The 57,671-nt window shown below is 36.4% G+C and carries 50 protein-coding genes (2 of these 50 running past the window's edge); 5 read left to right on the top strand and 45 right to left on the bottom strand.

The genetic code is table 11. The features are described 5' to 3' along the window. From uxuA to P0092_RS18520, 11 genes are all read right to left on the bottom strand, one after another. Positions 1-377, bottom strand: the beginning of a protein-coding gene (gene uxuA / locus P0092_RS18470; RefSeq protein WP_004620604.1) for a mannonate dehydratase. 703 nt of this gene lie to the left of the window's left edge; the window shows 377 of its 1,080 coding nt (coding positions 1-377); it begins with the start codon at positions 375-377; the stop codon falls past the left edge of the window. A gap of 237 nt (positions 378-614) precedes the next feature. Continuing rightward, a complete protein-coding gene (locus tag P0092_RS18475; RefSeq protein WP_004620603.1) occupies positions 615-1,628 on the bottom strand; it encodes a Gfo/Idh/MocA family protein in 1,014 nt (337 codons plus the stop codon). 51 nt (positions 1,629-1,679) lie between these two features. After that, entirely contained in the window at positions 1,680-3,419 is a 1,740-nt protein-coding gene (locus P0092_RS18480) for a sensor histidine kinase (RefSeq protein ID WP_004620602.1), read from the bottom strand. A 4-nt stretch (positions 3,420-3,423) separates the two neighbouring features. Then, positions 3,424-4,191, bottom strand: a complete 768-nt coding sequence (locus P0092_RS18485) for a response regulator transcription factor (RefSeq protein ID WP_004620601.1) — start codon at positions 4,189-4,191, stop codon at positions 3,424-3,426. A 135-nt stretch (positions 4,192-4,326) separates the two neighbouring features. Further along, the gene (nagA, locus tag P0092_RS18490) at positions 4,327-5,508 is read right to left on the bottom strand and encodes an N-acetylglucosamine-6-phosphate deacetylase (RefSeq protein ID WP_004620600.1); all 1,182 of its coding nucleotides are present in this window, start codon (positions 5,506-5,508) and stop codon (positions 4,327-4,329) included. Between the two features lie 98 nt (positions 5,509-5,606). Continuing rightward, positions 5,607-6,386: a glucosamine-6-phosphate deaminase gene (locus P0092_RS18495; protein ID WP_004620599.1), complete on the bottom strand. Its 780-nt coding sequence runs from the start codon at positions 6,384-6,386 to the stop codon at positions 5,607-5,609. Positions 6,387-6,418: 32 nt separating this feature from the next. Beyond that, a complete protein-coding gene (locus tag P0092_RS18500) occupies positions 6,419-7,414 on the bottom strand; it encodes a Gfo/Idh/MocA family protein (RefSeq protein ID WP_004620598.1) in 996 nt (331 codons plus the stop codon). A 21-nt stretch (positions 7,415-7,435) separates the two neighbouring features. Further along, the gene (locus tag P0092_RS18505) at positions 7,436-8,434 is read right to left on the bottom strand and encodes a Gfo/Idh/MocA family protein (protein ID WP_004620597.1); all 999 of its coding nucleotides are present in this window, start codon (positions 8,432-8,434) and stop codon (positions 7,436-7,438) included. Between the two features lie 28 nt (positions 8,435-8,462). After that, the gene (locus P0092_RS18510) at positions 8,463-9,299 is read right to left on the bottom strand and encodes a carbohydrate ABC transporter permease (protein ID WP_004620596.1); all 837 of its coding nucleotides are present in this window, start codon (positions 9,297-9,299) and stop codon (positions 8,463-8,465) included. Continuing rightward, positions 9,299-10,210: a carbohydrate ABC transporter permease gene (locus P0092_RS18515; protein ID WP_004620595.1), complete on the bottom strand. Its 912-nt coding sequence runs from the start codon at positions 10,208-10,210 to the stop codon at positions 9,299-9,301. The genes P0092_RS18510 and P0092_RS18515 overlap by 1 nt, the downstream gene beginning before the upstream one ends. Before the next feature lie 122 nt (positions 10,211-10,332). Continuing rightward, positions 10,333-11,670: an ABC transporter substrate-binding protein gene (locus P0092_RS18520; RefSeq protein ID WP_276186988.1), complete on the bottom strand. Its 1,338-nt coding sequence runs from the start codon at positions 11,668-11,670 to the stop codon at positions 10,333-10,335. 572 nt (positions 11,671-12,242) lie between these two features. On the opposite strand from P0092_RS18520, the gene P0092_RS18525 reads away from it, so the two are divergent. Further along, the gene (locus tag P0092_RS18525; RefSeq protein ID WP_004620593.1) at positions 12,243-12,752 is read left to right on the top strand and encodes a helix-turn-helix domain-containing protein; all 510 of its coding nucleotides are present in this window, start codon (positions 12,243-12,245) and stop codon (positions 12,750-12,752) included. Between the two features lie 440 nt (positions 12,753-13,192). On the opposite strand, the gene P0092_RS18530 is transcribed toward P0092_RS18525, so the two are convergent. From P0092_RS18530 to P0092_RS18600, 15 genes are all read right to left on the bottom strand, one after another. Next, on the bottom strand, positions 13,193-13,936 hold the full coding sequence (locus P0092_RS18530) for an ABC transporter permease (protein ID WP_004620592.1): 744 nt from the start codon (positions 13,934-13,936) through the stop codon (positions 13,193-13,195). Next, complete coding sequence (locus P0092_RS18535; protein ID WP_004620591.1) at positions 13,933-14,835, bottom strand: ABC transporter ATP-binding protein; 903 nt, start codon at positions 14,833-14,835, stop codon at positions 13,933-13,935. Before P0092_RS18535 ends, P0092_RS18530 begins: the two co-directional genes overlap by 4 nt. After that, a complete protein-coding gene (locus P0092_RS18540; protein ID WP_004620590.1) occupies positions 14,828-15,631 on the bottom strand; it encodes a MerR family transcriptional regulator in 804 nt (267 codons plus the stop codon). Before P0092_RS18540 ends, P0092_RS18535 begins: the two co-directional genes overlap by 8 nt. A gap of 157 nt (positions 15,632-15,788) precedes the next feature. After that, a complete protein-coding gene (locus tag P0092_RS18545) occupies positions 15,789-17,495 on the bottom strand; it encodes a B12-binding domain-containing radical SAM protein (RefSeq protein ID WP_004620589.1) in 1,707 nt (568 codons plus the stop codon). Positions 17,496-17,548: 53 nt separating this feature from the next. Beyond that, a complete protein-coding gene (locus P0092_RS18550; RefSeq protein ID WP_004620588.1) occupies positions 17,549-19,225 on the bottom strand; it encodes a B12-binding domain-containing radical SAM protein in 1,677 nt (558 codons plus the stop codon). Between the two features lie 37 nt (positions 19,226-19,262). Then, positions 19,263-20,504 (bottom strand): DUF6365 family protein, encoded by a 1,242-nt coding sequence (locus tag P0092_RS18555; RefSeq protein ID WP_004620587.1) that lies wholly within the window; start codon positions 20,502-20,504, stop codon positions 19,263-19,265. A gap of 6 nt (positions 20,505-20,510) precedes the next feature. Further along, a complete protein-coding gene (locus P0092_RS18560) occupies positions 20,511-21,413 on the bottom strand; it encodes a radical SAM protein (protein ID WP_004620586.1) in 903 nt (300 codons plus the stop codon). Between the two features lie 67 nt (positions 21,414-21,480). Continuing rightward, positions 21,481-22,323: a sugar phosphate nucleotidyltransferase gene (locus P0092_RS18565; RefSeq protein WP_004620585.1), complete on the bottom strand. Its 843-nt coding sequence runs from the start codon at positions 22,321-22,323 to the stop codon at positions 21,481-21,483. Next, positions 22,320-23,234, bottom strand: a complete 915-nt coding sequence (locus tag P0092_RS18570; protein ID WP_004620584.1) for a hypothetical protein — start codon at positions 23,232-23,234, stop codon at positions 22,320-22,322. The genes P0092_RS18565 and P0092_RS18570 overlap by 4 nt, the downstream gene beginning before the upstream one ends. 61 nt (positions 23,235-23,295) lie before the next feature. Beyond that, positions 23,296-24,504 carry a polysaccharide pyruvyl transferase family protein gene (locus P0092_RS18575; protein WP_004620583.1) on the bottom strand — a complete coding sequence of 403 codons (1,209 nt, stop codon included), beginning with the start codon at positions 24,502-24,504 and terminating at the stop codon, positions 23,296-23,298. After that, on the bottom strand, positions 24,501-25,760 hold the full coding sequence (locus P0092_RS18580; protein ID WP_004620582.1) for a DUF6365 family protein: 1,260 nt from the start codon (positions 25,758-25,760) through the stop codon (positions 24,501-24,503). The genes P0092_RS18575 and P0092_RS18580 overlap by 4 nt, the downstream gene beginning before the upstream one ends. 44 nt (positions 25,761-25,804) lie before the next feature. Then, the gene (locus P0092_RS18585) at positions 25,805-26,464 is read right to left on the bottom strand and encodes a hypothetical protein (protein WP_004620581.1); all 660 of its coding nucleotides are present in this window, start codon (positions 26,462-26,464) and stop codon (positions 25,805-25,807) included. After that, positions 26,464-26,775, bottom strand: a complete 312-nt coding sequence (locus P0092_RS18590; RefSeq protein WP_004620580.1) for an Os1348 family NHLP clan protein — start codon at positions 26,773-26,775, stop codon at positions 26,464-26,466. Before P0092_RS18590 ends, P0092_RS18585 begins: the two co-directional genes overlap by 1 nt. A gap of 282 nt (positions 26,776-27,057) precedes the next feature. Continuing rightward, entirely contained in the window at positions 27,058-28,329 is a 1,272-nt protein-coding gene (locus P0092_RS18595) for an endo-1,4-beta-xylanase (protein WP_004620579.1), read from the bottom strand. A gap of 32 nt (positions 28,330-28,361) precedes the next feature. Next, positions 28,362-28,538 carry a hypothetical protein gene (locus P0092_RS18600; RefSeq protein ID WP_276186989.1) on the bottom strand — a complete coding sequence of 59 codons (177 nt, stop codon included), beginning with the start codon at positions 28,536-28,538 and terminating at the stop codon, positions 28,362-28,364. Positions 28,539-28,911: 373 nt separating this feature from the next. Here P0092_RS18600 and P0092_RS18605 point away from each other — a divergent pair, with 373 nt between their 5' ends. The 3 genes from P0092_RS18605 to P0092_RS18615 all read left to right on the top strand — a co-directional run bounded on the left by P0092_RS18605 (position 28,912) and on the right by P0092_RS18615 (position 31,709). Beyond that, the gene (locus tag P0092_RS18605) at positions 28,912-29,646 is read left to right on the top strand and encodes a GntR family transcriptional regulator (protein ID WP_004620578.1); all 735 of its coding nucleotides are present in this window, start codon (positions 28,912-28,914) and stop codon (positions 29,644-29,646) included. Positions 29,647-29,796: 150 nt separating this feature from the next. Further along, complete coding sequence (locus P0092_RS18610) at positions 29,797-30,846, top strand: SIS domain-containing protein (RefSeq protein WP_004620577.1); 1,050 nt, start codon at positions 29,797-29,799, stop codon at positions 30,844-30,846. A gap of 14 nt (positions 30,847-30,860) precedes the next feature. After that, positions 30,861-31,709 carry a PIG-L deacetylase family protein gene (locus tag P0092_RS18615; RefSeq protein WP_004620576.1) on the top strand — a complete coding sequence of 283 codons (849 nt, stop codon included), beginning with the start codon at positions 30,861-30,863 and terminating at the stop codon, positions 31,707-31,709. Between the two features lie 29 nt (positions 31,710-31,738). Here the strand turns inward: P0092_RS18615 and P0092_RS18620 are convergent, their stop codons facing one another. Then, positions 31,739-32,293 (bottom strand): helix-turn-helix domain-containing protein, encoded by a 555-nt coding sequence (locus P0092_RS18620; RefSeq protein ID WP_004620575.1) that lies wholly within the window; start codon positions 32,291-32,293, stop codon positions 31,739-31,741. Positions 32,294-32,428: 135 nt separating this feature from the next. On the opposite strand from P0092_RS18620, the gene P0092_RS18625 reads away from it, so the two are divergent. Continuing rightward, positions 32,429-33,025 carry a LysE family transporter gene (locus P0092_RS18625; protein WP_004620574.1) on the top strand — a complete coding sequence of 199 codons (597 nt, stop codon included), beginning with the start codon at positions 32,429-32,431 and terminating at the stop codon, positions 33,023-33,025. Positions 33,026-33,175: 150 nt separating this feature from the next. Here P0092_RS18625 and P0092_RS18630 read toward each other — a convergent pair whose 3' ends face one another. The 18 genes from P0092_RS18630 to P0092_RS18715 form a co-directional block, all read right to left on the bottom strand. Beyond that, a complete protein-coding gene (locus P0092_RS18630) occupies positions 33,176-36,061 on the bottom strand; it encodes a hypothetical protein (RefSeq protein WP_004620573.1) in 2,886 nt (961 codons plus the stop codon). A 14-nt stretch (positions 36,062-36,075) separates the two neighbouring features. Next, positions 36,076-39,318 (bottom strand): hypothetical protein, encoded by a 3,243-nt coding sequence (locus P0092_RS18635; protein ID WP_276186990.1) that lies wholly within the window; start codon positions 39,316-39,318, stop codon positions 36,076-36,078. A 32-nt stretch (positions 39,319-39,350) separates the two neighbouring features. Then, entirely contained in the window at positions 39,351-42,935 is a 3,585-nt protein-coding gene (locus tag P0092_RS18640; protein ID WP_004620571.1) for a hypothetical protein, read from the bottom strand. A gap of 16 nt (positions 42,936-42,951) precedes the next feature. Next, positions 42,952-44,172 carry an S-layer homology domain-containing protein gene (locus tag P0092_RS18645; protein WP_040759149.1) on the bottom strand — a complete coding sequence of 407 codons (1,221 nt, stop codon included), beginning with the start codon at positions 44,170-44,172 and terminating at the stop codon, positions 42,952-42,954. An 83-nt stretch (positions 44,173-44,255) separates the two neighbouring features. Then, complete coding sequence (locus tag P0092_RS18650) at positions 44,256-44,984, bottom strand: SIS domain-containing protein (RefSeq protein WP_004620569.1); 729 nt, start codon at positions 44,982-44,984, stop codon at positions 44,256-44,258. Between the two features lie 102 nt (positions 44,985-45,086). Further along, positions 45,087-46,457: a sugar phosphate nucleotidyltransferase gene (locus P0092_RS18655; RefSeq protein WP_004620566.1), complete on the bottom strand. Its 1,371-nt coding sequence runs from the start codon at positions 46,455-46,457 to the stop codon at positions 45,087-45,089. A 41-nt stretch (positions 46,458-46,498) separates the two neighbouring features. Continuing rightward, positions 46,499-46,720, bottom strand: a complete 222-nt coding sequence (locus P0092_RS18660) for a hypothetical protein (protein WP_004620564.1) — start codon at positions 46,718-46,720, stop codon at positions 46,499-46,501. 41 nt (positions 46,721-46,761) lie between these two features. Then, positions 46,762-47,880: a MupG family TIM beta-alpha barrel fold protein gene (locus P0092_RS18665; RefSeq protein WP_004620562.1), complete on the bottom strand. Its 1,119-nt coding sequence runs from the start codon at positions 47,878-47,880 to the stop codon at positions 46,762-46,764. 19 nt (positions 47,881-47,899) lie between these two features. Beyond that, positions 47,900-49,213, bottom strand: coding sequence for a 6-phospho-beta-glucosidase (locus P0092_RS18670; protein WP_004620561.1), 1,314 nt, complete (start codon positions 49,211-49,213; stop codon positions 47,900-47,902). Next, positions 49,206-50,141, bottom strand: coding sequence for an N-acetylglucosamine kinase (locus P0092_RS18675; RefSeq protein ID WP_242831782.1), 936 nt, complete (start codon positions 50,139-50,141; stop codon positions 49,206-49,208). Before P0092_RS18675 ends, P0092_RS18670 begins: the two co-directional genes overlap by 8 nt. Then, the gene (locus P0092_RS18680; protein WP_004620555.1) at positions 50,134-50,715 is read right to left on the bottom strand and encodes an RDD family protein; all 582 of its coding nucleotides are present in this window, start codon (positions 50,713-50,715) and stop codon (positions 50,134-50,136) included. The genes P0092_RS18675 and P0092_RS18680 overlap by 8 nt, the downstream gene beginning before the upstream one ends. Positions 50,716-50,851: 136 nt before the next feature. Beyond that, the gene (gene celB, locus P0092_RS18685; protein WP_004620553.1) at positions 50,852-52,174 is read right to left on the bottom strand and encodes a PTS cellobiose transporter subunit IIC; all 1,323 of its coding nucleotides are present in this window, start codon (positions 52,172-52,174) and stop codon (positions 50,852-50,854) included. Between the two features lie 22 nt (positions 52,175-52,196). After that, complete coding sequence (locus P0092_RS18690; RefSeq protein WP_004620551.1) at positions 52,197-52,508, bottom strand: PTS sugar transporter subunit IIB; 312 nt, start codon at positions 52,506-52,508, stop codon at positions 52,197-52,199. 26 nt (positions 52,509-52,534) lie between these two features. Then, positions 52,535-52,843, bottom strand: coding sequence for a PTS lactose/cellobiose transporter subunit IIA (locus P0092_RS18695; protein ID WP_004620550.1), 309 nt, complete (start codon positions 52,841-52,843; stop codon positions 52,535-52,537). 32 nt (positions 52,844-52,875) lie between these two features. Then, on the bottom strand, positions 52,876-53,142 hold the full coding sequence (locus P0092_RS18700; protein WP_004620547.1) for an HPr family phosphocarrier protein: 267 nt from the start codon (positions 53,140-53,142) through the stop codon (positions 52,876-52,878). Positions 53,143-53,180: 38 nt separating this feature from the next. Continuing rightward, a complete protein-coding gene (gene ptsP, locus P0092_RS18705; RefSeq protein ID WP_276186991.1) occupies positions 53,181-54,935 on the bottom strand; it encodes a phosphoenolpyruvate--protein phosphotransferase in 1,755 nt (584 codons plus the stop codon). A gap of 12 nt (positions 54,936-54,947) precedes the next feature. Beyond that, entirely contained in the window at positions 54,948-56,879 is a 1,932-nt protein-coding gene (locus tag P0092_RS18710) for a BglG family transcription antiterminator (RefSeq protein ID WP_004620543.1), read from the bottom strand. Positions 56,880-57,200: 321 nt separating this feature from the next. Further along, positions 57,201-57,671, bottom strand: the 3' portion of a protein-coding gene (locus P0092_RS18715) for a CvfB family protein (RefSeq protein WP_004620540.1). It continues 369 nt past the right edge of the window; only the last 471 of its 840 coding nucleotides appear in the window; its start codon lies off the right edge, out of view — the gene reads right to left on this strand; its stop codon occupies positions 57,201-57,203.

Here is a 57,671-nt window from a genome sequence, read left to right on the forward strand (position 1 = left end):
TTGGAACCATCGGGCATTTCATTGTACAGGTCGGTACGTACCCAGTCAAATACAGGCATAAAGTTATAGCATATGACTTTCACGCCCACCTTTGCCAGTTTTCTGATTGTGTCAATATAGATATCAATATATTTGTCCCTTTCCGGTGACCCTATCTTAATAGAATCATGGATATTTACACTTTCTACCACTTCCGGATGAAAACCATAGCTACGGATTAGGTCCGCCTCCGCTTCGATTCTTTCAAGTTCCCAAACTTCACCGGCCAATTTATCATGCAAAGACCACACAATTCCCTCTACTCCGGGGATTTGTCTGATTTGTTCCAGTGTTACGCTGTCATTTCCAACACCATACCATCGCCATGTCATTTTCATAGTAGTACTCTCCTAATCTTATTTATTTTCAGCTACCAGTTTTCCTTAAAATATATTTTATTGAAATACCCGTCCTCCATCTTAAAAGCTCTGTTTATTAACCGTCAAAGCAATATTTCTGGCAGAAGCAATTTTTTCATCCCTCCCCCTCTTATTCCTTTTATAGTTACTTCCAATCCTATCTGCAGTAATTATAGCTGCAGCCACAGTCTCTACCGATACAGGATACAAACGGAGCTAACCCACTTCCACATAATCTTTTATTTTGTGAGAAACATACATAGCATTTACAATTTTTATAGCTTTCAATGCCTCATTTCCGTCTACTTCAAAATGCTGTCCCTCAGGCAGTTTCTTATAAAAGTCATGCACAAGTGCTTTATGACCACAACCCCAGTAAGCTTTTTCGCCATTGGCTTTTTCATCGTCGGAAATATGCTCGATATCACCATTGGAATATTTAATCGTGACATCTCCTTCCATTCTTATAACAGCTTTTTCGCATACTATTTCAAGCATAACAACCGAATCTAAGGGATAGCCATTGGTAGCATAAAAAAATGCTGTTGCGCCACTTTTGAATTTTATAGTTGCTTCCGCAGTGTCTTCAACTTCTATAACATTCTTCAAAAACCTCGTATCAATGGAAGCCTTGATAGTGTCAATATCGCCCATAAACCATTGCAACAAATCCAGCGTGTGAATTGCCTGATTTATAAGTAATCCGCCGCCTTCGGTTTCCCATTTGCCTCTCCACTTATCCCTTGAATAGTATTCCGCACCTCTATGCCAGGTTACAAATGCTCTAGCACCCAGAACCCTACCCGTTTTTCCGGTGTTCAGAATTTCTTTGACTCTTCTCGATGTATGATTAAAACGGTTTTGAAAGCTTACCCCCAGCATCCGCCCGGTCTGTTTGGATACTCGTACCATTTCCAGTGCGTCTGAAACAGATATCGCCATTGGCTTTTCAGTTAGTACGTGTTTGCCTGCCTTCATTGCCTCTATAGCCATTGGAGCATGAAGATAATGTGGCGTACAGATGTGAACGACATCAATAGTATCACTTTTCAACAGCTCTTGATATTGGGCAAACACTTGACATCTATGCTTTTGTTTCATTTCTAATGTCTTACTGCTATCAATATCACATACTGCGTAGAGATTTGCATTATGACAACTCAATATGGCGGCTTCATGCATAGAAGCTATGTTGCCGCATCCTATTATGGCAGAATTCAGTTTTTTCATCTTATTACTCCTTTCTGATTTATATTTAATATCACTCTGCATAACTATCTGTTAGGAAGGGGAAATCGGGATTCTGATACTTACAACTGAACCAAAATTATATTTGCTTTTTATTCTTAATCCATACTCATTTCCATAGAAAAGCTTAAGTCGTTTATTAATATTTCCTAATCCGATATGTTCATATTGTTCAACATCGGTTTCAAGCTTTTTTCTGACCTCCATAAGAGTAACTTTTGTCATACCTTTTCCTGAATCAATAACAGATATATCTAAATATTCAGAATTAGCTTTAATTTTTATTTTAATTTTACTTTTTGTCTCTTTCTCTTTTGCTCCATGGTAGATGCTATTTTCAACTAAAGGTTGCATCAAAAGCTTTGTAACTTCTATATCTTCTGTGTATGGGTCACATTCCCATATAACATCAAACTTATCTCCATAACGGTATTTTTGAATTTCAATATAGCTTTTTGTGTTCTCAATTTCTTTTTTCAACGTTACAGTCTCGCTTGGACTTTCAAGTGAATATCTCAGTATATCCGAAAGGTTTTCAATCATTCTGTTTATGTAGTTTGACTCTCCGAGGTGAATAATGGTTTCCCAGCTTATGGTTGCAAGAGTATTAAAAAGAAAATGCGGATTTATCTGAGATTGAAGTGCCAACAACTCCATCATCTTTAGCTTGTACTTTCTTTCAGATAATTGGGTTTTCAAATAGCTTTGTTCAATAAAAGTCTTAAGTATATTATGAATTATATATCCGTATTCGTCCTTTATACGGTCTGGAAAACTTGGCAGCGGATAGCCATTTTCCGCTGATTCCAGTATTAAAAGAATTCTTTTGACCTGACTATAGTTTTTTCTCGTAATATAGAATGTAAGTGCCAATCCAAGCAAAAAAGAAATAAGCAAGGATAAAGCTGCCATTTGGGTAATTTTGATCGGAACCTTGTAAAAGAAAGAGCTGGGCGTTATTAAAATGTATTTCCAGTTATATTTGCCTGATATTGTTTGATTTATCGTGTACTCTTCCTGACCTATATTCAAGATTTTATTACCCTCGGTGTCCTTAAAATCCATTAAATTATATTTTTCAATCTCTTCTGCTTTTTTATTGCAGTATATCAGCTGATTATCCTCATTCAATACCATGAGTGTTTGCTCCGGATTTAAGATAAGAGAATTAAAGCCTTTTTCAAAATAGCTCTGAAAAATATTGAGAACCAAAACTCCTTCTGTTGAATTTAAGCGCATGTATAATGTAACTATTTTTTGAGGGCTCTTTTCAAAGCTATACATCCGGATATTTCTCACTTCACTCCAATCGTATATGTTTTTATTCTTTGCATTATAGCTGTCATACCAGACTTTATCATTATAATCCTTCATGTTGACAACGCCATCTCCAGAAGCCAAAAATCTTTCCTTATTGCTGTCAAAAAGAATATAAATGGAATGGATATAAGGCCTGGCACCTACTGAAGTGGTAAGAAGTTCCTTTACTATATTATTAAGTTGAAGGTCTTCATATGTAAACTTATTATTTGAAAGTATTTGATTTGTAACCATACTGCTATTGTCAAAAATAAGCCTGAGAAAATCAGATTCATTTAGTATAAGCTCTGAGTTTTCCTTAGTTTGTTTGAGTAAATTCATATTACTTTTATTTATATCTTCATGAATGAATTTTTTAGTTATTGTAATAGATAGTGTCCCCAGAATAAAAATCGGAATAAAAAGAGGCAACGCAAACAATACCAGATTTCTTATAAACCCACGTTTTTTCATTTAATCATTCCCTATCATCTGAATTTCTATCTTTTCTGTATTCCTTTGGACTTATCCCAAAATAATTCTTAAATGCCCTTGAAAATGTTTTAGAGCTGTCATAACCAACCATATTTCCAACTTCATAAGTTTTATAGTTAATCTCCTTCAGCAGTTGTGCCGCCTTATTCATCTTAACGGAGATGACGAAATCGGAAAAATTTTCTCCTGTCTTACGTTTAAATAGTTTACTCAAATAGAATTCACTTAAGTGAACCCGTCCTGCTGCTTTTTCCAATCTGGCATCATGATAATTCTCCGTGACATAATCCTTTACTTCAGCTATTATCTTTTCATGAATACCATTAAATTCCGAGTCAATTGTCCCAACATCTTCAAATACTTTATTTTCAAGTTCTTTATCTAATTCCTTTTTAATCTTCGAAAAAACTTCTGCAAGCTCATTATATTTCGTTGGCTTAAGTACATAATTCTTAACACCGTAATTAATCGCTTCCTTGGCATATTCAAAATCTTTGTATCCGGTTAGAAAAATAACCTTTATTATCATACCCCGGTTATATATCTCTCTTGCTAAGTCAATGCCCGACATAATTGGCATCCTTATATCACTCAGGACTACATCAACGTGGTTTTTTTCAATAAACTCCAATGCTTGTTTTCCATTACTAGCTTCATATAAAACTTCAAAACCAGTTTCATTCCATGGAAAATAATTGCTTATACCATTTCTCAATCTGGGTTCATCATCTGCAATGAGAAGTTTATACATTTATTTTATGTTCCCTTCATAAATTTTACAATTTACTACATCAAATATTATTATTTGCATTGTATTATTTATTATATAATATAGCTACTAATGGTTCAACAAACCCTGAATAATGAACTTTTTTCCAATACTCGTCTATTTTATGAAAACTACCTTCCCCTTAATCATTGTAAATTCTATATTAATATCTTCATCAAATATAACAATGTCTGCATCTTTTCCAGGGACAATACTTCCTTTACTTTTATCAATTCCTATGATTTCTGCCGGCGTACTGGTCATCATTTGTATCGTATCAAGAAGGGGAAGCCCTACTTCTTTATTTATTGTCCGAACAAGTCTGTCGGTTGTTGCAACGCTTCCTGCGAAAGCTGTCCTATCCTGCAATTTAGCCACTCCATCTTCAACAATAACCTTTTGCCCATCCTTTATGCTTCCCAGTATGCTTTCTCCATCTCTCATACCGGCGGCCCTCATTGCATCTGTTACAAGTGCCGTCTTACCAGGGCCCTTAATCCTATAAATTAATTTTAACAGGCTTGGGGGTAGATGAATCCCGTCTGCTATTATTTCTACTGTTAATTCATCAAAATAATAGGCACTCTCTATTACACCTGCATGCCTGTAACCATTTACCCTTTTTATCGTTGACATAGCAGAATATAAATGCGTTATATGAGTAAAACCATATTTAACTGCCTTCTCAACTTCTTCAAAGGTTGCATCGGAATGGGCTATGGAAGGCAGGATTCCTGTTGATTTAAGATAGTTGCCAAACTCCAAAGCACCATCTAGCTCCGGTGCTGCACTCCATCTTACAATATCATCAGACCAACGTAAGATTTCCTTGTATTCATCCGGTTGAGGATTTCTTATATACCTTGGATCTTGAGCACCCCTTTGTTCAAAAGAAAAGTATGGGCCTTCCAAATGCAGTCCAAGCAGTTCTGCTCCCTTTTCATTCTGCTTTTTAGCCTGGCTGAATACCAAAAAAGTATTTTTTAATTCATCATTTGTACTTGTCAATGTAGTAGGCACCATAGCAGTTGTCCCGTGAATGGCATGAAGATTTGCTGCTCCCAGATAAGCCTCAACGGTTCCATCCATAAAATCATAACCACCACCACCGTGGACATGGATATCAATAAATCCGGGTGAAACGTAATTGCCCTTTGCATTAATGATTCTACATTCTTCAACCTTAACATCCGTTTCACTGATACACTGAATAATGCCATTTTCGATGACAATACATCCATTACTTATTAACTTACCGGGTGTTAATATCTTTCCATTTACAATTTTAATTCTGTTCACATTTTCCCTCACTTCTGGCAAATGCAAACATCCAATCGAAAAACAACATAATTTTGCTTATTTTTCGACTGGACCATTCTGCATTAGCTCCTATTAATTTACATAAAGTCGACAACCCGACTTCCGGACTCCTTATCAATATACAGTATTGCATTTTTATGTCTCTGTAGAATTGACGCAGGGCAATTTTCAGTAACCTCGCCTAAGACAGTCCCGTATACCGCATCGGCTTTTGTCCTACCGGGGACCATACAAAATATACAATCTGCTGCAGTAAGCGCCGGTATAGTAAGAGTAACAGCATTAACAGGAACTTCATCAAGACTGGCAAAGCAGCCGTCATTAACTTGCTGCGTTCTGCACTTCAAATCCAGTGAAGCTACCTTTACCAGATACTTATCGTCAAAATTTGCAACATGAGGATCATTAAATGCAATATGTCCGTTCTCTCCTATTCCCATACATACTATATCTGTCGGATACTCCTGAAGGAGTCTGGAATACCGCCGGCACTCAGCTTCAATATCCTCTGCATTTCCATCCAGATAATGTACAGACTTAAAATCCACCTTTTCAAATAATCTCTGCCTTAAAAAATTTCCAAAACCCTGTGGTGCTTCATAGTCCAGATTTATATATTCATCCATATGAAATGCATTTATACTTCCCCACGGAATCTCCACATCTGCTATTAATGCAGATAAAAACTCATTTTGTGAAGGTGCTGCTGCAAAAATAATATTGACTTCCTTTTTTTGTTCAAGGACTCTCTTGATAGCGACTGCAGCTTCTATTGCTGCTTCCTTACCTAAAGCTTCCCGAGAATTAAATATCTTTACTTTCAAGTTTCCAGCCATGTATTCTTTATTTTCTGGCAATGCAATCCCTCCATCCTACTTGCTTTATATAATTAATCGTCCGGCATTACTACTTTTTTTGCATTTTTACTAAACGCTATACTATTCTTGCATACATCAAGGATTGCTTTGTGTCCAATCAGATAATTCTGTTTATTAATCCTGTTGAAGAAATCTTTAGTTACAGAATTATTGACCTTTGGCACATTGAGTTTAACTGTTTCACTGCCATTTTCAAATAAAACTACAATGGGCTCTTTGGTTAAAGGATCTCCCAGACACCTTGCCTCAAGACATCCTTTAGAACCTGTACAGAAAATTCTCATATCTCCCCAATTCCAGTGGGTGTCAGGAATATGCCAATCTACTCGGAAGTACCCGCTGATACCGCTTTTGCTCGTAACAAAGAATTGTGAACTATCATAAAACGTCTTTTTTTCTTTTAAAATAGATTTTTGGACTATGCCTGTATAGGACTCGATTTCACTCGATGTAAACCATTGAAACAAATCAATGGAATGAACCAGTAAATCAATTATAATTCCACCATTCAAATCCTCTTCAAAATGCCAGTCAGGTCTTGTATGAGGAGTGAGTCTGTGCGGGTTAAATATTTCAACCGATAGAAGCTCTCCTATTCTATTATCAGCCAGTATATCTTTGACTGCCTGAACTTCATCCATAAATCGTATGGTCAGCATCAAACCAACTTCAATTTTACCCTCTTCAATTACTTTCTTAAGTCTCAGGTATTGACCTTCATTTATAACAACCGGTTTATCAGCCATAACATGAACACCGTGCTGGCTGCATTGTTCAATAATATCAATCTTCCTGTTATTTATAGCTGTAGTGCCTATGATTTCAATTCCACATGCAAAAAGCTTCTCTACATCATCAAATAAAGGAACGTCATACTTTTTTGATAAATCCAGAGCCAATTCAGAATTGTCATTAAATATGCCCGAAAATTCACCACCCAAAGACAACATATCCTCGACGAATTCATAGATGTGTCCATGTGCAGAACCAATAACACCAAATTTCATAAATCAGTACCCCCTAATGTATTACAGTTTTACCATTTTCCCGCTTTTTGCGGATTTATATATTGCAAGTATGAGGTCAACAGCCTTTCTCGCCTCTTCACCCGGAACCATCGGTTCTCTTTTATTTATGATGGCATCAACCATATCGTTGATGATTTCAAAATGGTCAAACTTAGATATATCGCTGCCAAAGGTTTTCAAATCATTTTCTACATCCTCTACGTTGAACTTCACAAAACCATTATCTCCAAAGGCAATCGTACCTTTTTCACCATGTACTTCAAACATGATTTCTTCCTGCCCATAAATGGAAGTTGCCCCTTGTATAACACCAAAAGCGCCATTTTTGTACTTCATCGCCGCTACTGCAGTATCTTCAACCTCTATTTTCCTAATTAAATGATCGGCATAGGCCATTACACTTTCGATATCCCCAATCATCCACTGCATTAGATCGATTCCGTGTATTCCCTGATTCATCAGAGCACCGCCGCCATCCAGTTCCCAGGTACCTCTCCAGCCAGCACTATTATAATATTCCTGCGACCTGACATGCTTAACATAAACATTGGCCATTACAATCTTTCCAAGTTTGCCCTCCTGAATCAGCCTTCGTGTATAGACAGCCGATTTCATCGTTCTTCTCTGGAATACACCACCTAGCAATACCCCTGCCTTCCGACAGGCATCAATCATATCTGTCATCCTATCTTTGGTAATTTCCAGAGGTTTCTCACTCAGAATATGCTTTTGATACCGGGCTGCATCAACTATTATGTCCCTTCTTGCTCCACTTGGGACACATATTGAAACAAGATCAATATCACTTCTTGAAAGCAATTCCAAATAATCAGTACAATAACTTACTACACCATATTTATCAGCAAATTCCTTGGCTTTTTCCTCTATAATATCGCATACTGCAACAAGTTCTGCCTTTGTAATTTTTTTGATAGCCTCCACATGGGAATGGGCAATAACACCACATCCGATAATTGCAATATTAATCTTTTTATTCACTTTATATCCTCCTGCTATAATAATATTTTTACCCCTTTATTCCAGTTGTCGCTATGCCTTGAACAAAATGCTTCTGAGCAAAGAAGAATAAGATTACTGGCGGAATGATCGTAATAATTGACATTGCTATGATTTGATTCCAGTTAATAGAGGTTGTCGCATCCATCGACATCCTTAGCCCCAGTGAAAGCGGGAATTTTTTTACACTATCTATATAAATTAATGTATTGAAGAAGTCATTCCAGGTCCAAATAAACTGAAATATTGCCACTGAAAACAATGCTGATTTTGAAAGCGGCAGCAGTATACTGATTAAAAATCTTACCCGGCCACATCCGTCTAAAAATGCAGACTCATCCAAATCACGGGGAATTCCGCGGAAAAATTGTACCAGCATAAAGATAAAGAAAGGATAACAGGCAAATATTGCAGGTACGATAAATGGAAGGTAGCTGTTGAGCCAACCTAATTTTTGAAATTGGAGATACCTTGGTATTATTATTACCGTATTCGGTAACATAAGAGTTGAAATCATCAATGCAAAAAGCGGTTTCTTAAGCACAAAGTTAAATCTTGCAAAACCATAGGCAACAACCGAACTTGATGCAATTGTAAAAAGTACTGTCGGTATAACGAGTTTAAAGGTATTTAAAAGAAATACGCCATATCCGAACTGTCCACTGCCTTTCCATCCATTTATATAGGCGTCCCAACTAAAGCTATTTGGAAGTAATTTGAGGGAACCAAAAATCTCATTATTAGTTTTAAATGAGGCAAAAAAGAGCCAAACCAATGGGTAGATAAGTAAAAGTCCAAAAAGAAGTAGAAAAACATTTTTTAACGTATATTTTATTCTGAAACCCATTAAAAATCCTCCTTATCCTCATAGTGAACCCAATTATTTGATGTTCTGAATATGATCAGCGTCATTGCAATGATGACAATAAATAAAATCCATGATAGAGCGGACGCGTAACCCATCTTAAAGAAGCTGAAAGCATTATCATAAATCATTAGTGACATTAAATTTGTAGCTTTCATGGGGCCGCCGTTTGTGATCACAAAAGCACCCGTAAACTCTTGGAAAGCGTTTATTGTCTGCATGACCAGATTGAATAAAATCATTGGAGTCAGCATGGGAACCGTAATATGTAAAAACTTTTTGACAGAAGATGCCCCATCTATTTTTGCAGCTTCATAGAGTTCATATGGTATATTTTTCAATCCCGTTAAAAATATTACCATGGATGATCCAAACTGCCATATAGTCAAAAGACTTATCGTAAACAAAGCCACATCCGGGCTTCCAAGCCAATCTACCGCGGGTATCGAAAGTTTGCCAAAGGCCATATTAATTATTCCATCGCTCTTGAATAAGAATCTCCACAATATGGAGATGGCTACGCTTCCACCCAGAATGGAGGGCAGATAATACATCGTTGTATATGCACCGGCAAATCTGAGCTTCGAATTTAAGATCATTGCTATAATCAACGCAAAAATCAATTTTCCAGGAACCGCTATTAAGGTGTAAATAAAAGTTGCTTTTATAGAGTTATAAAAGTCCGGATCTACAGTAAATATATCTATATAGTTTTTCAGGCCTGTAAAAACAGGTTTTGAAAGTAAACTATAATCTGTAAAAGAATAAAACAGGGAAGCTACCAAAGGGTACAACTGGAAAGCCAGAAAGCCTATAATCCAAGGACTTATAAAAAGCAAACCAATATTATCACGAAATTTCCTCTTTGGGGTACAAGCTAATGAATTTTTCATTAAAAAATGACCTCATTTCCAGTTTGTAGTACGCGTATCCGCAATACAGTATGAATTGTTATATATCCCTGAGACAAATACCGCCATTAAAATTGCAGTATTTGTCTCAAAGGTTCTTCAATTTACTTTTTTGATTCTTCACATTTTTGTAAAAGTTGCTGTATCAGCTCATCAGCAGCAGCTTCAGGAGTAGCTTTGTTAAATAAAACTTTTTGAATAGAATAATCTACTACTTTTTGGAAGGTAGCTGCAACATATAAAAGGTTTTGAGTAGTTCCCTTCTGGTTGCTTACCCGATTAATTGCATCATTTACAATGGTATCGGTTTTATTGGCTTCAAGAAGGATTTTTCTTCCGTTCTCCGTAGGCTGAGGCCCTCTCACTTCGCCCAGAGTTGAAATAGCGTCCTTATCATTAAAGAACCAGTTAATAAAATCTGAACTTTCCTTTTTATTTTCCGATTTATTATTTATAGCAATAAGCATTGTTGATGTTAATCCCAGAAAGGAATCCTTTGCATCCTTACCAACAGGGTAAAGGGAACCAACACATTTAAATTTTTCCGATTCAAAAGCACTGAAAGTACCAAGAGGCGTACCGATCATACCCGTTTCACCATTAACCCATTTAGGACTTTCCTGAGGCTTGTTATCGAAAGCCAACGATTCGGAATAAGGCTGTACAACACCTTCTGCATATAAGGTCTGCAGATACTTAAATGCATCCACTACATTATTTTTATCAAAGCCCAGTTTATAATCATTGCCAATAAATTGTTTTCCTGTCTTTTGGCTAATATAGGTTGCAAATAATTGCCTTATTGATGAAATATCGGAATGGAGCAGGTATGCATTTTTATCCTTGGCATGCACTTCCTTACCTTTGCTTAAAAGATTGTCCCAATTCCACACAGTATCTACAGGTATATTGTATTTTCCGAAAAAGTCAGAGTTTATAATTAACGAAGGATCTGCATTAATTGCGGAGGGCAGACCTACTAATTTATCATTAACGGTACAAACATTATTCAGTATGGCCGAATCAAATACCTTAAGGTCAATGTCTTTAACAGCTTCATCCTTTTTATAATCAACCAAAATGCTGGAACCTTTATAATTTGTTAATTCAGATAGCCAGGTTGAAGAAACTTGTATAATATCAGGTGCCGTTCCACCAGCAAATTGTGTCATCAGTTTCTGATAATAAGCATCAAATGCCGCATATTCGCCTTCAATTTTTATATTTTGGTTTTTGTCCATATACAACTGAATTGCATCCAATGTAGCTTTATGACGTGCCTCCGACCCCCACCAGCTCATTCTTAAAACAACCTTTTTATTTGATGGTTCTTTAGCTGAAGGTGTAGCAGTATTTGGATTATTGCTACCGCAGCCTGCAAAAATACCAGTAGCAATGAATATGGAACAACACAAGCTAATAAGTCTTATTCCTTTTTTCATTTTTTTTAATTCCTCCTCAACAAATATTTTTTAAACTATGACATTATTCTACTACTTAATAAACACGCTTTGAAACCACAAGACTTGTTAAATGGTTGCTTTATATAACCATATAAAATTGAACCTAATGTAATAAAAGGCTTGAAAAAACAACTTTCTTAAAATAACCTCCACATGATTGGATAAAAGGTATCTTTTTTTGTCATTGTTATTCCGATACAATCTTATAATTTAGACGATTGCAGAATGGAATTCAGTAAAAATGTGGATAAAGAATGCACGACTAATAACCTTTTGTCAAAAAGGCAGGATGGCGAATTTATTGTTACAAAGTAGTTTCCAATCTCAGAGTAAACCATGCCAAAGAAAGTGATGCGGAGAAAAGGAACATCTTTTTGTTGGTTAAAAAAGAAGATAAATAGAACTATTTTACGAGCCTTAGTTCTTCCTCGCTAATATACTCAACAGCCTGCCACGACTATAAATCTTAAATGTTAATATGCGTTGCTTGTAGCAACGGGCAATTCCTCATACAATAGTGGTAACGACTGAAAGAAAGGAGGTTATCCCTAATGTTAAACGAAAACATTAAAGCAATCAGAAAATCAAAAGGACTTTCGCAAGAAGAACTTGCTATCAAGCTGAATGTGGTGCGACAAACAATCTCTAAATGGGAGCAAGGATTGTCAGTTCCTGATTCTGATATATTAATCTCCATATCGGAAGTGCTTGAAACACCCGTAAGCACTTTGCTTGGGGAAACTGTTATTGAGTCGAAAGTTGATGACTTAAAAGCGATTTCCGAAAAACTGGAAATTATAAACTTACAACTTGCACAAAGGAAGACCACGAGAAGAAAAATACTTCGTTGGCTACTTATCTCATTGTGTACGGTCATAGTAACAATTTCTGCGGTCTTAATAGTATTAAATAGTCCTTACTTAGGTTGGAGTTATAATGACCCTGAAACCGCCGTTTTCGGAGTAGCTTTTCACGCATTTGAATGGCTGTTTGTCAGATTAGCACCGATTATCCTTATAGGGGCAATCGTTGGAATTTTCTTGACACGGAAGAAATCATAAACCTGCTATACTTTTGGTGTACAGTTCAGACTTCCAGTTTGTAGGAGGGTTTTTAAGGCTCTCCTACAAAAAATCCCATTTATCAACTATTTGTTATGACATAGCCTTTTTTTATTTGATTTCAAAAGAGGCCTCTAAAGGTATTGGCCCCCATTCATAATATGTTTTTTCTCTAAATGCTATTCACTAAATGCAGCTTCAAGAGATAAAATATCTTCAAGTACTTCCTTGTACTTCTTCTTACAATATAAATAACTGTAATACTTTTATCGGAAACCAACAAAGGTAATCACTTCAGATTGTATGAAAGTAAAGAAGAAGCTGAAAAATGGCTGTTGGAGCTTTAATAAATAAAAAGCTATAGTGTAGGTCAGGTGATGATGCAAAACTGAAAATTATTTCGTTTTGCATCATCACTTTGCTACCCATAAGCCTTATATTTATCTAGATTCCCTACCTGACACTTGAAAACGCCAAATTGATATGATGAACGCTATAAGACCCGTAAGGGCTACTATTGTTAAAGCAAACGCACCACTGTAGTCCGTTTTAATATTATACGCCAGTGTTGAAAATGCCTTCATTGCATGTGTTGACGGAAAAATATTTCCTAACCATATAAGTGGTTTTGGCAGCATTGATGTAGGAAACATGATACCACTTAGCATAAGAGACGGTAGAAATACTGCCTGAGACAGCATAGTCGCAATGGAATGGCTTTTTGCCGTAACTCCGATTAAAACTCCTATTGAAATACTTGTAATAAGAAAGATAATAAGGCTGACAAAATACATACCATAATTTTGAGGTAAACCTGCATCAAAAATTAGTGGGGCTGAAACTAAAATAATGACAGACACTATCAGCAAATGCAAAAATGCACTTATTATCTGTATGAACAATACAGCGAAACCCGGTATCCCATTTACGCGAAAGGCTCTAAGTACACCGGATTCTTTCATTTTAACAAATGGTGTAGGTATACCCAAAACAGCACCCATGGTAGCAGCAAAAATACCCATTGAAGCAGAAAGAGTATTTTTAGCCTCAGGGGTTATAGATGAAAATACAGCGCCCATTACAAGAAAAAAAGCTAATGGAACAACATAAAATGTCAATAGTGTTCCCTTCTCACGAATATCTATCTTAAATTGTATCCAAAGATAAGTTAAAAATGCTTTCATTTACGTTCCCTCCTGTCTACCAACTCAAGAAATCTTTCTTCAAGAGAAGGTTTTTGTACACGCAAATCTTCTGTAGTATCTCCTGCTGCCTGAACTTGTTTTAATATATCCATTACGGATGTTGCTACATCACTACATACCCACTCCACATATTCTTCGGTTGCCCTTATAAATCTGGCACTGCCTATATCACGCCCCGGCAACAGGCTATTATTTTTGGTGCGTATCACAATACGAGTTTCGGTATTCCCCACCGCCGTTACTTGTTCAGGAGTTCCGGTAACAGCAATTCTCCCTTTTACCATTATGGCAAGATGATCACACAGCATCTCTGCTTCAGCCATATCGTGGGTAGCCAGTAAAATAGTAATACCCTCAGATTTTAAATTTCGAATAGCATCATGGAGTTGAGCCCTTCCCTGTACATCCAACCCCGCTGTAGGCTCATCCAATATTACCACTTTGGGATTGCTTGCAAGAGATAATGCCAAATGCAACCGTCGTTTTTGTCCGGTAGAAAGAGCATGGTATTGTTTTTTAGAAAAATCATTTATACCAAAGCGCTTAAAAAGATCAAATCTTACCGGTACCCCATGCCACGCACATACAAGTGACATAGCCTCATCCACACGTATTCCGTCCGGCAGTGAGGAAGATTGCAACTGTACTCCTAAATTACGTCTCAGATTACGTCCGTCTGATAGTGGATTGCATCCCGCAACATTCAATTCCCCGCTATCCGGTTTTCTAATTCCCTCTAAACATTCCAGAGTGGTGGTTTTACCTGCCCCGTTCGGGCCTAAAAGCCCAAAAACTTCTCCCTTTTGTACTTTGAAACTAATGCCGCTCACGGCAAATATATTGCCGTATTGCTTTGTTAAACCTTTGACTTCAATCATTTTGTTTTACCCCCATATCGGACAATTTAATACCATTATTCTTGAGAAATGTATTTAAAGCCTGCTCTAAAAACATCTGTGTAGCTTGCTTAAATTCCTGTACTTCGCCAGGCCAATTTTCTATATCCAGACCTGCTGACATAAGTGATTTCAATAAAACCGTATCATCTCCGGTAAAAGTAGTAACCATTTCCCACCATTCCTTTGCTAATTCCTGTCCTTCTCTTCCTATAGGATCATATTCTTTTCGATATAAATCTATCATCTTTGTAAAAATTTTCTCACAGTTTCGAGCAAAATCGGTGGCACGTGCAGAAGTATCAAACCTCTCTAAAATATATTTTACCTGCTCATTACCAAAATATCGAAGCATAAAGGCATATGGGTTTCTCTGACTCATTAGCTGCATAATTGTAACGAATTTGTCTATTCCAATTTTTCCATCAGATTTAATCTCTACAATTGCCTTTTCCATGATGTTCTCTATATTTTGTAAATAGGCTATTTGTGAGGACAGTATATCTCTTTGTTGTGTGAGTATACGTTCAAGTTCCTCGGGACACTCATTTGATAGCAAACGGTCACGAATTTCAACAAGTGAAAAACCTAATGATTTTAAAAAAAGTATCTGTTGGAGGCGTATAATATCACGCTGCTTATATATACGTCTTCCGCCTTCGGTGTACTCAGGGATAAGCAAGCCACATTTGTCATAATATTGAAGAGTGCGTATGGTCACTCCTACTTTTATAGCAAGTTCACCAACTGTAAATATATTTTTGTCTTCATTTTCCATACTATCCCTCCTAAAATGATTATACTATATTACGTAACGTCACAAACAAGAGGAAAATAAAAAATTTTCCAGAATATATGTAAATAAAAAAGGATATAACATTCATATAATACTTTGAATGTTATATCCTTTTTGTAGAATTTATGCCTTTAAATAATTATACATTCAATTCCTTTACAGATAACATATTGAAAAGCTTGCTTGCTTCGGCAAATTCATTATTTTGCAGTTTATTTAATTCTACTATACGCCTGTTGTTATCTTTAACTATTTTATTATATGTTCTTCCTTCTATTTCATCAAACCCATAGAGCTTTGCATTATGGGTCAACGGAGGTTCATCCATTCTGAAGTATTTTTCATTCTCTTGCAAAATACCCCTATAGGTTTTATAGTCTTTTATAAGCCTAATCCCGTATTTTTCAGGATATCTTCCTATTAAGCTGTTAGGCACCACAAAATATTCATTTACCCAGAAGTAGTTTATATACTTATAATTTCTTTCTATATATTTATATGTATCTGCAAAATCTTCATCAAATTCGTTGGGCATTCCCAGTATCACTTCAATATCAGTCCAAATTCCCAATTCATGGCACCATTTCAAAACCTGTTCACTTTGTGCAAGATCAAGCTTTTTATCTATAAGAGTAAGCATTTTTTCACTGGCTGTGTCAAGTCCAAAGGTCAGCTTCACGCACCCTGCTTCACGCATAATTCTCAGCCTCTCATATGTCAGGTTGTTAAATCTGCCACAGTCTGACCAATAGAATTTTACACCTTCAGAAATAACTTTGTTGCAGAAATCATCAACGAATTTTGCAGAGTAATTAAAGGAATTGTTAACAAAATTAAAATAATTAGTGTTATATTTATTCATCAATTCAACAATATCATTAAACACCTGATCTGCATTACCTCCAACAACACTTCCCCTGTCAAAATCGCTCTGTGTACAAAAAGCACAATTAAACGGACAATTATAATTAAATATATAGGGAATAATTATTCTGGGTCGAATATTTTCACCTCTTTGCTTGTTATATTTATTTACCATTTGTCCCGGACTTCCCGGAAATCCCCCCGGCCATTTGAAGTATTGAAGTAGATTGTCCGAATTAGCCTTTCTTGCTTTTTCATCGTTTCCGGTCGTTTCTTGCATATGTCTGTAAAAATGATTCAAATCCATACCGTCCCAGTCAGGCCTTAATACAAGTGGTCTATATTCTTGATTTGCAATAATATCATTGCCTATCATTTTTACCAGCCCGCTTACATTTTCTATTGCATAATCATCTTCGCCATCATTAATTTTTGAAATAATATCCCATATAGCCCTTTCTCCAGCACCTTTAACAATATATTTAAAGTTTTCAAGTACAGCTTTCCACAAATCAAAAAACATATCACGGAAAATATACATAAGTGAAACATTATTTCCTCCAAAAAAAACAGGCTTTCCAAAATTATTTTCCAGAAATTTGCCCAGCATAAAGCCTGAATGTATCTGCATAAATGAGTAATCAGCACCCACCGAAATACCATAACTGTCATATTTGTCCAAATCAATTCCTTCAAGAAGTCTTGAAAAAATTTCATCGATTTCCTTGTTAGCTTCTCCATTCAGGTAACTGAAAACTGTTTCGATATCAAAAAACTTTTCAAATCTGGATTTGTATTCTTGATTGTTAAATCTTTCAGATAGTTTTGTATTCAGGTCAAACATTCCTGTTTCCAGACCCTTTCCCCTTAAGTATCCGGATAATACTCCAAATCCCAAACTCAGATGAAACATTGACATCTTTTCAGGATACTGGAATCCAGATTCAGATGGAGCCATCAAAAAGCATATATTTTTTATCATTTAATCATTATCCCCTTTACTACACAAAATTCTCAAAGAATAAGAACCTTGTCTTATTTAGCTAACAGCATTCTGTAAAACTGACTTACTTCATTGAATTCGTTCCTTTGAATTTTATTTAATATTGATATACGGCTGTTATTATCAAGAAGTATTTGTTCATATTCTCTTCCTTCGAGCTCATTAAACCCGTATAATTTAGCATTTTTTGTTGATATCTGTCCTTCTTTTGAAAAATAATTTCTATTATTTTTCAAAAGCTCTTCGTATCCTGTGTAATCTTTCATAAGCTTTATGCCATACCGCTCAGGATACTTGCCGATGAGACTATTAGGAACTACAAAATACTCATTTACCCAGAAATAGTTAATATACTCACGATTTTTTTCAATATAATCATAGGTATATTTGAAGTCTTCCGCTGTCTCTTGGGGCAATCCTACAATGATTTCTATATCTGCCCATATTCCCAACTCATGACACCATTTTAAAACCTGCTCACTGTGACTGATATCAAGTTTTTTGTCAATTAAGTTAAGTATTTTGGGACTTCCGGTTTCAAAACCAAAGGTCAATTTTATACAACCGGCTTTGCGCATAAGCTCCAATCTTTCATAAGTCATATTATTGAAGCGTGCACAATCTGACCAGTAAAACTTTGTACCTTCATGTATAACTTTTCTACAAAAACTGTTTGAGAACTCCACAGAATAATTAAAAGCATTGTTAAGGAAATAAAAATACTTAGTATTATATTTGTCCATTAAAGTTGTTATGTCATTAAATACATTTTCAACTTCTCCCCCTATTACACTCCCTCTGTCATAATCGCTTTGTGTACAAAAAGCACATTTATAGGGACAATTGAAATTAAATATATATGGGATCATTAATCGCGGAACTGCATCTTTATTTTTTACCCTGTTATAGTAATTAGCTAATTGTCCCGAGCTATCTATACCTACATTGGGCCACTTGTAAAAAAACAACATGTTTTTTTCCGTATTTTTATAATTATCTGTTTCATCAAACATATATTTAGAATAATAGTCTGTAGACATGCCATCCCAACTTGGCTTTACAATTTCAGGTGCATACTCTGGGTTGTCGGAAATTTGTCTCCCGTTCAAATTTACTAAGCCTCGGATATTTCTTAATTCTTCAGGCTGCTTTCCTTGATTGAGACCACAGATAATGTCCCAGATTACTTTTTCTCCGGCTCCTTTGATTACAAAGTTGAATTGCTTTAGTATGGTTTCCCATAGCTGATAAAAAACATCTTTAAATATATATAGATAATTAATGTTACCTCCTCCGAAAAGTACTGTTTTGCCATATTTTTTTTCTATAAATTTTCCTACTAAAAATGCTATATGAATCTGCATAAATGAAAAATCTCCGCCCAATGATACTCCCAGAATATCAAAATCATCTATATTTATTTCGCTAAGCAGTGAAGCAATTAGGCTATCTATCTCGCTGTTTGGAGTACCATTCAAATAGCTCAACACAGCATTATAATCATATATAATTTCGATTTTATTTTTTTGCAAGTCGTCGCTTGACCTTTTAGATATAACAGAATTCAAATCATGTATTTCAACATCCAGGCCTTTCTTAGCAAGATACCCTGATAATATTCCCATACTTATTGGAGGCAGAGGCGTTTGTGCCGGGTATTGATATGCACTTTCACATGGGGATAGTACAAAGCAAACTTTCCGAATCATATTTATTTCCTTTCTTTATTTAGACATTGTATACAAATTAACGCAATTGTTTAAGTACCTCATCCGGCTTGGGGAGATTGTCAACAATTTCACGATATTTATTAGCCCGTATTTGAAACTTTTCCAATACCCCCGGATTTTCAAGAATATTCTTTATTTTTTGGATAGTATCCTCTTCATCGAATTGCTCAGCGTTAATGACAACGTCCATATATGGATTCTGTCGTACAAGAGGTTCAAGGAATGTATGCCATCCCACAGGAAACATACTATAGGGGTAACATATATCCAGTTTATTTAAAATTTCATTCACTTGCTCCGTAGGTTTAAATGGCAAATTTATATCTTGCCTTTTACCTTGTTTAAAAAATATCGAATTTGTAATTACCACGGATGGAATCCCTGAAAGTGCTATTTTAGCCAGTGTCGTTGAGGTTATATTACGAGATAAAAATAAATCAGAAGCTATAGCATACTTTTCAAAAATTTCAGGAGGTAGTCCACTAAAAGTTTTTACATCCGATGTAAGTCCCTTTTGATTAAAAAGTTCCGAAGGACCTACGCAGAGTATTATACCTTTATCTACAGATTTGATAATTGTGTCTGCAAATATCTTATTCGATGCTTCCACAAAGCTTTCTACATGAGGATACAATTTATGTGTTTGTTGCCAAACCGCTGATGTAACAAGAACAATCGGCTTATTCAAAGGTAAGTTCAGCTCTTTCCTGACTTTCTCTTTTACTTGTCTGTCATAGGGAAGAAATTCGTCCACTAAAGGATAATAGAATTTGTTCTGTTCTTTTTCATGTTGTAAAGAGGGATTAGCAATAGGGCATGGAACTATTCTAAAACCAAAGTTTTTTACATCTACCTCATCCAGCACTTTTGATTTATAGCCGTATGTGTCCATTCCCCTTCTTTTTAAAGCCCAATCAAAGTTGTCAAACGTTCCCAACTTTCCTTTAAAAATATGTAAATCCTCTACTTTCAGACCATAGTGTTTTTCACAAAAATAGTAGTTTATAAAGTCTGATAAAATTACATATTGAGGTTTGAATGTATTCTCTAAATCCTTAATGAGAACTTGATTAATGCGTCCAGCCTTAGGAATAAGTATAGTATATGGGATTTTGCAGGATGATAATGCCTTTTCATGAGAAGGAGGTACTAAAAAATGTACTTTATATCCTTTTACTTGGATTCTTTTTGCGAATTGTAATGCTATTAACAGCTCTCCATATGCCCAGTAGCTAGTTACAATAAATAAAACATTCATAAAAAGCTAGTCCTCCGAAATAACAGGTTTAAATTCGTCCCATCCATAATAATATACATATTCTTTATAGACGCCTCCACATTTAGAAGCATGGACACATTTATTGCAGGGATCTCCTTTTCTTCGTGTTTCATTTTTCATAAACACTTCATAATCCTGTAAAACAATATTATGGAATAGCAATTTGAAATGTATATCATCCCAACCTATTACATATTTGTTGTATTCCCCCAACATACACGGCGGGTAGCCTTCAAGCGTCACAACCATGTTCCTTCCTATGGCCGTATCAACAGCCTCCTCCACTGAGGAAATACACTCGCTTAGTTTAGGAACTACAAGATGAAAATTTTCAAATGCTTTTCCGGTGGGATGAATTGATGATATATTGACGTGGTCTACTCCAATATCAATAACAAAATTAATAATATCTTTAAGCTGGGAGTAGTTTTGTTTACACACAACAGTGTTTGTCCGTACTTTTTTTCCTAAGGCTTTTACATTCTTTATTCCTTTCACTGCTTCCTCAAAGCTTCCCTCAACAGTAGTAAAAAAGTCGTGCATATTGGCATCTTTCCCATGAATTGATACTACGAAAAGATCTACCCCTCTGGTTGCAAGTTCTTTTGTAAATTCAATATTACTAAGCATCCGAGCATTTGTTTGTAACGAAACTGTAGGGTATCCTAATGCCTTTATTTTATCCAGTATTAGAATAAGTTCCGGAATAATAGTCGGCTCGCCACCATGAATATTTACACTTTCATATCCATTTTTAGCATTTTCTTCAAGATATTTAAAAACAACTTTTAGATTTACGTGTTCTTGCTGACCCTGATAGGAATTTACTACACAAAATTTGCAGGAGTTATTACACTGGTCAGTTAAATGTACACTTAAACTTTTCATATTTTTTCACCTCGCATGATTTAATATAATTCTTATTTTGTTTATATCTCAACTTAAATAACTCAATTCAATAGCATTCATGCTGATTTATTCCTTCTATCTGACTTCGTGTTTTTATCAAATCCTCAAGAGTTCCTAAATCATGGCACCTTCCATCAGGAAAATACACACCATGTACATTCATACCATTTTCAATAGCAGCATTAAATATATTGCTTAATAGCATTTCAGTTTTTTTATTCTGCTCACTGCTCATAAAATCTTTCACCATTAAGTGCAGCAGTTCAGTAAAATTACTTGACCATACGGCAATATTCCACGTATTAAAAACATCAGTTTTTTTTGGCTTATCGTATATTTTCAAAACCCTGCCCGTATTCTCATCGAGGATGACAGGTGCAAGACGGCATGGATGATCTGTTGGAAAAACTCCTAGTGTAAGATCAGCCTTATTTTCGCCATGTACTTCTACTAATCGGCTAAAACAGTCTAACGGTTCATTAATAGTATCAGGCATACCCATAAGTACTGTTTGATTCTTTGTCCACATATAAGCTGCATCTATTGCAAATGGTAATCCATAAAATCCCGTCTTACTATCTTGGCATACATAGGCAATGTTAGAATCATATTGTTCTCCATTTCCAAAGAAGCGCAGAAGTTCTGTTTTTTGATCATTAATAACGAAAACAATTTTTTTGCTTTCTGCACACAACATGTTTTCTAATGTGTACTCGGCAACTACTTTGGGAACAACTCCGTTCTCCTCAGACGCTGAACAGATTTTATAGCCAACTGGAATCAATTCCTTCCACATTTTAAATGGCATCATTCTTTTTCCAAATCCTCCCGCAGGAATAATACCAACCAAATTTTTCTCATAATCATCCAAAAATATCATTCCTTTCATTGAGCATCTTCTAATATAAGCTCCATTTCAACACGTCTTCTTACATGTATTGGAATTTTTGTTATTCCGTCAGCACTTTTATTTTTTTGAACAGCAACATAGCTCTCAAGCATAGTTGCCATCACAGGCAAGCCTGTATCTATATCCAGATATATAAGACCTGAATAGTATGAATGTCCTCCCCTCATTGCTCCGGAAGATATTTCATTATCCTCAATTCTTACTTTAGATTCATTACAGCTATACTCAAAAGCTGAACAAAGCTTATTGCGATACAACCCATAACCGATATATCTGCAAAGAAACTTACCATTTTTAAAAAATGATGAATCAGAGTATAAGCCCACGCCTATCTCAACTTTTTGATTTGACAGGTAATCTAATTGTTTTTGTTCCCCCGTATTATCAAAACAATGGGCATTAGAACATATAACCGATGCAAAGGTTTCAAACCCCATAACATCAAAGGTTTGCATCATCAAAAGATAAACGCTCGGCAGTCTTGGAAGATCTTGATATAAAAGGGGCAGCCCAAATGCTTCAGGAAATGATTTGCTTAAAATCGTATCATCTGGTAAAATTTTTTTTAACTTTTCATGAGATTGGGTACAAAAAAGGCTATGTTGGAAATTAAGTCCCTCAGCGAATGTCCATCGCATCGGTTTATTACCCGGCTTATCTGTATACTCCACTGATTCCCACAAAAAATTTGTAATGGCCAAAAAAGGTTTAGGAATTGATAAAATAGTGCGCTGTACAGTAGAAATTAATTCTTGCTTTTTAACTATCTTACCATCCCTGTTTAAATGGTCATTTTTCATACTTATTCTGTATTTTTGATTATTACCAGCTTTTATTTTCATATTTCCATCAAAAGGTATCTCCAAACTCTTCTTAATAATTTCGTCCATATGTAGAATTCTCCACCTCCTTAAGGTAAAGTCATAATATTACCACTGGAAACCATTTGCTTTAAATTAAATCTAAAAATCCAACCATATCCTTAATGTAATCTTTGATTTCTTCTTTTCTTTTTTGAGATACTTTTTCCCATATTGTTCGGTTTTCAGGAATCAACAACTCCTCTATCCTTCTTAAAATATCCTTATATGTATTACGAGCACCAAGGGTTCCGGTAAAACTTCTCATTTGAGGGTCACCGCAAATTGAAATAATTGGAGAAAGATAATATGATTCTAATTCTGATTCCCACATAAAATCACGCAGCTTACTACCTGCGGTATCATTTGCCAGATAACAATCTAGGGCAAGAGCGGGTATTCCGTGTGAAAGCGCAGCAACTATACCGTGTAAACGCACCGTTAAATATACATCCATCAGTCCTACCAGTTCCCATATTTCTTTAGCCTCCGTCACATCTTTCAGTAGAATACTATCCGGACAAAGCTCTGCAAGTTGTAAACATGCCTGACTGTCTCCGTACATAAGACCAAATGGAAAAATTACAATCTGGATATTCCTGTGAACTACTTTTTGCAAGTAATTCAAGGCACGTGCCAAGTCAATCATAAAATCTTTTAATGGAGGCTTGGTAAGCTCAGGCCCTATAGAAACTCCTATTATCTGTTTATTTTTATCAATGGGAAACTTATCTAATAGACTTGCTCTGACTTTTTCACTATCATTAAATTTTAAATTAATAACGGGATCTGGAACAAGATTAACTTTTTCCATTGGGCATTCAGCATGTGTTAAAATCCTATACGTAGTAGCTGAACGAACACTTACATAATCCAACAGCTGAGTTGCAGTCCTCAACTTTTTATACCATTCGGAAATTTTCGGCTTTGCCAGAGGAATCCATTGTGTTCCTATAGCATTCCACGCAGTTTTCGGAAGTAATGAATGATCAATTTGAGAACCATATAAAAGGAAAGGTTCAAATTCAGGTACAGGAAGCAAAATACCTCCACCACCAATAATCAAAGCTTGATACTCAGATACTTCCTCCCAAAATCCCCGACTCATCATATCTACCTTTTTCCAGCCGTCAGCAACTATATCTCCTCGCCGATTGCCAAACAACTTACTGAAATTAGGATAAAATATAGTTATTTCCGCATCATTAACAAGTTCCTCTACGGCATGCTTCGTAGCTAGCGCTATTAAGTTATCTCCTGTATTATCTATGCCATATGCACCCAGAAGTCCTATTTTCACTCAAAGTCACCTCCACGGGTTTTGTTTATAATATCCGACATAATTTTGTCAGGCCCAGGTAAAGAAAGTACATTGTCTATATAATTTAGTTGACGTTCTTTAAGTTTATTTATAGACTCCTGATCATAAAGATATTGTTCTAATTTTTCCATTGTTTCGGCTACTTTAAATAATGGTGACTCAACATATGTATTGACATACCCGTTATCCTGCAGAACCGGCTTTAAAAAATTACTCCACCCAAAGATACCTGCGCGAAACGGATACGCAATTTTGATGTCCTTTGCCAGTTTTTGATACCAATCATCCATTTGATTTACCCTACCTTTCAATTTGGAAAAATCAATCCGCTTATAGTTTTGAAAAACAATGCTGGGAACAGTTCCAAAAACTGCCCTTGACAGTGTTACTGAAACTACATTTGTTGTAATGAATAAGTCTGAAGCCAATAGGTAGGAGTTAAATATTTGAGGTGGTAGGTAATTAAAGTTGTGGTATTTTACATTGCTTTTTTCAATCCCAGTCCATTTTTCAGGTCCAACATGAAGTATAGTGATTTTACCGTGTACCGAGCATAAATAATTACTCAATAAGACTGGAAGACTTTTTTGAAATACTCCTAATGCGGGAAGTCTATGAACATTTAACATTTCCCATTTTGAGTTAGGAATAAAAATCACCTTTTCATCATCATCTATCTCTAATTCCTGTCTGATCTTGTACTTTTCAATAGAATTTAGACTTAGATTATTCCGGCATAGGCTAAAATATTTAACATTAGGTTTTGATGGCCGTACAGTATTAAGCGGACAGTTTCGAAGGACATAATCGCAGTGGTCCAGTAAATCAGGTACTGCTTTGACTATTCCGCCATAATAGTCTATATTGTAATCAGTACTCAGATATTCGTATTCATCTATACCAATGATTGGTACACCATATTCTTGCAGACTTTTGTAATTGAGTCCTGTCCATGCCTGTGAGTATTCAAGTGTATAAACATCAGAAACGATGAAGTAATCCGGTGAAATATTATTCAGAAACTTGTTAATATTTTTCTTATTTCTTTCTGGATCCTCCCATATACTTAGAGCAAAATACTTCATGCCATTATCTTCTAAAAAGGATTTATTTTTTTCAGGAATAAGAAAATAACTATCAAATTGATTAGGCAGCAAGCGACTTGCAAATTCATAAGCTATTGTAAGTTCACCCGCCGAAATCTCACCCAGCACTACAAATACTATTTTGATCATAATTAACTTCCTTAATATCAAACAATTAGAGTTAGTGTCTTGTATTATTTCAAGTAATTTTTCCCAAAAAGATCTTGACCCATATATTTTATCTTATCTGCCATATCTGTCTCTCCAGATATACGGAGCTTATTCTCAAAATTTTTTAAAGGCGAAACAAGTAAATCGGGCAACACATCTACTGGAAATCTGTTCAAGTTGCTACTTTCGATAATATAATCCCAAGACTTTTGCTTTTCGGCAAATGAAAATAAAAAATCCGCTATCATTATGTATGTGACAATAAAGTAGGACTTGTATTCAGATTTCTTTTGTAGCTCAATCAATGTCTGCAGTTCGTTTATAATACTTTCATCATCTACCAAGCTACCGGGAAGCATAGAATACAACTTTGCCTTTAGTATCCTAACCAACCAATAGCCTGGTTCAACTAATAAAATATTGTCAAACGCTTCTAGTGCTTCCTCTACAAAAATTTTTGCTGATAAACTAATTTCCTTCTCAATAGAAAGCATCTGAAACATTCCAAATACAAAAGCCAATTCAATATTATCAGGAGTAGCTCTATACGCTTTACCCAGTCGTTCACGAAACTCATTAGTTCGATTTTTCATGCGTACCATGAGCAACACAGTACGTACTATTTCTTCGTCATGACTTTTAATTAACTTCAATGGATTATCGTAATCCGTCTTGATTATCATTAAATGTCATCCTCCCCTGCTATATCAGTTTCCATTTCTCCTTCAAGGCTAGGCGTGTACACTGCGGAGTCTGCTGAAAAAAATTCCTCTAAATTTTCAACTGTAAGCTTGTTTAAATCTTCTTCCCTTAATGTTTTTACCATAAGCTTTTGAACTTCAGTCAATTCATATTCTTCCATTGCACTATCCGGATCGTTTAATAATTGCTTTTTAAATTCCGGATCTTTTATAGCCCTGGTAATTAATTGACTTATTTCAGTCCCTCCGCTAGATTGTTGCATCTCGTTTTCGTTAAGTCTATCTTCTGTCATTGTTAACATCCCCTCTTAATTAATTATGTAACAAATTCCAACATATACCTTCAATAAAACTACAAAACATACATTTATTGTAAATTATTACAATAAATATAGTATACATCTGATTTTTTTGTAGTCAATAGGAAAATTTTACTAAAAATAAAATTTAAAATGTGATAAAATCCCACTTTAAAAAAGCTTTTTTATGGTATTTTTACATTATTTATTTACAAAACAAAAATGCCAGTCTGCATAAGCAAACTGGCATTTTTGTTTTAAATTTTATTAATATAATTACTCTTGTGCGGGGAATTTTGTTATCAATCCGGTAAGATATTGCTTCATAATAACAAAATCTAAGGAATCTATTGAGCCGCTGGCATTTACATCTGCAACAGTTAAACCATTTTCAGCCGGAAATTTGGTTATTGCGCCCAGTAAATACTGTTTCAATAGTGAATAATCTATAGCATCAACACTACCGTTGCCATCAAGATCACCATATATTACTTTAGGTACAGGAGTTGTAGCAAGCGCTGCTTGTACTGCATAATAAGCTGATTTTGGATTGTAGTTTTTATCAAAGAGTAAAGCATTGTCTCTGCCCTGGAATGTTCCTGGTACCCAAGAATATTTATCAGTAAAGCCCCAGAATTGGATAGCCTTAACAGCAGGCTGTGCCATACATTTTTCAATGATATTCTTATAGTAACTGGCTTGTTTATCCAGCTCAGCCGAATTAGTATTGCTGGATACACGCACATCCATCTCGGTTATATATATTTCAAGGCCTAAATCTGCAAAACGTTGCATATTCTTAGCGAAGTCATTATAGTCAATTGCATATTGTATATCCAGGTGCATCTGGAACCCAATACCATCTACAGGTATGCCACGGCTCTTAAAGTCTTTGAGCATCTCATAGGCAGCGTTCGACTTAGGACCTGTATACTCAAGATTGTAATCATTGTATATTAGCTTAACAGAAGGATCAGCAGCACGAGCACGAATGAATGCTTTCTCGATATAGCTCTTACCCATAACTCTATACCAGAAGGAATTTCTGTAGGTTCCGTTGTCCTCAAAGCATTCATTAGCTACGTCCCAAATAGGAATCTTACCTTTGTAGTGGGCCATTACCTTGTCAATATGATTGTTCATTGCAGCTTCCATTGCGTTGGCATTAAGGTTCTGTACCCAGTTTGGAGTTTGATTGTACCAAACAAAGGTATGTCCATGAACTGTATAATTGTTAGCCTTAGCCCAGTTCACAAGCCTATCCCCTTCTGTCCATGTAAAATTATTTTGTGAAGGTTCTAAGTCACTCCACTTCATACAATTTTCAGCAGTTACAATATTAAATTCCGGAGTAGCAGTGTTGAAAAACGTGGAATCCATGTTAGTGAACCCACTAGAGAACTCAGTTCCCACCATTACTCTGCTTTGAACATCCTTTAACCTTTTGCCTGTTGGAGTAGCTGCATTAACTGTCACTGAACACACCATCAGTGATGTCAGTAAAACAGAAAGCGCCACTGTTAAGGATTTGAAACTGTTTTTTTTCATAAATCAACTCTCCTCTTATTTTATTATAGTGCTTATGCAGATACCATATCTGCCCCTGCTAACCTATAGAAAATTATGTATTCTGTGTCCTCTAATGGTTGCAAGGCTTCTCTTGTGCTAAACAATATTGTGCCGGTATTAAACAAACAACCTTTACCTACTTTTCTTGAAGATTCACCTCCATTTATATTAATTTTTTTTATATTCAAATCTGAGGTTTTACAAATGACCCGTTAACCGGCAGTATCCGTATCTTTTGTTTCTCATTTTTGAAACATTGCTTACTATTTTCAGGGATATTCTCTACTGTTACAGAAGATGGTACAATGATAAGAATCTTACTTGTTGGTTTGAAATAATATCCGATGCATCGAATAAATAATTTGATTAGAAAATACTGCTATATAGCTATAACTATATTATACTATATTTGGGTTGAATTTCAAATTGCCTCTGTATTTTTTATCAGGTGCAATTACCAAACCTTACCACCCTTGGTCTAGCCTTTTTTTTGATTGTATGTTAATATTTTTTTAGAAGAAGCAATATATAAAATATGTCAGATTATAAAGGCGTGAAAAAATGTATATTGATAAAAAAAGCCCTATTCCGGCTTATTATCAACTAAAAAACAAAATTATAGAAAAGATAAACACCGGTGAGTATGCGGAAAATTCTCTGATTCCCTCAGAAAGAGAATTAAGCGACTCCTTAGGCATCAGTCGTATGACTGTTCGTCAGGCATTGACACAATTGGTACAGGAAGGCACACTGTACAGGGAAAAAGGTAAAGGAACCTTTGTTTCAAAATCCAAACTGGCTCAGAGAAATATTACTAGTTTTTCCCAAACAGTAAAGAACAAAGGTATGCTGCCAATGACCAAGGTTCTCCGTCTCGAAAAGATAAAAGCGCCGGATAACATTCTGAAAATATTGGAATTAGACGACAATGACTGGGTATACAATATTAAAAGACTGAGATTTGCCAATAACAAACCTGTGGCAATAGAAGAAAATTTCATACCTGAAAAGTACTGTCCCAACTTGGATAACTGTAATTTGACAGAATCACTGTACACGATATTGACAGAAGAATATTCATATAAAATTGATTACCTTGAAAATGTTATAGAGGCAGGCAAAGCATCTGTTGAAGATAAGGAACTTCTCAAAATTGCCTCCGGTACTCCTGTATTAAAAATCAGCTCTGTTGTTCACACTGATTCCAACCTGAAATTGCTTTATGAAGACTCTAAATATCGTTCTGATGAATATAAATACAATGTCTTTGTTTATAATAATAAAACTCCCCAATAACGAAGCAGTTTCACCATTGCCTCGTTATTGGTTTTATAATAAAATCAGCTTGACTTTATAGCAGTCAGATGCTAAATTATAATTAACTGGTATATACCTCTATACATATATACAAATTATAATAAATACATAGGATTGTGAGGAATGGTTATGACAAATACGACAAAAATGTGGCAAGAAATACTGGAACAACCAAGTGTTCTTGAAAGGTGCAAGAGTTCAAGCGAAGCTGTTATATTAAATATAGTTGAACACTTGAAAAAGCAACATATTGAATCTGTAGTAATTGCAGCAAGAGGTACTTCAGATCATGCAGGAGTATATGCAAAATACATTATTGAATACGCTTTGGAAATACCGGTAGCACTGGCTGCGCCTTCTATATTTACTACCTACGGCAAGCATTTAAATATGAAAAACTGCCTGGTAATAGGAATATCCCAGTCAGGAAAAGCTGCTGACGTTCTTGAGGTTATAAAAAGTGCAAATAGCTGCGGCGCAACAACAGTCAGTATCACTAATGATACTCAGTCTCCCCTTGCCACTGAATCAAGGTTCCATCTTTTCTGCAATGCAGGTCTTGAAAAAAGTGTAGCGGCAACAAAAACATTTACATCTCAGCTATATCTTATAGCTCTGCTGGTTGCCGCATGGTCCGGTAATGAGACTATGGAAAAGGAGCTTTCTCTTATTCCCAAAAACATCACTAAAGTTATTCTAACTTCTGCCGAGCATATTAAAAACAAGGCTGAACGCTATCTTTATATGAATGAATGTTTTATACTTACCAGAGGTATGAATTATTCAATAGCCCTTGAAGCAGCACTAAAAATCCAAGAAACCTCTTATGTACGTGCAAAGGCCTATTCAGTATCTGATTTTCACCACGGCCCCTTTGCCATGATTGAAAAGGATATGCCGGTTTTTGTATATGCTCCCCAAGGGCCTGCTTTAAAGGATATCATTGAGATGATTAATAAATTGAAGGAGTGTCAGGCCGAAATTATAGTTATTTCCAATAGCAAGGAAGTACTTGAAATGGGTAACTGTTCCTTTGAAATTCCACAAACTGATAATGATATGATTTCTCCGTTTTATAACGTGGTTATAGCCCAGATGTTTGCATGTAACCTATCACTGACAAAAGGCTTAAACCCCGATTGTCCCAGAGGTCTTAACAAAGTAACAATTACTAAGTAACAGGAGCGTGTACTATGGAATTAAAAAATAAAGGTGCTGAATTCTACATTCCGGATAACAAGCAGTTAGATGAAGCTATCGTCAGAACTACACATATGGCTGTCTCGGCACATCAGGACGATATTGAATTTATGGCTCAGGATGGTATTCTCGAATGCTTCGGCAAGGAAGATAAATGGTTTTATTCCGTAGTTGTAACAAATGGCGCAGGCAGCCCACGGGCTGGCCTGTACGCCGAATATACCGATGAACAAATGCAAACAGTTCGAAGGCTTGAACAGAAAAAGGCTGCCTTTGTGGGTGAATACGGAGCTTTGGCATTGCTTGACTATAACAGTGCTGATGTGAAAAACCCCAAAAATACAGCTTTGGTCAACGAACTAAAAGAATTAATTTCTGCTGCAAAGCCAAAGGTTATCTATACACACAATCTTGCTGATAAGCATGACACCCATTTAGGTGTAGTTGCAAAGGTCATTCATGCTTTAAGAGAGCTGCCTGCCGACGTTCAGCCCCAAAAGCTGTACGGCTGCGAAGTATGGAGAAGTCTTGACTGGATGAATGATGAGGAAAAAGCGGTTTTCGATGTTTCAGCGCACCCAAATATAGCAGCCTCACTCCTTGGTGTTTTTGATTCACAGATATGTGGCGGAAAGAGATACGATTTAGCTACAACCGGCAGAAGGCTTGCCAATGCTACCTACTACGCCTCACACGGAACAGATACAGCTTCTTCTTTGATGTATGCAATGGATTTGACTCCTTTAATTCAAAATCCAGACATGGATATAATGGATTATGTATTTGGATATATTGACAGATTTAAAGCTGATGTTAAAGACAGACTTTCCAATATACTTTAGCTTTTAAAAAAATAAGTCATAACCACGTTCTAATCCGGATAGAAAATAACCATATCAAGCAAACAATTTGCCCCTCCGGTGTTTTTATAACTGTGGGGTTCATCGGCTTTGAACCGTATTGCTTTCCCTTCATGGACAACAAAACTCTTTTCGCCTACAGTAACTGTCAGTTCTCCACTGTACACTGTTAAAAACTCTTGCACACCTTGTAAATGAGGCTCTGTTGATAAATATCCATTCGTTTGAAATTCCAAAGAATATATTTCAAAGCGACGAGTGCTGTCAAAAGAAAAAGTTGGATAAATTCTTACTCTCCCTTCATCTTCAAGCAATGGTTTAAGATTTTTAATATCTACTATTTCAACATTCGTTTCTGTATGATTGACTAATTGCGAAAAAGATACTTTTAGCCCGTTTGCAATTTTCCACATAGTTGATACTGTTGGGTTTACTTCACAACGCTCAATTTGACCAAGCATACTTTTACTCACGCCCGAAAGCTTTGCCACTGTATCAAGGCTCAGCTTTTTTTCTTCTCTTACTCTTTTTAAGTTCTCAGAAATTATGTTACTAAGATTATCCATAAAAACACCTCCTATTCAATTGACAATATAATGCACGTATGATACCATCATAGTGCACGACGCAATATACTGTACACTTTGTGTACTATAAAGTGTATCACGAGGAATTTATGAAGTAAAGAGGTGAATCTTTTAATGGCAAATCTTTTGGAATTTTTATCATATGTTTTTGTATCCAATATTTCTCCGGGGCCGAATGCAATCCTATCAATGTCCCATGCCGGAAAGTTTGGATTTAAGAAAAGTGTCCTATTTAATTTTGGCGTATCTACAGGTGTATTCGTTGTACTGCTTTTATGTGGCTTTTTCAGCCGGATTATATTTGATATTTTTCCTGACTTGCAGCCAATTATGGTTTGGGTTGGAGCCTCATATATATTGTGGTTAGCTTGGAATACACTCAGAAGCAATCCTGATACAAAAAGCAATTACAACGAAGAAAAAGGAAATTTATTTTTTAAGGGTGTTGTTTTGCAATTTGTAAATCCCAATACGATTTTATATGGAATAACTGTTTTCTCAACATTTATTCTACCGCAATACAGATCACCTCTAATTTTAATAATGTTTTGTATTCCGCTTTCTTTTGCTTCCTTTTTCTGTACAGCTTGTTGGACTGTGTTTGGCGTAGTATTTCAAAAAATAATTTCAAAGCATACAAAAATTGTTAATGCTCTTTTGGCATTGTTGTTAGCATATTGTGCTGTTTCCTTAGTTATAAAAACACTTTAGATACATTGATGAATTAACAAGAAAAAAATTACAAGCTTTCCGGAACCACATGTAGCACAGTAGCATTCGTTACACAAAAAAAAGTGCCGGAATTACTTTGAATGTAATTCCGGCACTTTTTATTTTTATATGAAGGGTAAATGGGATTTGTTATTTTAAAATTACTTCTGCCGGGGCAGCTGTTGCTGACTGTAAATACATAGTCTCTCCAATGAGTCTTTCAACAGCTACAGCTGTGTAGCTTGCATTTGCTGTCGGCGCTGTCTGGAGGGTTGCTGTACCATCTGCTTCTGTTCTGGCTCTTCCTATCCAGGTTGCTCCGTCATAAAAATCTACTATTACATTGCCTAAGATTTTACTTTCATCGTTAACTGTAGCTGTCAAGCTGACCTGTTCACCTGAGGTAACTTCATTTTTGTCTGCCGTAACAGCAACATTCATCAGCTTTTGTGAGTACATAGCATGAGCATTATCAGCTTCTTTGATGATTCCGAAATATCTGCCCATCCAGTACGGTATAGTGAATACCAGACCGCCTTCCATTTCACCTGTTGCGTAATTAAAGTTTGAATTAGCAGTATAGTTTCCGTTAGCTGACTCAAACGGGTTATTATTGTTTTTGTGTATGTATCTCTCATCCGGTGCAACAGCATAGTTCATCTGAATATTATCATCTCTGTCGCCGGGCTCTATATACAGTACATCCTGTCTGTTGTTCTGTACTGCAAAATCAACTCTGTACTGAGGCATACGATACAGGAATCTAACCGCAGATTTCAGGTCAACTGTTGTATCTTCCGGGTGAGCCATCTGATATAAAAATGTGTAAGATGGATTTTCTTCACGCTTCTCATTTTCATACCACTGGTCATAGGCTTCCACTATCTGTGCATATCTTGCAGGGTCTTTTTCCTGAAGAATCAGCTGGAATACCGGCAGCCAGCCCAGATTTTCATCAGAGTAGTTAATGTACTGGGTCCAGTCGTTGTGTATTGTTGCATTTATATTGGAATCATCCTCCACATCACCTGAATATGGTGGATTTGCAGGGTCTATTACTTTATTGTCATTGATTCCGTATGCATTTGTAGCCTGACGGATTAATCTTCTCTGTATGTACTCCTTAGCAACCTGAATATATCCTTTAGGGCTTTCAAAAGGCTCCTCTTTACTGTAGCTTGCCTCATATGCCATGTCATATGCCTTCTGGAAGTTTGCTATATCCTCTACATGTGCAGGATTTGTCACATTAATAGCGGTTTTCAGCATTGCCATTATCTGCAGAACATTCAGTGGTCCGTCTTCAAAGCCGTAGGAAAGTGCATCCTCTCCAGCTTCATCCACTCCAACATGATTTGCCCATACAGCCTGCTTTTCCATAGTTGACAAACCGTCATTGAAGTACTTGGACAACCATCTTGACCACTGTGTTGATTTCCCGGTTGCATCTTCTACATAATAATGGTCATCTTTAAGTATTAGTTTTGTCATTTTTCTTGTTGTATCTGAAATGAGGGATTTGAGTTCAGCCAGTTGAGGGTCACTATCATCATCACAGAGATAGTTATATGCTGCAAAAAACAATCCGTAATGCCCATCAACCTCATCAGAAGAGGTATCTGCCTTGTAAACTATCTGATTCTGGTCAATATATCCGTCTGCCCCTATTGCACTGGTAGGGAACAAGTCATTGAATATCTTTGGTATTTTTTCATAAACAGGTACGGTAAGCTGAAATAATGGTTTATTTGCAGCATTGGTGGAACTGTCTACCACATTATATTTATTATTGGTTGCAGTAGTTATGACAGGGAGTACCTGATATACCTCCTGTGACTTCTCAACCTTTGTCTTTATATCCGTTCCAAGCTTTGCTCCGTCATCCCGTGTGAGATTTAGTTCATCAATGGCCGCCTGGCTAAGTCCAAGACCATTATAATTCATTACATCATAGCCGCCTGACGGGAAAAGCCTTGAGCCTTTCTTAGTCATGGCATCCTTTGTAACACGTACAATTCCATATCCTATTGGGTCTTTGCCCTCACTATTCTTCATACTGGGGATAATTCCATTTGGATTTGCTTGTCCGATTACAGTATGAAACCATAAGCCGTTTTGTGACTGCAAGCCATAATCAGTACCATCGGAAGTCTGAGCTGCTGCTTCACTGGTCAGCATAAAGGAGCGGCATGGGAAACCGTTATCCCTTCCTGAAACATAGTCCAGCAGTAGAACTGCCTTGCTGGCTCTGAGGGCAGCAGCCTTTGCTCCGGCAATCTCCGCCTTTTGAAGTTCAGTAGCATTTGAGCCATACTGCTCCTTTAAGGTTTTATACCTGAAAATCTCTCCTATTGCATACATTGCTGTCCACAAACCGTCATTATCACTGGTTTTGGCGCTGCTTACATAATTTCCGGTTTCGGAGCCATAGTTAACAGCTGTGGAGGCAGAATCGGAGAATGTAAATCCGGCTCCTTCTACCAAACCAAACCTGTCATTTAAATCATTTGTCATCTTTGAGTATACATATGTCTTTTCAAGCATAGTCTTCTCAGGCATAGCAATATGAGTAACACCGCTTGCTGTTTTAACCCATACACCGCCTTTGTTATCGCTGGCTACAGCCGTTACAACATCATCTCCGCCATACAGATAGCGTGGGCCTGCCATATACTGTACAATATCTCTGGAATCCTTCTGCTTAAAATCAACTCTCTGAAGTCCGTTAAGAGTTCCAATCCAGTAAACACCGTTTGCATCTTTAACAGCACACTTTACATCACCTATTACAGCTTTAGGAAGATAATCCAGTGCGTCAGGGTTTTCCACCCATTGAATATCTGACGGAATACCTGCATCCCCTGTTTTATAGTAAGTCATTTCCTTAGTTTGAGCAGACTCAAGCTGTACAGCACTAAATGCTGCCCCGGGAAGGGTACCTCCGGCTGCAAAAGCGCCGGATACCGGTCCCGTCAATAACATAGCTGTAGTTAATATACCAGAGAGTAACTTTAAACTTTTCTTATTATTAATCATGTATTTAACCCTCCTTATCCTTTAATGTGTGATACACCGGTCTTTGTGATGGCATATACACCGGAAGCTTTGTCGTCTATCAAAAGAATAACTTCATCATCTGCCAGATTATCGTTTGCTTTGTTATAGCCGGTCATGCTGTTATCGGGCAAATTGATTTTTGTTACACCTTCGTTCGTACCAATCCATAGCGTTGTTCTTGAAGCTTTCAGTACAGAAGTATTTATTCCCCTCATAGCTGCAAAAATTGATGGTTTAACATTGTACCCTGCTTTAACAAATGTTGTGGCATTTGTTAAATTTGGCACCTGACTGCCTGCATTTGCTATAGACGGCTTATAGGTTGGGTCCTGTGAAAACTTAATATATTCTTTTACAAGTCCTTGAGCACCGCTGTCCGAAAAATCAGCTAATACATTATCATAGGTAAATATTTTTGTAGTTAAGTCTAATGGGCCAGCTTCAGTTTTTGAAGTATGGTACATATTTTTGCCCACAAGTCTTTCTGTGGTAGCAGCTGAGTAGCCTGAAGCAGCCTTTACATCTGTTGTTAATTTTGCGTCACCATTTTCATCAGTCCTAGAACGTCCGATGTACTTTCCGTCAGCATAAAAGTCTACAATAACTCTTGCTACAGGATTTCCATTATCTGTTGCCTTTAAAACCAAGTCTACGGATGTTCCGTTAGCAGCCGGTTCACTGGTTAGTCCTGTAGTCAGGTTTTTCTTTGCATAGTACTGGCCCTCTGCCTTTTCTGTTATCATTCCGTAATAACGTCCAAACCAGTAAGACAAGGTAAATACGGTTCCACAATCCATTGAACCGGCAGAATAATTACTGTAGGACTGTGCAGTGAAGCCTTGATATCTGGTAAATGGGTTTGAATTGTTTTTGCTTATGCTTCTCTCGTCAGGCGCAAGTGCATAATTTGTTTGTGATGTAGTTTTGTCCCTTTCACAAGGTTCAATAAAGAATACATCCTGTCTGTCACCTCTTACAGGTATTGCCTGATTTCTGATTTGAGGTGAACGGTAGAAGTATCTCACTGCCGATTTCAAATCAACATCTGTCTTTTCCGGGTGTGCCAACTGATACAAGAAGGTATAGAAGGGATTCTCTTCTCGTTCTTCCTGATTTTCATACCATTGGTCATACGCAGAAACAATCTGTGCTTTACGCTGTGGGTTTGTTTCCAGTATCATCAGAGAGTATACAGGGAACCAGCCCAACTCTTCATCGGAATAATTAACATATTGTGTCCAGTCATTATGCAGTACTGCATTTGAGGTTTTATTCCCTTTGAATTTTTCTTCAAATTTAGTAACAGGCACATTGTCATTATTATTGTAAGCATCTGTAGCCTGACGGATGATTCTGCGCTCTATATACTCATTTGCCATATCAATATAACCCTTGCCATTGACATAGCCTTTATCATTATTTACTCCGCCGCCTGAATATGGTGATTCATAGCAAAGGTCATATGCCGCTTCATATTTACTTACCTTATCGGCATATTTTACCGAATCAGCATCTTTTGCAATATAAGCTGCCGTTTTAAGTGCTGCCATTACTTCAAGGGCATTCAGCGGTCCATCTTCAAAGCCGTAGGACAAGTGGTCGTTTCCTTCAGTATCAACTCCAACCTTGAATTTCCACTGAGGCTGATTCTTCATCATATCCATTCCGTCATTAAAATACTCTGAAAGCCATCTTGACCATTGTGTTGATTTACCATGTGCATCTACTATATAGTAATGGTCATCCTTTAATATAAGGTCAGTCATATCTGTTGTTGCTTTTACTATAATATCTTTAAGTTCGGAATCTTCTGAAGTATCACAGAGATATTTGTATGCAGTAAGAAATAATGCATAGTGTCCGTCAACTTCATCAGAGGAAGTGTCCGCTTTATACACAATCTGTGAGTCATCAATATATCCGTCTGCTGCAATTGCACTTGCAGGAAATAAATCATTGAAGAAAGTAGGAATCCTTTCGTAAATCGGTGTTGTCAATCTGAATTTGATTTTTGCAGGATCAATATCAGAGCTGTTTCCTGACGCCGGATTTGTATTAACACCTTCAACCATTAAAGGGAAAACCTGGCCATTGCCTGAAACAACATCTGTACCCAGCTTATTGCCTGCTCCTCTTGCAGTATTAAAGGTAGCAATTGAAGCAGGGCTTAAACCCAGACCATTAAACAGGTCAGAGCTTGCCAACACCTGAGAGCCTCTTTTATTCATAGCATCCTTTGTAATTCGGACTGTTGCTATTCCTATTGGTGTTTTGCCATCCAGCTTCATTTCCTCAATAATCGGGTCCGGATATGTTTCGTTTTCATTTAACAACCTTTTTTCAAACCAAAAGCCGTTTTCTGACTGGAAATTATTATATTTACCTTCAAGCGGATTCTCATCTTTGAGCATATAAGATCTGCATGGGAAGCCGTTTCCACGTCCTGAAACAAAATCCAGAAGCAATACTGCCTTTGTAGCTCTGACAGCCGCAGCCTTAGCTGCTGATATTTCTTCACTTTCAGCACCTGTAACTTTTAAGGTCTGATATCTGAATATTTCTCCCATTGCATACATAGCCGTCCATAAGCCGTCATTATCCTGTGTAGTTACAACTGAAGAATAATACTCGTCCTTAACCGCATCGTATGTGTAAGCGTTATTGGAGCTGACCATTCCACGTCTGTCGTTAACGTCATTTATAAGCTTTTCATAAACATAGGTTCTTTCCTGCATTGTTTTCTTAGGCATTCTGATGTGAACAGAGCCCTTTGCATTTCTTACCCATACTCCTCCGTTATTGTCCAGAGCAACACCGGTAACAATATCATCTCCGCCATAAGTATATCTTGGGCCTGCAAAGTATTGTACAATATCTCTTTGGTCAGCCTCTTTAAAATTAATACGCATCATGCCTTTTTTAGTTCCAACCCAATATGTATCATCGGTATCCTTAACAGCACAGGTAACATCTCCTATAGCTGCCTTTGGCATAAAATTCAGCTCTGTAGACCCTGTAACCCAGTTTACTCCGTCCGGGGTCTGTGTATTATAATAATCCATTTCCTTTGTTGGAGCAGAATCCAGCTGTACGGGTGAATATTTGGCTCCTGCGGGTGTGCCCAATGAACCGGCTGCTGCAACTGAAGACGGTGCTGCAAATGCTAAACTTGAAAACATCATAATCGAAGACAGAGCAAATGCTATTACTTTACTTAAGTTTTTAGCCTTCAACATAATAATCCTCCTTTTGGAAAATTTGTTTGTCATTATTTTATTTTAGTTACACCATCAGTTGTAATTACCCATACACCGTTACTATCTGCATCATCAACAACCAGCAATACTTTTCCTGAGCCTACAGAAGCAGCAGAATATGAAGTCACTTCATTTTTTTCAAGATTAACACGGTCAACTCCGCCTGTTGTATAGCCTAACCACAATGTCTTACGATCACTTTTTAAAACAGAAGACGATACATTTTCCATAGTAGGGAAAATAGATGGCTTGATTGTAAAATCCTTATTAACAAAGGTCATAGCATTTGTAAGCTTAGAGCTTATTTCAGTTAAGTTATTGCTTGGAGTATATGTAGGATCTTGTAAAAACTTCACATACTGTTTTACAAGTCCCTGTGAACCCTTATCCGAAAAATCAGCTAATACATTAGCATAGGTATATTTTGTAATACCTGATTCCGGTGAAGCTCCTTTTATTAGTCCAAAATATTTACCAAACCAGTAAGGCATTGTAAATGTAGGAGCATAATCATATAAGTACCCTTTACCGCCTGTAAAATTGTAGTCCTCTGCCCAATTATAGCTTTTGATGGTATAGTCAGGATTTACTCCGCTACTGAGCAGTAAGTTTCCATTAAAGTTTACATTGTTGTCCACGCTTAACGGGTCATTGTTTATTTTCATTACACTTCTTTCATCAAATGGCAGTGCAATATTTGAGTACAATACATTCCAATTACGTGAACCAACAACATGAGTATAGATATCTTTTCTGCCTGATTGATAAGAAGGATAGTTTAACAGGTATTGAGGCAATCTATATAATTGTCTCATTGCACCTTTTAGGTCAATATCTGTTCTATCAGGATTTGCAACCTGTGCAAGGAAGAGATATGCAGGTGTTTCCCCTGTTTTCATATAATCAAACCACTGTTCAAAGCCTTCTCTTATGGCATTTCCTCTTGTTGTTCCCTGTTCTTCAAGGAGCAGCAGAGGCAAATATGACATGTAAGCGAGTTCCTGATCTGAGCCGTTTACATATGGAGAATAGCAATCCTGTTCCCACGCTCTTTGGAACCAGTATTCCTTTTTGGTCTTGTTATTCCAATCAGAAACTGAACTCATTGCCCAATCAGCCATGTTTTGTGTCAATTTACGTTCAAAATATGATTTCAGAATATCAACATAACCTACACCGTTGAGTTTTGAAAAATCAGCAGCTGGGCCTTTGGCAGCTTCTTTAACAACTTCACTGTAATTATAAGGCTTAAAAGCTGCTTCCCATGCAGCATTAATGTCAGCCACGTCAACTGCCAGATTATGATTACTATTCAGGTCAGCAACAATGTCCGAATAATCCTTTGCTATTTCCTGAGCTACTCTGATAAACATCATAACTTCTGCTGCTTGCAAAGGTGCATCTTCATAAGCATAGCTTGGGTTTATAGACCTGCCGTCGCTGTATAGGTTATCAACGTCGTCTTTTAAAGGTTTTTTAGTAATCTGTTTATTTTTTACTTCCTCAATTGTTAAATCTTTTGGAATAGGTTTTTTACCGCTTGGTGTTATTGAGGAGTTTACTTTATCTGTATAAGCTTCGGTCTCCACCGCCTGAGAAAAGTTTTGTGAACCGACTCCAACGCCTTCGTTTATATTGTCAGCATACCAAGTGACATACCATTTTGCCCAAAGTGTAGGTCTGCCATTTTCATCACCCATAAAATAGCCCTTATTAAGAACTATATTTTTTATCTGGCGCATACAGGACTGAACCATGAGCCTTTGTATTTCTGTTTCATCTGCCGTCATATTATCCATACTTGCAAAGAGGAATTTGTCGGCAATATAATATGAGAAAAATGCTGCTACTACTTCTTCAGAAGATGTATCGGTTTTGTATACTATTTCATTGTCCTTAGCTGACTTGTACCTGTCTCCATGATAAATATCATTATTACGGTAAAGCTTTGCCAATACAGCGGGTACTTCTTCCTTTATTTGTGAATCCAACTGAAAAACAACTCTTGGCATCATATGTGCCGGAACCTTTGAAACATCAGGAATAGCATCATTATTAGGGGCCATTATGGGACCGTTTGTTACTCCTCCTGATATAACGCCTTTAGCATCTACTTTATAGCTGTTGTCAGGGATTCCTGTTATGGGGTCACATGCCAGCTGCAGATATAAGTATGGTATTCTGATAGCGGCTGCAGGTCTTTTGCTCTTATCGCTTATCCCTGAATCAACGAATGTATATGTATTATCAGAAGCTACTTCCTTTACTATATAATTTCCCGAGAAGGTTTTCCAATAAGCGTCGTGCTTTTCGATAGCATCTGGTGTCATCTGATATTTTCCATCAGTTGTTGACATAAGTCCACCCGCTGCCCAGCTAAAGCCAACACCGTCAGTAGGATAATCTACTCCGTTAAATTCTTTAAAAACACCTGTTTTAGAATCACGAATCTTGTTTCTGGGTGCAATATAAGATTTTGAATCTGATGTTATTGAGCCGTCCGGATTGATATCCTTCTTCCAGAAAGCAACATCACCGATGTTATCGCTAAAGGTGTTTAAGCCCAAAGGATCTTTATACTTGCTTGTATCGTAGGTTCTTTTTGCAGAATCAGGGTCTGTTGTCTGATTTCCATTTTTAAAATACTCATCCTGATAAGTTGCATGGTATTGACGTGTAATAAAGCCGTCTCCACGTCCTGAAATATATCCCTGCAAAAGAATATTGGACAACATTCTCATGGCATTTTGTCTGGTTTCTACAGCCATCGGCTCTGCATCACTCATACCGTTCTGTTTCAGATATGCATACTTATACGCATCCCCGGCAAAACGCAGGGCTGTCCATAACCCGTCATTATTTGTAGAATACGGTGAATCCTGTGCAAATACACGTCCATTGACAGTGGTTAACTGGTCTGCATCTGTGTCAGTAGGTACGCTTCCTGCCGGGTGCGCACCATCAGAAGTATCATTACCATTATCATAAAGATGAACAATAGAATCATTTATTGCTCCTCTGATATCGGTAACAGGAGCCATCTTTTGATATATTGCATCTTTTTCATTTAATGTTCTGGCCACCATTTTTATATGTACTGCCCCAGCTGAATTTTTAACCCATATTCCATAAGAGTCATCGTCTTTTAATGCTGTTACAACATCATCACCGTTAAAAAGGTATCTTGGCCCGTTAAAATATTGTACAACATCGTCTGTATCAGGCTCAGCCATACAAACTCTCATTAAACCTTTATCTGTGCCTATCCACAATACTTCAGCACCATTGTTATCTTTTGACTTCAATGTTACCTTGACATTACTTCCTATTAGTCCTGCGGTGATTCCTGCACTTTGATCAGTACTTGTAGTAACCCATCCACTAGTAGGGATTCTGCTGTCACCGCCGGCAAAATAGTTTACTTCTTTCTGCAGCGTTACACGCTCAGTTACAGGTGTAAACTTGGTCACACTTCCACCGAGGGAAACGGGGACATAGCTCTTTGCAGATACCGGTAAATTTACCGAGCTTGTTATAACGGTTGCAGCTGCCACTGTTATGGCTAATATTCTTATGCTATTTTTAACCTTAAACATATAACCCCTCCATTATTTATTTTTGAACCGGAATATGTGTAACATATCCAGTGGTGATTGCCCATACTCCATTTTCTTCATCGTCAATTAAGAGTTTTACATCAGTTTCTTTTAACTTGTCATTGAAATTCTCTTGTTTCCCATCACTAACCTTCAGACGTATTAACCCCTGAGTGTTTCCTATCCACAAATATTCTCTGTTTGTACTGAATACTGATGTTGTTACATTGTCTCCAACCGGGAATACAGATGGTTTAATTACAAATTTATATGTCATAATTTCAGTACCGTGTTGTATTTTTATATAATCCTTAATATACTGAGGTACCTTACTTGAAACCAGAGCATTTGCGTAGGTATCACAGTATGGTTTTTCTGTCGGATTAGTAGGGGTTGTGGGGGTTGTAGATGTATCTGTTGGCTTAGTCGGTGTAGTAGTTTCTTCTTTAACTACGGCTTTTCCTGACGTGATAACTGAACCTGCTACTTTTACATCAACAAGTGTGACTGTATCTTTGACACTTGGAGCAACTATAAGATCTCCCGTAATATCTGCATCCTTTATTATAACTCCGGAGCAGTTTATTACTACGTTTCCCTTTGCAAGCTTGGTATAAGTTCCGGGCTTATATATATAGTTTGGTATAACATTGGAAACTATTTTCACAGCTTCTGCACGTGTCAATCCACCCTGAGGATCAAATAATTTACCGGGCTTACCTGATACAAATTCCTTTTCAAATAATGCTGCAACAGCCTCCAGCGCATAATCGGATATTTTATCAGAATCACCAAATGAAGGGGAAGAGCTTGCTTTTTTTATGCTAAATGCTTTTTTTATCATTATAGCTGCATCCTGCCTTTTTATAATAGCATTAGGCATGGCCTTACCATCATATCCGTTCATAATTCCTGCTGAGGCAACAGCAGTTATATGCTTGTAAAACCAATCAGATGATTTTACATCGCTGAATACCGCGTTTCCTTTGTCATACTTCATTATTTTGTTAAGTACCGCCGCAAATTCTGCTCTTGTTATTTGGTCATTTGGTCTGAACTTTCCATTTGACCCTGCCAATACCTGTGCATCACTCCATTTTTCAATAGCCTCTCCCGCCCAAAATCCCTTACTTACATCATCAAAGGACTGAGCCATGGAAACTAAAGGAGCGCAGGTCAACAGTAAGGCCGCAACTACTGCTAAAATAATAGCTTTTTTGAATGAGTGCCTTTTCATTCTTTTTCCTCCTTTAAATTGATTTTTATATTCGTAAAATGATACATAATAAGCGCATATATCATTTTCAAAAATATACAATTCTAAACTCCGTAATATCTTTCAAATAGCCTTTTATTCCATTCATCTCCGCCATCCATATTTGAGCTTTTAAAAACTGAAGGAATTATTCCTTTTAAAGACAGCTTTTTGGCCAGTATTATTGAAATAAACTGCGCTGCATAGGCTCCTGTAATTGTTGATACAGCCCCCATACACGTGCCGGCCTCCTTTACGAAATAATCGGCATCTCCTGTTCCCGTACAGTTATCAATGACAACATCAGCATATTGATAAAGATATTTTCCGCTTGGATGTCTGGATTTTTCGTTCTCAGGTTTCCTTGGATTAGTGAGGGCTATAACCTGTGCCCCATTCTCCCGTACAAGCTTTGCCAGCTCCACAATCATACCGTTTCTGCCGGAATTAGAAGCTATCAGCACTACATCTCCCTGTTTAATTTTGTATATATGCATAATGACCTCAGCATACTCGGCAACTCTCTCAACGGCAGTACTTTTTAGAGGATGCTCATGCAACATAAATTCAGATGGAAGTATAGGATATACATTTGCAAAACCGCCTGCTCTTGTATAGAACTCCTCGGCTATCATATGTGAATGTCCCGTACCTGTAACAAAAAATTTCCCGTCATTAATAACGCTGTTAGTTATCAGGTCAGCTGCAGCATTCAGGTTATCAATTTGAGTATTATAAAATTTCTCTATTTTATTAGTTATGTAGCTGTGAAAATCCTGAAAATAATTTTCCATAAATAGACTCCTTTTGCATCATATTTATATTTACATAATCTTACTTAATCGGATTTTTGGTACAAGAAAATTAACTAAAGAATTAGTGACTATAAAAAAAGCTTACCACCCGTATTTTTCATAACCCCATTTTTTAATTGTAAGCTCCTGCTTAACCTGTATAAGACTGTTTTCTTCAACATCACCCGTTAATATAACTCCAGGCCCTACAACACTGTAAGAGCCTATCTTGCAACCGGGCATCAGAATGGCATTCACACCTGTACGGCAGTAATCTCCAATATAAATAGCATCTCCATAGGATAAAGGAATTTCAATCCTGCCTTTTACCCTCTGACTTGGACTACCATCATCAAAACGTAAGGTGCCACATACGGTAGCCGCACCAATATCAACATAGTTTCCCAAGGCTCCATACATTTCACAGTAATGATACAGGTAAACCTTATCCATCATTAAGCCCCCTATAAATTCAGAGCCATGATCTAGAATACATTCTGACCCGATTGATACTCCATCATAAATATGACAGTAGTTTCTTATTTTTGTATTATCCCCAATTACAGCACTTCCGCTGATTATTGCACCATTGTCAATAACCGTATTCTCACCTGCAATAACATTACCTTCTATGACAACGTTGTCACCTATTACAGAGTTTTTTCCAAGCTCAACGAAACCTCTGACAATAGCTCTTTGAGAAATACCGGCTCCTTCTGCCAATTTATTTTCTTTCAACTTCCCCGTCCTTATTTTGACCATTTGTTCATTTGCTGCTAACATATGCCAGGGTTTATCTATATCAAAAAAAATACCTTGGCCTTCTATTGCTTTGATTTGACCCTGCTGTACAGGTTTTATGAGTCCGGCTTCAACGAAACGTTCTCTTGGAACTCCAACTCCGCATTTTACATTCGGGAAATAATCCGGTGCTTTTATTATTTGAGATATTATGTTAATGTCCAAATTGAAAGCTGCAAACTGGTGTGTTATAAGGCTGCCCCTGTAATGAGCTCCTATTTCACCTATCCTATTGTCTGAAACCGTTGCTCCTATCCAATTTTTTGCTGTTTCTGACAAGGGATACAAAAGTGCTGCGGGTTCAACTTCCCAGTAAAGTATTTCAAAATCCCTTTCGTCAATTATTGTGTCACCATATAATACTAAAATGTTATCATTGGTACACGCATCAGCTCCCGAAGCAAGGCTGTCGGCACTACCATAATTTTCATTGACGCAAACTATATTTATATTTTCAAGAGGAGATAAGCAAGCTTCAATTTCCCTTTGGTACGAAGACAAGGTCACTACTACAATGTCTTCGCACCCCATTTGAGCCAGCTTTTGGGCATTGTATCTTATTAAAGGTATTCCTGCAATTTTTATAGTTGTCTTTGATCTTACGGTACTAAAAGGGAACATTTTGCTGCCCACTCCGGCAGCAAGAATAACTGCACTCTTTTTTAATGCCATAGCCGCCCCTCCACCTGTAACTAATTATAATTTTGACAATATTACACGGTAACCTGAAAGTACAGTGCGCTTCCGAAATCCTGACTTCTGATAATTTTTTTAGTTAAATCAACAGCAGCTGCCTTTTCCATCTCGGTAACTTCAAATTCTATCTTCATTCCATTCTTTGAAATAAACTCATAATTTACATTGTCTTCCTTATATGAAGTAAGTGCGCCAATAATTTGGTTCCCCATAAGTACGGAATTGACTACTATTCTCATATTGCCATATCTCCTTAGTATTAGTTAATGGTTGCCTTATGTTAATATTTAACCAGTTTAAATTTATTACGGCCATATTTGATACTTTCTAACAGTCCATGAGCATCGGGATGAACAAAACCCAGTACATTATGCTCCCTTGATGGCCCTAAGTCCTCAAGATTAATCTGAAGTTCACCCATATAGTGTGATGCATTGGAGTTACATATTGTTACTGTATACTTTGAGCGGTTAGCACAGTATATTGGTGCTGCTTCTATGCCTCTGCTGTCTGACGCCCTGATTAATTTGGCTGGTTGGTCTGTTCTTGATGTTAATTCCATATTCAGAATTTTATCTTTTATTGAACTACAAATATATTGATTAAAAACTACCGGAATCTCTATGGTTGAGTTTATTGCACATCTGGCCATCATTTCAAGCTCACTGTCATCTGCCATGGAATCACCAATCAATACATAGTCAAAGCCTTCTGAGAATAGCTCCTGCATGGCTATATGTGGAGGCAGATATCTATGCTTTTCAACTGTCGGAACGCCATTACCATTTTTGTGGAGATGCTTGGGCGAAAATTGCGAAGCTACAAAAGCGCCAAGGGGTATATCATAGAATTCAAATAATTCTTTAGCATCTCTTACCTCTGAAATATCTACCCCTGTGTCAGGTAGCGGATAGAAATTATAACATGCTGTTAAGCCTTCTAAGCTACCTTCCTTTTTTATAAGCTCTAACAGGTCTTTTGTTTGATTATATGTATAGGAGTCTTTTTTCCCAACTGAGGCAGCACTTATTTCAATTTTTATACCGCAGTCATTGTTTGTAATTAAACATATCGCCGTGTCTGAAAATCCATCATCTATACGAAGTCTTTCTATACACATATCCTTCAACGGTTTTAATTTATTTAAGCTGCAGCCCAATGCCTCAAAAATTTCACGATTTATATCAGCAGTAATATGTAAACCAAGTTCATGGCAAATGCTATAAAGCTCTTTTAACTGCCGGCACTCAAATTTATTTGAAGTTTCAAAACCATGATTAGCTAAAATCAGTGAGGTGAATACCTTTTTAAATCCCAGTCTGCCTGCCTTTTTAAGGTACTTTGATATTTCTTCCATTGAGTAAAAATCGTTATATACGCTAACACCAATTTCTCTCATAGTAAACAGCCTCTCAATTTTACTCTTTCACGTAGTCCAGATAAGGTTTATGAGCAATTAACAATTCATCAAGTATTGCCTTGGCATCTGCATATTCATTTACAAGAGGGTTTGCATTTATAGCCATAAGTGCATCATGATAGCTCCCCGAAACAGCTGCCTTGATAGTCAATTTTTCATAGGACTTCACGTAGTTTATCAGTCCTGCAATTTTTGTATGGGCTGCACCTATATGAATCGGCTCGGCACCATTTCTTCCCACAATACAATTTGCTTCTATTACTGCATCTGAAGCTACATTTGTTATTGTTCCGTTATTCAATACGTTAATAGTATGTATTTCATTTTTGTCATTGTGTATGGCACTTATCAGTGAAATAGCTGCATCTGAATAGTATGCCCCACCCCTGCCTTCAAGCTCTTTAGGCTTTACATTTAAATTTTCATCCTTATACAGTTCAAACAGACTCTTTTCCAGTCTTTGTACCTGCATTGCACGAGAACCGTTAGTTCTGACACTCTCTTTTTCTTCCTCAAGCATGGTCTTTGTAATGTAATAATACCTATGATACGGGCTTGTAAGCATACCTAAACTTTTTATGAAATCAATATCCCAAACTATATCAGATATGGCTTCTACTTGTTCACGGTATTCAGGTTTATTATATTTTTTAATTATCTCATCTAAAATACTATGTCCATCCAAGTAAACATTTGTAATATAATTCATATGATTAAGTCCCACAAAGTCCGCTTCTACTCGCTTTGAATCCACCTTCAGAAGCTTTGCAATATCCATTTTAGTGCAAAGAGGAACATTGCATAGTCCCAGTACTTTAACCTTTGAATGCGTCTTTACTGCCTCTGTTATAATTCCTGCCGGGTTTGTGAAGTTTACAAGCCATGCATTCGGTGCCAAATCCTCAATTTCCCTGCAAATATCCAAAATCACGGGAATAGTTCGCATTGCTTTTGCAAAGCCTCCCGGCCCCGTTGTCTCCTGACCAATTACATCATATTTTAATGGAATAAGCTCATCTTTTTCTCTGGCCTTTAGTCCGCCGACTCTGAATTGTGTTATAACAAAGTCTGCAGCATTTATTGCTTCTCTTCTATTCAGGGTTGCAAATACTTTTATATTAAGACCGCTCTTCTTAACCATTCTTTTGGTAAGAGCTTCAACAATTTCCAACTTTCGTCTTCCATCCTCTATATCAACAAGCCATAATTCCGACACAGGCAATTCATCTTTCCTGTTAAGAATTCCTTCCACCAATTCGGGAGTATAGCTACTTCCGCCACCGATTACAGCTATCTTTAATGTCTTACTCATTTACTGTTCCCTCCCCTAATGCAATAATTAATGCTCCATAAGCCGGCTCATTCAGAGGTTCACATATCTGAATACCGGGTAGGCTTTTATTCATACCAGCCTTAAATAACCGCAAATAAATATCTGACTTCAACATTAAGCTCCCTGCAAGACATAGTCTGAACTCATTGGTCTTCATTTTTTTTGCAAGAGCTTTTATCATTGCAACCAATCTTTCTATTTCTCTATATAGAATATCCAAAGCAGCCGCATCACCTTTTTCCGCTTCTTCCTGTACAATAGGGGCTATTGCAGCAATTTTGTCTATACTGAAATCTTTATCTATATATATTAAATCCATAAAATCTTCTGGAGACTTTATTCCATAATAATTTAGTACTCTTTCGGTTAATGATGTATTTTCAATAATTTCGTCATAAGAATCCATTATTGCTGAAACTGCCTTTATTCCAAGCTTATAACCGCTTCCGTCATCGCTGGTCATATAACCCCAGCCCCCGGTTCTTACCTCTTTTCCTTCTGTGGAAATGCCTATGGCGATTGAACCTGTACCCGTAATTAAAAGTGCACCCTTTCTTCCGCCATTTCCGCCCATTAAAGCGATATACGCATCATTGAATACTTCAAAGTTGCAATCAAAACCACTATTTTTTAAAGCTTCTCTGTATATTACTTCATCCTGAGGTCTGTCTATACCGGCAGCGCCCATTGCCAGAGATGCATTTGCAAGCTGTTCTTTACCGAATTTTTCAGTCAGTTCAGTGTATATTGTTTTTAGAACCTGTTCTAATCCGTCTACCCCAATATTGTTATAGTTAGTTGACGGATATTTTTTTTCAAAAAGTACATCCCCGGTCAGAGACTTTTTTACTAATACTTTGGTTTTGGTTCCTCCACCATCTATTCCTATTCCTAATTTATCAGGCATCTGCAATCATATCCCTCTTAATTAATTTATTCTTTTCTTCCTCAATATCTTTTCCCTTTAACTTTTCTATAACAACCGTTTTAACAATATAATCATAGCCGGCCTTTGATTGATAATTTGCAAAAATGCTTAGTATAGATATAATAAATGGAACTCCCTGCAATAAATACATTAATATTATTTTTATAAAGCTTCTCACTGTCATAAGTAAATAATGAAGTATCACTCCACGATTGCCGTTTTGAGAAACTATGCGCAGCCCCATAATCAGCTTTCCGATTGTTGCTCCCTTAAAGAGTATCTGAGTAACAGTTTCATAGCCAAAATATATGAGCAATGATTGTATAAAAACCATGTTGAAGATAGCTGTTGAACTATTTACCAAGGACTGCCACTCCGGGGTATTAATCTTACTGTTTGCTTCTGCCATTGCTGCCATTACCACCGGAAAGTCAGGTAAGCCAAACAACTTATATAATAAGGTCAAGAGTACCGCCATTATACCCATGTCAATTATGAATGCTGTCAATCTACGTAGTCTGGAATTTGTAAATGCCTGTTTTAATGATTTCATACTCTTTCCCCCATTTTTTAATTTTGTCTCTGTAATATCTGCATTCTTGCCGGGAGTACAGATATTACAAAGACACTTTGATAAAGTAATAATATATATTGGAGTATTATTATTAAGCTACAGCTGTTACCTTCTCTTAAACCTGATTCTCAGAAAGATAATGCTTTTTGTCCCAAATTCTTATAAACGGAAGCCAAATTATAAAAGCTACCGCAAATAGTACTACTTGGGCAACAACACCCATAATATTTCCGCCTGTCATCAGGTAACCGCTTATAAAATATGGAGTTGTCCAAGGTATAATAACTCCCGTAGTGTACGGGAATATACCGATTAAAGTACCGAAATATGAAACAGTCGTTACGGCAATAGGTGCTAATATGTATGGAATCATAAGGAATGGATTTAACACAACCGGCAATCCGAATACAACCGGCTCATTTATGTTAAATATACCCGGAACAATTGCTAAACGACCAATCTGCTTTACCAGCTTTGATTTAGCAAATACCAGCATATAAACAACAACTGCTAAAGTCGCGCCTGAACCACCCATCCAAACTCCATTTTCATAGAAGGAATATGTAACAATGTTCGGAAGTTTTTGTGCTCCTGCTTTAAATGCTTCAAGGTTTGCACCGGCATTTGAAATCCAGATTGGCTCCATAACTGCTGTCATAATTGAAGAACCGTGAATACCAAAAGACCAGAGTGTATGTTCAAATAAACATGCAAATACTGTTCCTATGTAAGATGAACCGGCTAACTCTATCGGCTTCTTTAGTACGCTTTGTACAAATGTTGCTAAATCTGACCATGCTGTAAATGAAAAGCCCAATCTTACCAGCATAAAGAAAACTATTATTACAAATCCCGGTACAAGTGCGGTAAAGGAACGTGATACTGTGGGCGGAACAGATTTGGGCATTGTTATAACAAATTTTTTCTGCAACAGAAATCTATATATTTCTGCTACGCTTAATGAAATAACTATTGCAAGAAATAAATACTCAGATGTAAATACTGATGTTTTCCATGCTTCGACTGCTTCTTCTCCTGTGCCAAAGACACTTACAATATTAACAATAAAAAATGCTGCCACAGATAATACACCCGCAGGAATACCATCAATTGGCTTTCCGTCAACTTCATAACTTCCCGCTAAGGAATAGGCAATACCAAAGACTGCAATAAGTGATATGATTCCAATTGTTCCATTCACTGCAACACCCTCAAATGCTTGCCAATTTGCGCCGAATACGGAAGCCATAAAACTTTGGTATGCATCAATAGGTAACTCTGCTAAGATTAGAAAAAGTGAGCCTATAATGAGAAGTGGCATAGTAAACATAATTCCATCTCTCAGTGCTATGAGGTGCTTCTGATTTCCTATTTTTGCAGCAATAGGCATGAATTTTTCTTCGAAAAAACCTTGAACGTTATGTTTTTTGCTACTCATTTTACACATCAACTCCTTATATTTATTTTTTGTTATAAAGTGCCAGAGCATCATTAAGTACTTTTTCACCATTCATAAGTCCATAATCAGACATATTTATTACTTCTATAACAGAAATTTTGTTGGCATATTCTGCTCGCATTCCGGATATCATGTATCTTACCTGAGGGCCTAATAACAAAATATCTGTATCACCCAGATTGTTTTTTATCTCACCCTCTGCCAAAGCCTGCATCTGTACCTCAATCCCCTTAACCTTCGCTGCTTCTTTCATTCTTTCCATAAGCATACTTGTTGACATACCTGCTGAACATACCAAAGTAATATTAACCATTTTTATCCTCCTCCCCTTTTGATTATTTATTTTGTAAATCTCTCATACATTGTTACAATCTCTGCAGCTAAATCTTTAATTAATACGGCACTCATAAGATGATCCTGTGCATGAACCATTATCAGTGCTAATTCCATTTTTTCGCCCTGCATTTCTTTCGTAATTAAATCTGTTTGTATACTGTGAGTGTCCCTCAAGGCTTCTTTAGCCTTTTCAAGGCTTATACGTGCTTCTTCATAGTTACCTTCTCTGGCTGAGTATATTGCTTCCATTGCACAGCTTTTTGCGTCACCGGCTCCTGCAATAATAGACATAGAAGTTTGTAATATATCCATAATACTACTCCTTATTTTTATATTATATTATGTTAACTTTCACCAAGTCCACCTAAGAATAGTTGATTAATAGTTTCAGAGGCCTCTGCTTCGTCAATCCCATCAAACTGGATAGTCAGTTCATCTCCGAACTTTCCATTTAATGTGATTGCGCCTCTTACATTTTTCAAGTCATAAAGCTTTCCTTCTTTTACTGCGTTAATTGAGCATTTGAACGCCGCCGCAGTCCTTACCAGTTTAGCTGCTGTTCTGGCATGTATACCCAGCTGATTCATAACTTTAACATTAATTGAAATCATTTTATACTCTCCTATTGTGTATTTAATTAAAATAGAAATTAAAATTGAAACTTCGTTTTAAGATATTCTTCTACTTCATAAGCATCATCAAAAGCTAAAACTTTTTCTAAAACCGGTGCTAAATCTTTTTTATTAGTATTGCAAATCTGCTGTCTTACTGCCAGAATTGAAGGGATACTAACACTTAAGTTATCAACCCCCATAGCAACCCAGAGAGGAATCAGATACGGGTTTTCACCTGCATGTCCGCATATATCTACTTCAATACCATTGCTTTTACTGCAATCAACTATATCCTTTACTACCTTTAATAGTTGTGGGTGGAAGCTTGAATTTAAATATGCTACCTGTTCATTCATACGGTCTGCCGCAAATAAATACTGGGTGAGGTCATTGGTTCCTATACTAAAAAAGTCTACCTCCTTTACAAAGCGGTCTACCATCATGGCTGCTGACGGCGTTTCAATCATCATTCCGATTTGTGTATCCTTACAAAATGGAATACCCTTGCTTTCAAGTTCATTTTTAACTTCATCAATTAACTTCTTTGCACTTCTTAACTCCATTAATGTAGCTATCATTGGAATCATAAATTTTATGTTTCCATAAGTACTGGCTCTTAATATTGCGGAAATCTGTGCTTTAAAAATATCCGGATTTTTCAAACAATATCTTATAGCTCGAAATCCCAAAAACGGGTTTTCTTCTTTTTTAATGTTCAGATAATCAATGGACTTATCTCCACCGATATCCAATGTCCTTATTATAAATAGCTTGTCCTTATTCTTCTGAGCAATATTTGAATATATTTTATACTGAGTTTCTTCTGACGGAAGGGTTTTACTGTTTATGTAAATAAATTCTGTTCTAAATAAGCCTATCCCTTCTCCGCCATTTTCTAACATAAGATTAATGTCGTTCTCTGAAGAAATATTTGCTAATATTTTCATAGTAACGCCATCCTGAGTTCTTGTATCTTTGTCTATGAATTTTTTTAGCTCTATATTTTTTAAATTGTTTTTAGTTTGATACTGTTGATAATCTGAAATGTCATTTTCATTTGGATTTATGTTTACTTCACCGGTACTTCCATCAATAATTACTTTTTCTCCATTAGCAACTAATTTTTTTATATCCTTCAAACCTACTATACACGGGATTCCCAGAGAACGGGCAATAATTACGCTGTGGGAAGTCTTACCGCCATATTCCATTAAGATTCCTTTAATATTATTTCTATCCATGCTCATTACCTGGGATGGAAGCATTTCATCAGTAGCTATTATACATTCACCGGCCATGCAGGAGATGTCCTGTAGAGGCCTTTGGGCTAGTACCATTTGTACTCTTTTTTCCATATCATAAATATCAGACGTTCGCTCTTTCAGGTAATCATTCTCTATAGCCTCGAAATCCCGGATAAAACTATTTACACATTCATGCAGAGCATATTCACAGTTTACATGTTGGTCATTTATATATCTTTTTATATCATCAAAGAAGGATTCATCTTCCAGAAATAAGAGTTGATAGTCTAAAATACCTGCATTGTTGTCCCCTTGGCATTTAGCGTTAATTTCCATTACAGCTCTTATCTGTTCTTTTGCAATTTCTCTTGCATTATCTATTCTTTTGCATTCAGCTTCAATATTATCAATGATGTATTTATTTATTTCTACACTATCATTATTTACTATATAAATCTCTGCAAAAGCTTTTCCTCCTCCTGTTCCGATTCCGTTCATTGTATTACCTCCCTTAGGACTTCTGTCTGCATTTAAAGCCATATTCATTTTTTAACAACCCTATTCCTTAGATAATAAAAACTTTTCCATAACTTCTCCATAAACTGACATGTTATTGTCAGTAACAAAGCAAATTTTAATATTTTTTACTACGATATCATCAATTAATAAATTAGAATTAATGCTGCAATTAATGATAATTGACTGTTTTAAATCTCCCTCTACAACTTTTACATACATATTACCTTTTATATGTAATCTATTTTTTTCATCAGAAAAACAAATCCTAGTCAGATTCTTAATCTTTTCTACCTCATCCACAATGTCTTTATCTATTAATCCGTCTATAGTCTGAAGCAAGTCTTCAATAGTTTGTGGTGAGTCTTGAATATTGAAAGTTAATATCTGTATATTATTATCATTTCTTTTTGAGTTCTTTAGTATGTAACTGTTAACAAACCTTTTTATTTCATTGAGGTTGTCTCTATCCAGTTTTGCAGGCACCTGCATAACAGGTTTATTTTTGTAGCTCAGTGGCATAGTAGAAATAATAAATTCATAATTATCATGATTTCTTAAATTCAATTGATAATATGAACAAATATCTACAATTTGTAAATTAGGAATATACTTTGATAACTGATTCCTAATTTCTATTGCGGCTTTTAAACTGTTATCGGATACTATAATTGCTTTATTTTTCCGCCATTTTCTTTCTCTTGCTACTAAAAAATATCCTGCAACCTCTAATATCTCATCGTTGGAAATATTGACCGTAACATTTGCATATTTTTTATATAGTGTATCGGTAGTCCAAACAGCCATATATATATCCTGCAAAACATCGTCAACATTTACATCCTGTGAAAATACAATATTAGCATTGTTCTTAAGTCTGAAAATTGATGTTTTTAAGTAAAACATTAATCCTAAAAATAGTATCTTGTCATCTGAGAAATCTATATTCAAGATATTTCCTACATACCTGACTATTTCATAGACCAAGGTTTTAACGTTACTGGGGATATTTAATAAGGCATCATCAATATTCATTCTGTCTGTGCCGCTGTAGATATTCAATCCCATCAAATGCATACATATATAAGCAAATTCAGCCTGAGGAATTGATATTTTAAATTCCTCTTCTAATCTTGACACAATGTATCTTGCAACCTGAGTTTCAATATCATTACACTGGCCTTCAATTAATTCGCTCTCATCGTCAACTTTTATTCCTTTGAGTAATCTGCCGATACTTATTACCAAATGAGTAAACATTGAATTATAATGTTCCTCAGGCATAAAGAAGGCAAATTTCTTCTCAGCATTGTGGATTATGTTACCAATTTCGTCGATATTAATTTTAGGATATATTTTTACAATTTCATTATACTTATTGCTATTTTGATTTGTTTCTATGCCTTTAAGTATTTTTGTGTCAGGTTTTTTAGTGTTTATGTTACCTAATTTCAACACAGCAACAATTGCATTTCTGATATCCTTTTCACTGCCTAAAATATATACACCCTTATTCTGCTTTTTTTCAACCTCCAGATTATATTGTTTTAACCATCTGTTAATCCAATCCAAATCTTTAAGAATTGTGCTCTTACTTACATAGTACTGATCAGCAAGGAATTGCGTGGTTAACTCCTCATTGGAATTAATCATCATATTCATTATTTCCAATCGTCTCGTACTATTATCCATCTGTATTTTATTAGTTGCTAAACTGTTTATATCCAACTCATTGAAGTTAAAATCAGGTGACTTGGATTTCAATCTTATTCCTGAACCGCTTTTTCTCTCAATGTATAACTCATCTGAGTTAAAGCATTCATTAATATGGTCATCCAATTTTTCAATATCACTTCTTATTGTCCGAGCTGATACATTTAGCTTTTTTGCGATATCTTTTACAGAAATATAATCAGAATTACCTAACAGTAACGATATAATCTCCATAGTTCTTATCTGAGATTGATTTTTCATATTGCACACTCCTAAAATACTTTAATCCTAATCATCAGTGCGCTTATCATGTATTCAGTTTATATCATAATTTTTTTTTAGTCTACTTGCCAATATTCCTTTTTTGTTTACGGTATTGTTGCAATTTTGGAATAATTTTATCTAATTATGTCGATATATGAAGATTTAGGCATATACCGATATGAAATGAGTATCGAGATTCAGTCGAAATGTGAAATGCTTTGATTAGACATGAAGAAATGCTAAAGCAATATAAATTGTATTCATATTGCTTATAATATTGTTCTAAGGGGTTAAGGTTATCCCATAAGTAAGAGTGTGTTACCACATTCTTTCAATCCCCGTATCTGTTATTTTTATTGCACCCTCTTTTAGTAGTCTTCCTACAGCTCTTTTAAAAGCTGCCTTGCTCATGTTCAGTTCAGCTTTTATAGCTTCAGGGGAGCTTTTGTCATTAAGTGCAATAGTTCCGCCGCTTAATTTAAACATTTCCATAATTTTCTGAGAATCGCTCTCAATTTCGTTATGGGCTTCATTTCTCAGGCTCAATTCCAGCTTTCCATCCTGCTTTACCTTTTTAATTCGTACATTAACGCTGTCGCCTTCCTTGCAATTACCATATAACTCCTTATTGGGAATCAGGCCTTGATACATGTTGTCCACTGCCACAAAAGCTCCTAACTCCTTGCTGATACTATAGACGGTTCCAATTACTCTGTCATTTACTTTATATGGCGATTCACTGCTTAGTAAATTATATATATTCATAGTTGCAGATAATCTGTTGCTGCT

This window comes from Ruminiclostridium papyrosolvens DSM 2782, assembly GCF_029318685.1.
Classification (GTDB): domain Bacteria; phylum Bacillota; class Clostridia; order Acetivibrionales; family DSM-1351; genus Ruminiclostridium; species Ruminiclostridium papyrosolvens.

Bases quoted from the DNA above. Each gene is read 5' to 3' on its own strand.
- P0092_RS18475 (WP_004620603.1), bottom strand. From the start codon at position 1,628: ATGAAAAAACTGAATTCTGCCATAATAGGATGCGGCAACATAGCTTCT.
- P0092_RS18480 (WP_004620602.1), bottom strand. From the start codon at position 3,419: ATGAAAAAACGTGGGTTTATAAGAAATCTGGTATTGTTTGCGTTGCCT.
- P0092_RS18485 (WP_004620601.1), bottom strand. From the start codon at position 4,191: ATGTATAAACTTCTCATTGCAGATGATGAACCCAGATTGAGAAATGGT.
- P0092_RS18500 (WP_004620598.1), bottom strand. From the start codon at position 7,414: ATGAAATTTGGTGTTATTGGTTCTGCACATGGACACATCTATGAATTC.
- P0092_RS18510 (WP_004620596.1), bottom strand. From the start codon at position 9,299: ATGGGTTTCAGAATAAAATATACGTTAAAAAATGTTTTTCTACTTCTT.
- P0092_RS18515 (WP_004620595.1), bottom strand. From the start codon at position 10,210: ATGAAAAATTCATTAGCTTGTACCCCAAAGAGGAAATTTCGTGATAAT.
- P0092_RS18520 (WP_276186988.1), bottom strand. From the start codon at position 11,670: ATGAAAAAAGGAATAAGACTTATTAGCTTGTGTTGTTCCATATTCATT.
- P0092_RS18525 (WP_004620593.1), top strand. From the start codon at position 12,243: ATGTTAAACGAAAACATTAAAGCAATCAGAAAATCAAAAGGACTTTCG.
- P0092_RS18530 (WP_004620592.1), bottom strand. From the start codon at position 13,936: ATGAAAGCATTTTTAACTTATCTTTGGATACAATTTAAGATAGATATT.
- P0092_RS18535 (WP_004620591.1), bottom strand. From the start codon at position 14,835: ATGATTGAAGTCAAAGGTTTAACAAAGCAATACGGCAATATATTTGCC.
- P0092_RS18540 (WP_004620590.1), bottom strand. From the start codon at position 15,631: ATGGAAAATGAAGACAAAAATATATTTACAGTTGGTGAACTTGCTATA.
- P0092_RS18545 (WP_004620589.1), bottom strand. From the start codon at position 17,495: ATGATAAAAAATATATGCTTTTTGATGGCTCCATCTGAATCTGGATTC.
- P0092_RS18550 (WP_004620588.1), bottom strand. From the start codon at position 19,225: ATGATTCGGAAAGTTTGCTTTGTACTATCCCCATGTGAAAGTGCATAT.
- P0092_RS18555 (WP_004620587.1), bottom strand. From the start codon at position 20,504: ATGAATGTTTTATTTATTGTAACTAGCTACTGGGCATATGGAGAGCTG.
- P0092_RS18560 (WP_004620586.1), bottom strand. From the start codon at position 21,413: ATGAAAAGTTTAAGTGTACATTTAACTGACCAGTGTAATAACTCCTGC.
- P0092_RS18565 (WP_004620585.1), bottom strand. From the start codon at position 22,323: ATGAAAGGAATGATATTTTTGGATGATTATGAGAAAAATTTGGTTGGT.
- P0092_RS18570 (WP_004620584.1), bottom strand. From the start codon at position 23,234: ATGGACGAAATTATTAAGAAGAGTTTGGAGATACCTTTTGATGGAAAT.
- P0092_RS18580 (WP_004620582.1), bottom strand. From the start codon at position 25,760: ATGATCAAAATAGTATTTGTAGTGCTGGGTGAGATTTCGGCGGGTGAA.
- P0092_RS18585 (WP_004620581.1), bottom strand. From the start codon at position 26,464: ATGATAATCAAGACGGATTACGATAATCCATTGAAGTTAATTAAAAGT.
- P0092_RS18590 (WP_004620580.1), bottom strand. From the start codon at position 26,775: ATGACAGAAGATAGACTTAACGAAAACGAGATGCAACAATCTAGCGGA.
- P0092_RS18595 (WP_004620579.1), bottom strand. From the start codon at position 28,329: ATGAAAAAAAACAGTTTCAAATCCTTAACAGTGGCGCTTTCTGTTTTA.
- P0092_RS18605 (WP_004620578.1), top strand. From the start codon at position 28,912: ATGTATATTGATAAAAAAAGCCCTATTCCGGCTTATTATCAACTAAAA.
- P0092_RS18610 (WP_004620577.1), top strand. From the start codon at position 29,797: ATGACAAATACGACAAAAATGTGGCAAGAAATACTGGAACAACCAAGT.
- P0092_RS18615 (WP_004620576.1), top strand. From the start codon at position 30,861: ATGGAATTAAAAAATAAAGGTGCTGAATTCTACATTCCGGATAACAAG.
- P0092_RS18620 (WP_004620575.1), bottom strand. From the start codon at position 32,293: ATGGATAATCTTAGTAACATAATTTCTGAGAACTTAAAAAGAGTAAGA.
- P0092_RS18625 (WP_004620574.1), top strand. From the start codon at position 32,429: ATGGCAAATCTTTTGGAATTTTTATCATATGTTTTTGTATCCAATATT.
- P0092_RS18630 (WP_004620573.1), bottom strand. From the start codon at position 36,061: ATGATTAATAATAAGAAAAGTTTAAAGTTACTCTCTGGTATATTAACT.
- P0092_RS18635 (WP_276186990.1), bottom strand. From the start codon at position 39,318: ATGTTGAAGGCTAAAAACTTAAGTAAAGTAATAGCATTTGCTCTGTCT.
- P0092_RS18640 (WP_004620571.1), bottom strand. From the start codon at position 42,935: ATGTTTAAGGTTAAAAATAGCATAAGAATATTAGCCATAACAGTGGCA.
- P0092_RS18645 (WP_040759149.1), bottom strand. From the start codon at position 44,172: ATGAAAAGGCACTCATTCAAAAAAGCTATTATTTTAGCAGTAGTTGCG.
- P0092_RS18650 (WP_004620569.1), bottom strand. From the start codon at position 44,984: ATGGAAAATTATTTTCAGGATTTTCACAGCTACATAACTAATAAAATA.
- P0092_RS18655 (WP_004620566.1), bottom strand. From the start codon at position 46,457: ATGGCATTAAAAAAGAGTGCAGTTATTCTTGCTGCCGGAGTGGGCAGC.
- P0092_RS18660 (WP_004620564.1), bottom strand. From the start codon at position 46,720: ATGAGAATAGTAGTCAATTCCGTACTTATGGGGAACCAAATTATTGGC.
- P0092_RS18665 (WP_004620562.1), bottom strand. From the start codon at position 47,880: ATGAGAGAAATTGGTGTTAGCGTATATAACGATTTTTACTCAATGGAA.
- P0092_RS18670 (WP_004620561.1), bottom strand. From the start codon at position 49,213: ATGAGTAAGACATTAAAGATAGCTGTAATCGGTGGCGGAAGTAGCTAT.
- P0092_RS18675 (WP_242831782.1), bottom strand. From the start codon at position 50,141: ATGCCTGATAAATTAGGAATAGGAATAGATGGTGGAGGAACCAAAACC.
- P0092_RS18680 (WP_004620555.1), bottom strand. From the start codon at position 50,715: ATGAAATCATTAAAACAGGCATTTACAAATTCCAGACTACGTAGATTG.
- celB (WP_004620553.1), bottom strand. From the start codon at position 52,174: ATGAGTAGCAAAAAACATAACGTTCAAGGTTTTTTCGAAGAAAAATTC.
- P0092_RS18690 (WP_004620551.1), bottom strand. From the start codon at position 52,508: ATGGTTAATATTACTTTGGTATGTTCAGCAGGTATGTCAACAAGTATG.
- P0092_RS18695 (WP_004620550.1), bottom strand. From the start codon at position 52,843: ATGGATATATTACAAACTTCTATGTCTATTATTGCAGGAGCCGGTGAC.
- P0092_RS18700 (WP_004620547.1), bottom strand. From the start codon at position 53,142: ATGATTTCAATTAATGTTAAAGTTATGAATCAGCTGGGTATACATGCC.
- ptsP (WP_276186991.1), bottom strand. From the start codon at position 54,935: ATGAATATGGCTTTAAATGCAGACAGAAGTCCTAAGGGAGGTAATACA.
- P0092_RS18710 (WP_004620543.1), bottom strand. From the start codon at position 56,879: ATGAAAAATCAATCTCAGATAAGAACTATGGAGATTATATCGTTACTG.